At 68.8% G+C, this 57,457-nt stretch carries 47 protein-coding genes (2 of these 47 cut by a window edge); 32 read left to right on the plus strand and 15 right to left on the minus strand.

The annotated features are described in order from the left end of the window. The 16 genes from Q664_RS21235 to Q664_RS21310 all read left to right on the plus strand — a co-directional run. A protein-coding gene (locus Q664_RS21235) for an ApeI family dehydratase (RefSeq protein ID WP_043398522.1) crosses the window boundary here: on the plus strand, positions 1-1,048 show its 3' portion. The gene continues 653 nt to the left of window position 1, outside the view; 1,048 of the gene's 1,701 nt are visible here — the last part of the coding sequence; its start codon lies beyond the left edge, outside the window; it ends in the stop codon at positions 1,046-1,048. Further along, positions 1,045-1,782, plus strand: a complete 738-nt coding sequence (locus Q664_RS21240; protein ID WP_043398524.1) for a glycosyltransferase family 2 protein — start codon at positions 1,045-1,047, stop codon at positions 1,780-1,782. The genes Q664_RS21235 and Q664_RS21240 overlap by 4 nt, the downstream gene beginning before the upstream one ends. Further along, on the plus strand, positions 1,779-2,729 hold the full coding sequence (locus Q664_RS21245) for an LpxL/LpxP family acyltransferase (RefSeq protein WP_084610192.1): 951 nt from the start codon (positions 1,779-1,781) through the stop codon (positions 2,727-2,729). The genes Q664_RS21240 and Q664_RS21245 overlap by 4 nt, the downstream gene beginning before the upstream one ends. Next, positions 2,698-4,260: an HAL/PAL/TAL family ammonia-lyase gene (locus Q664_RS21250; protein WP_052518459.1), complete on the plus strand. Its 1,563-nt coding sequence runs from the start codon at positions 2,698-2,700 to the stop codon at positions 4,258-4,260. Before Q664_RS21245 ends, Q664_RS21250 begins: the two co-directional genes overlap by 32 nt. Further along, positions 4,250-4,669, plus strand: coding sequence for an acyl-CoA thioesterase (locus Q664_RS21255; RefSeq protein ID WP_043398526.1), 420 nt, complete (start codon positions 4,250-4,252; stop codon positions 4,667-4,669). The genes Q664_RS21250 and Q664_RS21255 overlap by 11 nt, the downstream gene beginning before the upstream one ends. Further along, the gene (locus Q664_RS21260) at positions 4,666-5,274 is read left to right on the plus strand and encodes a LolA family protein (RefSeq protein ID WP_043398530.1); all 609 of its coding nucleotides are present in this window, start codon (positions 4,666-4,668) and stop codon (positions 5,272-5,274) included. The genes Q664_RS21255 and Q664_RS21260 overlap by 4 nt, the downstream gene beginning before the upstream one ends. Beyond that, complete coding sequence (locus tag Q664_RS21265; protein ID WP_043398532.1) at positions 5,264-7,558, plus strand: MMPL family transporter; 2,295 nt, start codon at positions 5,264-5,266, stop codon at positions 7,556-7,558. The genes Q664_RS21260 and Q664_RS21265 overlap by 11 nt, the downstream gene beginning before the upstream one ends. Continuing rightward, the gene (locus Q664_RS21270; protein WP_043398534.1) at positions 7,555-8,784 is read left to right on the plus strand and encodes an NAD(P)/FAD-dependent oxidoreductase; all 1,230 of its coding nucleotides are present in this window, start codon (positions 7,555-7,557) and stop codon (positions 8,782-8,784) included. The genes Q664_RS21265 and Q664_RS21270 overlap by 4 nt, the downstream gene beginning before the upstream one ends. Continuing rightward, on the plus strand, positions 8,772-9,338 hold the full coding sequence (locus tag Q664_RS21275) for a DUF3261 domain-containing protein (protein WP_043398537.1): 567 nt from the start codon (positions 8,772-8,774) through the stop codon (positions 9,336-9,338). Before Q664_RS21270 ends, Q664_RS21275 begins: the two co-directional genes overlap by 13 nt. A 4-nt stretch (positions 9,339-9,342) precedes the next feature. After that, positions 9,343-10,524, plus strand: a complete 1,182-nt coding sequence (locus tag Q664_RS21280; protein WP_043398540.1) for a beta-ketoacyl-ACP synthase — start codon at positions 9,343-9,345, stop codon at positions 10,522-10,524. Further along, positions 10,524-10,994 carry a hotdog family protein gene (locus Q664_RS21285; protein ID WP_043398543.1) on the plus strand — a complete coding sequence of 157 codons (471 nt, stop codon included), beginning with the start codon at positions 10,524-10,526 and terminating at the stop codon, positions 10,992-10,994. The genes Q664_RS21280 and Q664_RS21285 overlap by 1 nt, the downstream gene beginning before the upstream one ends. Continuing rightward, a complete protein-coding gene (gene fabG / locus Q664_RS21290; RefSeq protein ID WP_043398546.1) occupies positions 10,994-11,725 on the plus strand; it encodes a 3-oxoacyl-ACP reductase FabG in 732 nt (243 codons plus the stop codon). Before Q664_RS21285 ends, fabG begins: the two co-directional genes overlap by 1 nt. Further along, the gene (locus tag Q664_RS21295; protein WP_043398548.1) at positions 11,722-12,960 is read left to right on the plus strand and encodes a beta-ketoacyl-ACP synthase; all 1,239 of its coding nucleotides are present in this window, start codon (positions 11,722-11,724) and stop codon (positions 12,958-12,960) included. Before fabG ends, Q664_RS21295 begins: the two co-directional genes overlap by 4 nt. A gap of 12 nt (positions 12,961-12,972) precedes the next feature. After that, entirely contained in the window at positions 12,973-13,410 is a 438-nt protein-coding gene (locus tag Q664_RS21300) for a hypothetical protein (protein WP_043398553.1), read from the plus strand. 145 nt (positions 13,411-13,555) lie between these two features. Further along, positions 13,556-14,245 (plus strand): hypothetical protein, encoded by a 690-nt coding sequence (locus Q664_RS21305; RefSeq protein ID WP_043398555.1) that lies wholly within the window; start codon positions 13,556-13,558, stop codon positions 14,243-14,245. Continuing rightward, the gene (locus Q664_RS21310; protein WP_043398556.1) at positions 14,242-15,297 is read left to right on the plus strand and encodes a hypothetical protein; all 1,056 of its coding nucleotides are present in this window, start codon (positions 14,242-14,244) and stop codon (positions 15,295-15,297) included. The genes Q664_RS21305 and Q664_RS21310 overlap by 4 nt, the downstream gene beginning before the upstream one ends. 185 nt (positions 15,298-15,482) lie before the next feature. Here the strand turns inward: Q664_RS21310 and Q664_RS21315 are convergent, their stop codons facing one another. Further along, entirely contained in the window at positions 15,483-16,346 is an 864-nt protein-coding gene (locus tag Q664_RS21315; protein WP_052518460.1) for a glycoside hydrolase family 25 protein, read from the minus strand. A gap of 14 nt (positions 16,347-16,360) precedes the next feature. Next, entirely contained in the window at positions 16,361-17,362 is a 1,002-nt protein-coding gene (locus Q664_RS21320; protein ID WP_043398559.1) for a hypothetical protein, read from the minus strand. Positions 17,363-17,565: 203 nt separating this feature from the next. Here Q664_RS21320 and hrpA point away from each other — a divergent pair, with 203 nt between their 5' ends. The 4 genes from hrpA to Q664_RS59225 all read left to right on the plus strand — a co-directional run bounded on the left by hrpA (position 17,566) and on the right by Q664_RS59225 (position 26,147). Then, positions 17,566-21,276: an ATP-dependent RNA helicase HrpA gene (gene hrpA / locus Q664_RS21325; RefSeq protein WP_043398562.1), complete on the plus strand. Its 3,711-nt coding sequence runs from the start codon at positions 17,566-17,568 to the stop codon at positions 21,274-21,276. Positions 21,277-21,623: 347 nt separating this feature from the next. Continuing rightward, positions 21,624-24,806 (plus strand): phage tail family protein, encoded by a 3,183-nt coding sequence (locus Q664_RS21330; protein WP_043398565.1) that lies wholly within the window; start codon positions 21,624-21,626, stop codon positions 24,804-24,806. 55 nt (positions 24,807-24,861) lie between these two features. After that, positions 24,862-25,959: a S8 family peptidase gene (locus Q664_RS21335; protein WP_160174465.1), complete on the plus strand. Its 1,098-nt coding sequence runs from the start codon at positions 24,862-24,864 to the stop codon at positions 25,957-25,959. 50 nt (positions 25,960-26,009) lie between these two features. Continuing rightward, positions 26,010-26,147: a hypothetical protein gene (locus tag Q664_RS59225; protein WP_160174466.1), complete on the plus strand. Its 138-nt coding sequence runs from the start codon at positions 26,010-26,012 to the stop codon at positions 26,145-26,147. A gap of 18 nt (positions 26,148-26,165) precedes the next feature. Here Q664_RS59225 and Q664_RS21340 read toward each other — a convergent pair whose 3' ends face one another. After that, the gene (locus tag Q664_RS21340; protein WP_152622249.1) at positions 26,166-27,026 is read right to left on the minus strand and encodes a hypothetical protein; all 861 of its coding nucleotides are present in this window, start codon (positions 27,024-27,026) and stop codon (positions 26,166-26,168) included. 27 nt (positions 27,027-27,053) lie between these two features. Next, positions 27,054-27,755, minus strand: a complete 702-nt coding sequence (locus Q664_RS21345; protein WP_043398571.1) for a Crp/Fnr family transcriptional regulator — start codon at positions 27,753-27,755, stop codon at positions 27,054-27,056. A gap of 95 nt (positions 27,756-27,850) precedes the next feature. On the opposite strand from Q664_RS21345, the gene Q664_RS21350 reads away from it, so the two are divergent. From Q664_RS21350 to Q664_RS21375, 6 genes are all read left to right on the plus strand, one after another. After that, positions 27,851-28,378, plus strand: coding sequence for an Mpo1 family 2-hydroxy fatty acid dioxygenase (locus tag Q664_RS21350; RefSeq protein WP_043398573.1), 528 nt, complete (start codon positions 27,851-27,853; stop codon positions 28,376-28,378). Positions 28,379-28,755: 377 nt separating this feature from the next. Continuing rightward, positions 28,756-30,213 (plus strand): M48 family metallopeptidase, encoded by a 1,458-nt coding sequence (locus tag Q664_RS21355; RefSeq protein ID WP_043398576.1) that lies wholly within the window; start codon positions 28,756-28,758, stop codon positions 30,211-30,213. Positions 30,214-30,244: 31 nt separating this feature from the next. Further along, positions 30,245-30,913 (plus strand): hypothetical protein, encoded by a 669-nt coding sequence (locus Q664_RS21360; RefSeq protein WP_043398579.1) that lies wholly within the window; start codon positions 30,245-30,247, stop codon positions 30,911-30,913. Positions 30,914-31,064: 151 nt separating this feature from the next. After that, entirely contained in the window at positions 31,065-31,940 is an 876-nt protein-coding gene (locus Q664_RS21365; protein ID WP_043398582.1) for a hypothetical protein, read from the plus strand. Between the two features lie 32 nt (positions 31,941-31,972). Continuing rightward, on the plus strand, positions 31,973-33,151 hold the full coding sequence (locus Q664_RS21370) for a tetratricopeptide repeat protein (protein WP_043398585.1): 1,179 nt from the start codon (positions 31,973-31,975) through the stop codon (positions 33,149-33,151). A 138-nt stretch (positions 33,152-33,289) separates the two neighbouring features. Beyond that, positions 33,290-35,836 (plus strand): DUF5916 domain-containing protein, encoded by a 2,547-nt coding sequence (locus Q664_RS21375; RefSeq protein ID WP_160174467.1) that lies wholly within the window; start codon positions 33,290-33,292, stop codon positions 35,834-35,836. Positions 35,837-35,901: 65 nt separating this feature from the next. On the opposite strand, the gene Q664_RS21380 is transcribed toward Q664_RS21375, so the two are convergent. Both Q664_RS21380 and Q664_RS21385 read right to left on the minus strand, forming a co-directional pair. Further along, positions 35,902-37,566, minus strand: coding sequence for an ArnT family glycosyltransferase (locus Q664_RS21380; protein ID WP_043398590.1), 1,665 nt, complete (start codon positions 37,564-37,566; stop codon positions 35,902-35,904). A 129-nt stretch (positions 37,567-37,695) separates the two neighbouring features. Then, positions 37,696-38,514: an SDR family NAD(P)-dependent oxidoreductase gene (locus tag Q664_RS21385; RefSeq protein ID WP_043398593.1), complete on the minus strand. Its 819-nt coding sequence runs from the start codon at positions 38,512-38,514 to the stop codon at positions 37,696-37,698. A gap of 88 nt (positions 38,515-38,602) precedes the next feature. Between Q664_RS21385 and Q664_RS21390 the strand changes: the two genes are divergently transcribed. Further along, the gene (locus tag Q664_RS21390; protein ID WP_043398596.1) at positions 38,603-38,974 is read left to right on the plus strand and encodes a YccF domain-containing protein; all 372 of its coding nucleotides are present in this window, start codon (positions 38,603-38,605) and stop codon (positions 38,972-38,974) included. A 9-nt stretch (positions 38,975-38,983) separates the two neighbouring features. Here Q664_RS21390 and Q664_RS21395 read toward each other — a convergent pair whose 3' ends face one another. Continuing rightward, positions 38,984-39,580, minus strand: coding sequence for a hypothetical protein (locus Q664_RS21395; RefSeq protein WP_152622250.1), 597 nt, complete (start codon positions 39,578-39,580; stop codon positions 38,984-38,986). 66 nt (positions 39,581-39,646) lie between these two features. Next, positions 39,647-40,690, minus strand: a complete 1,044-nt coding sequence (locus Q664_RS21400) for an alpha/beta hydrolase (RefSeq protein ID WP_043398601.1) — start codon at positions 40,688-40,690, stop codon at positions 39,647-39,649. 365 nt (positions 40,691-41,055) lie between these two features. Here Q664_RS21400 and Q664_RS21405 point away from each other — a divergent pair, with 365 nt between their 5' ends. From Q664_RS21405 to Q664_RS21415, 3 genes are all read left to right on the plus strand, one after another. Continuing rightward, on the plus strand, positions 41,056-42,162 hold the full coding sequence (locus tag Q664_RS21405; protein WP_043398603.1) for a M35 family metalloendopeptidase: 1,107 nt from the start codon (positions 41,056-41,058) through the stop codon (positions 42,160-42,162). A gap of 20 nt (positions 42,163-42,182) precedes the next feature. Next, a complete protein-coding gene (locus tag Q664_RS21410) occupies positions 42,183-42,650 on the plus strand; it encodes a MaoC family dehydratase (protein WP_043398607.1) in 468 nt (155 codons plus the stop codon). A 135-nt stretch (positions 42,651-42,785) separates the two neighbouring features. After that, positions 42,786-43,742, plus strand: a complete 957-nt coding sequence (locus Q664_RS21415) for a 2-deoxy-5-keto-D-gluconate 6-phosphate aldolase domain-containing protein (RefSeq protein ID WP_043398610.1) — start codon at positions 42,786-42,788, stop codon at positions 43,740-43,742. Here Q664_RS21415 and Q664_RS21420 read toward each other — a convergent pair. The 3 genes from Q664_RS21420 to Q664_RS21430 all read right to left on the minus strand — a co-directional run bounded on the left by Q664_RS21420 (position 43,715) and on the right by Q664_RS21430 (position 47,066). Continuing rightward, on the minus strand, positions 43,715-44,563 hold the full coding sequence (locus tag Q664_RS21420) for a GNAT family N-acetyltransferase (RefSeq protein ID WP_043398718.1): 849 nt from the start codon (positions 44,561-44,563) through the stop codon (positions 43,715-43,717). The two genes, Q664_RS21415 and Q664_RS21420, sit on opposite strands and share 28 nt — an antisense overlap. Before the next feature lie 442 nt (positions 44,564-45,005). Continuing rightward, positions 45,006-45,782: a hypothetical protein gene (locus tag Q664_RS21425; RefSeq protein ID WP_043398612.1), complete on the minus strand. Its 777-nt coding sequence runs from the start codon at positions 45,780-45,782 to the stop codon at positions 45,006-45,008. 165 nt (positions 45,783-45,947) lie between these two features. Beyond that, on the minus strand, positions 45,948-47,066 hold the full coding sequence (locus Q664_RS21430; RefSeq protein WP_043398615.1) for a polysaccharide deacetylase family protein: 1,119 nt from the start codon (positions 47,064-47,066) through the stop codon (positions 45,948-45,950). 168 nt (positions 47,067-47,234) lie between these two features. Between Q664_RS21430 and Q664_RS21435 the strand changes: the two genes are divergently transcribed. After that, entirely contained in the window at positions 47,235-48,647 is a 1,413-nt protein-coding gene (locus Q664_RS21435) for a hypothetical protein (protein ID WP_043398618.1), read from the plus strand. 13 nt (positions 48,648-48,660) lie between these two features. Here the strand turns inward: Q664_RS21435 and Q664_RS21440 are convergent, their stop codons facing one another. Further along, complete coding sequence (locus Q664_RS21440; protein ID WP_235216802.1) at positions 48,661-48,981, minus strand: DMT family transporter; 321 nt, start codon at positions 48,979-48,981, stop codon at positions 48,661-48,663. Positions 48,982-49,010: 29 nt separating this feature from the next. After that, the gene (locus Q664_RS21445) at positions 49,011-51,098 is read right to left on the minus strand and encodes an ATP-binding protein (protein WP_235216803.1); all 2,088 of its coding nucleotides are present in this window, start codon (positions 51,096-51,098) and stop codon (positions 49,011-49,013) included. A 355-nt stretch (positions 51,099-51,453) separates the two neighbouring features. On the opposite strand from Q664_RS21445, the gene Q664_RS21450 reads away from it, so the two are divergent. Further along, the gene (locus tag Q664_RS21450) at positions 51,454-55,854 is read left to right on the plus strand and encodes a trifunctional serine/threonine-protein kinase/ATP-binding protein/sensor histidine kinase (RefSeq protein ID WP_052518463.1); all 4,401 of its coding nucleotides are present in this window, start codon (positions 51,454-51,456) and stop codon (positions 55,852-55,854) included. 40 nt (positions 55,855-55,894) lie between these two features. Here the strand turns inward: Q664_RS21450 and Q664_RS21455 are convergent, their stop codons facing one another. Together Q664_RS21455 and Q664_RS21460 are read right to left on the minus strand one after the other, a co-directional pair. After that, positions 55,895-56,542, minus strand: coding sequence for a hypothetical protein (locus Q664_RS21455; RefSeq protein WP_152622252.1), 648 nt, complete (start codon positions 56,540-56,542; stop codon positions 55,895-55,897). 67 nt (positions 56,543-56,609) lie between these two features. Next, positions 56,610-57,457, minus strand: partial view of a right-handed parallel beta-helix repeat-containing protein gene (locus Q664_RS21460; protein ID WP_235216804.1) — the 3' portion only. It continues 679 nt past the right edge of the window; 848 of the gene's 1,527 nt are visible here — the last part of the coding sequence; the start codon falls outside the window, past its right edge; its stop codon occupies positions 56,610-56,612.

The following is a 57,457-nucleotide window of genomic DNA, read 5'->3' on the forward strand; positions in this document are numbered from 1 at the left end:
GATCGCCAGTCCCGCCCACCTCAAGCGCCTGCCGGACATGCTGGACTGGGCCCAGGTCCGCGGGAACCTGCGCACGCTGTTCTCCTCGGGAGGCCCGCTACCCCTCGAGGCGTTACAGGCCTGTCGCGCGCTTCTGGGCCAGGCGCCCGTCGAGGTCTACGGCAGCTCGGAGACCGGCGGCATCGCCTGGAGGCAGCGCACCGGGGACGACGCGCTCGCCTGGCGCGTGATGCCCGGCGTCGAGGTGGGCACCCGGGAGGAGATGCTGACCGTCCGCTCGCCGCACCTGGACCTGCCCGAGGGGGACTGGCTGCGGACCGAGGATCGCGTGCGGCTGCTGCCGGAGGGCTTCGAGCTGCTCGGCAGGGGCGATCGCCTCCTGAAGCTCGAGGAGAAGCGCGTGTCGCTGAGCGCCCTGGAGCGGACGCTGCTCGAGGGGGGGCTGCTGCGCGAGGCCCGGGTGCTGCCGCTCGAGGACGGCCACCGGCTGACGCTGGCGGTGGTGGCGGTGCCCTCGGAGGCCGGCTGGAAGCTGCATGGGGAGGGAGGCAAGCGTGCCCTGAACCAGGCGCTCAGGCAGCAGCTCACTTCGCGCTTCGAGCCCAGTGCCTTCCCGCGCCGGTTCCGGTATCTGGAGGCCATGCCGGTCAACAGCCAGGGAAAGTCCACCGAAGCTGCACTGGCCGCCCTCTTCGATCCGCGCAGGCCCCGGGCGCGCGTGCTCGAGCAGTCCGCCGACCGCGCCCTGCTGATCCTCGAGGCCTCGGCGGACTCGCCGTATTTCGAGGGCCACTTCCCCGGCACCCCCATCCTGCCCGGCGTCACCCAGGTGCACTGGGCCATCCACTTCGGCCGCGAGCTCTTCACGCTTCCCCCCGACTTCCTGCGGTTGGCGGCGTTGAAGTTCCAACGCGTCATCCAGCCCGGCACGAGCCTCACGCTGGAGCTCACCTGGAAGAAAGAGCGCGGAAGCCTCGAGTTCAAGCTCACTTCCGACGCCGGTGTTCATGCCAGCGGCCGAATCCTCTTCGGCGGAGTCAATGTATGAAGGTCTGCGCGGTGATTCCGGTCTACAACCACGGCGAGGCGGTGGGCGCGGTGGTGGGCGGTGTGCGAGCCGAGGGCCTGCCCTGCGTGCTGGTCGACGACGGGAGTGAACCGGGCTGCGCGGCGGTGCTGGACGCGCTGGCCGAGGGAGATCGCTCCGGCATCGAGCTCGTCCGGCTCCCCGAGAACCAGGGGAAGGGCGGCGCGATGATGGCCGGCCTGCGCGCGGCGAAGGAGCGGGGCTTCAGCCATGCGCTGCAAATCGACGCCGACGGCCAGCACGACACCTCCGACATCCCCCGCTTCCTGCGGCTGGCGGAGCAGAGTCCCGAGAAGCTCATCTGCGGCACCCCGGTCTATGACGCCTCGGTGCCCAAGGGCCGCCTCTATGGCCGCTACGCCACCCACATCTGGGTGTGGATCAACACGCTGTCCTTCACCATCCGTGACTCCATGTGCGGCTTCCGCGTCTATCCGCTGGAGCCCACCGTCCAGCTCATCGACACGGTGAAGCTGGGCAAGCGGATGGATTTCGACGTGGAGGTCCTGGTGCGGCTGTTCTGGCGCGGGATGGGCATCGTCAACAACCCCACCCCGGTCCGCTACCCGAGCGACGGCATCTCCCACTTCGATGTCCTCTGGGACAACGTGCGGATCTCCCGCATGCATGCCCGGCTCTTCTTCGGAATGCTGGTGCGCCTGCCGCTGCTCTTGTGGAGGAAGGTGACAGCGTGAGGACGCGGCATTGGGCCGAGATGGGCGAGAGCACCTTCGTCGCCGGAATCTGGCTGCTCTATTGGATTCACCGGCTGCTGGGGCGCTGGCCGTTCCGCCTCTGTCTCTATCCGGTGGTCACGGTGCACTGGCTGGCCCGGCCACTGGTGCGCCAGGCCTCCTTGCAGTACCTGGAGAGGATGGAGGCCACCACCGGGGCGCTCGGCAGGCGGCCCGGCTGGCGGGACAGCCTGCGCCACGTCGCGCTCTTCGCCGAGACGATGCTCGACAAGCTCCTGGCCGTCAGTGGCCGCTACCGCTTCGAGCAGGTGCGCACCGAGGGACGCGAGTCCTTCTACGAGGCGGCCAAGGCGGGCAAGGGGGGCGTCATCATCACCGCCCACATGGGCTGTCTCGAGCTGTGCCGCGCCATGGCCGAGCGGCGGGGTGAAGTGAAGCTCAACGTGCTGGTGCACACCCGGCACGCCGAGCAGTTCAACCGCCTGCTCAAGCGGCTCAACCCGGACAGCGACCTGCGCCTGATGGAGGTCAGCGAGCTGGGCCCGGCCACCGCCGTCGCGTTGAACGAGCGCGTGGCCGCGGGCGAGTTCGTGGTCATCGCGGGAGACCGGGTCCCGGTGAATTCCAACCAGACGGTGAGCGTCGGGTTCCTCGACCACCCCGCCCCCTTTCCCGTGGGCCCCTACGTGCTGGCGGCCCTGTTGAAGTGCCCGCTCTATCTGCTGGGCTGCATCCACGAGGGCCCCGGCTACACCATCCGTTTCGAGTGTCTGGCCGAGCGCGTCGAGCTTCCTCGCGGCAGGCGCGAGGCGGCGCTGAGCGGCTACGCCCAGCACTATGCCGAGCGGCTGACCGCGCTGCTGAAGCGCTCGCCCTTGGACTGGTTCAACTTCTTCCCCTTCTGGGACCAAGCCCATGTCTCTGTCTCTGCAAAGCCTCCAGCCTGAGCGCGCGGTGTCCTTCGATGGAAGCCGGCTCACCCTCGAGGACGTGTGTGCGCTCTCGCGGCGTGAATGCAGTGCCGAGCTGAGTACCGCCCCTGAATTCCTGCGCCGGATCTCCCGGGGCGCGGAGTTCCTCGACCGGCTGCTGGCCGAGGACGGGGTCATCTACGGCGTGACCACGGGCTACGGCGACTCGTGCACCGTCACGATTCCGCCCGGGCTCGTGCCGGAGCTGCCGCATCACCTCTACACGTACCACGGCTGCGGGGCGGGCCGGTTCCTCACGCCCGAGGAGACGCGCGCCGTGCTGGCAACGCGGCTGGCCTCGCTCGCCCAGGGCGTCTCCGGCGTGGGCATGGCACTCCTGAGGCAACTCGAGCTGCTGCTCAGGCACGACATCCTGCCGCTGATTCCGGCCGAGGGCTCGGTGGGTGCCAGTGGGGACCTCACCCCGCTCTCCTACGTGGCGGCGGTGCTCTGCGGCGAGCGCGAGGTCTGGTACCGCGGGGCCCGACGGCCGGCGGCGGAGGTCCTGGCACAGCTCGGCATCAAGCCCCTGCGGCTGCGCCCCAAGGAGGGGCTGGCCATCATGAACGGCACGGCGGTGATGACCGCCCTGGCCTGTCTGGCGTGGGAGCGCGCCGAGTACCTGTGCCAACTGGCCACGCGCATCACCGCCTTCAACGTGCTGGCCAGCGCCGGCAACGCCCACCACTTCGACGAGGCGCTGTTCGCGGTGAAGCCTCACGCGGGCCCCCAGCGCGTGGCGGCCCGCCTGCGCGTGGATCTCACCGCGGACCGGCCCAGCCGCAACGAGAAGCGGCTGCAGGACCGCTACTCGCTGCGCTGCGCGCCACACGTGATTGGCGTCCTGGAGGACGCGCTGCCCTTCTTCCGCACGCAGCTCGAGAACGAGCTGAACAGCGCCAACGACAACCCCATCATCGACCCGGAGGGGGAGCGCGTGCTCCACGGTGGCCACTTCTACGGCGGGCACATCGCCTTCGCCATGGACTGCCTGAAGAACGCCGTGGCCAATGTGGCCGACCTGCTCGACCGCCAGCTCGCGCTGCTGGTCGACTCCCGCTTCAACCACGGGCTGCCGCCCAATCTCTCCGGTGCCACCGGGGAGCGCGCGGCGATCAACCATGGCCTCAAGGCGGTGCAGATCAGCGTCTCCGCCTGGACCGCCGAGGCCCTCAAGCAGACCCTGCCGGCCTCCATCTTTTCCCGCTCCACCGAGTGCCACAACCAGGACAAGGTGAGCATGGGCACCATCGCCGCGCGAGACTGCCTGCGCGTGCTGGAGCTCTCCGAGCAGGTGGTGGCCGCCATGCTCATCGCCGCCAGGCAGGGCGTGGCCCTGCGCCAGCGCGTGGACGGCGAGCTGCGCCTCGGCCCCACGCTCTCGGCCATGCAGGCGGACCTGGAGAAGCGCATCCCCCTGGTGGAGGAGGACCGCGCCCTGGACCGTGAGCTCCAGGGGCTCCTCACGGCGATCCGTGCCCGCGAGTGGAGGCTCTATGAAGCCTGATCTCAGCCATGAGCTCGAGCTGTCCCCCGCCTTCCATGACCTCGACCCGATGGACATCGTCTGGCACGGCAACTACGCGAAATACCTCGAGCTGGCCCGCTGCGCGCTGCTGTCGAAGTTCGACTATGACTACCCGCAGATGAAGGCGTCGGGCTTCATGTGGCCCATCGTGGACATGCGGCTGAAGTACGTGCGGCCCGCGCTCTACGGGCAGAAGCTGCGGATCCGCGCCGAAATCACCGAATGGGAGAACCGCCTGAGGATCGACTACCTCATCCGTGACGCGGACACCGGCCACAAGGTGAACCAGGCCCACACCATCCAGGTCGCCGTCTCGGTGGAAACCCGGGAGATGCAGTTCCTCTGCCCCCGCGTGCTGTGGGAGCGGCTGGGGGTGATGCCCGGATGAAGCGCCTGCTCGCCCTCGCCTGCGTGCTGCTGTACACCACCGCCAGCGCCTCCGAGCTGCTGACGGGCGTCCGCTCGCGCCTGGCGGACCCTCCGCTCCTCCGGGGGCAGTTCGAACAGAAGAAGACGGTGGCCGGCTTCAAGAAGCCGCTGCTCTCCCGGGGCGAGTTCCTCCTGTCGAGGGGGAAGGGACTTCTCTGGGATACCCGCGCGCCCTTCGCCGCGACCCTGACGTTGACCCGCAAGTCGCTGAGCGCGGAGCAGAAGACGGGCGGCGCCGCCTACCACCTGGACGCGAGCCGCGAGCCGGCGCTGGCCGCCATGAACGAGTTCCTCTTCGCGCTCCTCTCCGGGGATGTGGACTCGCTCTCCACGCGCTTCCGGGTCGAGGGCGAGCTGGTGGGCGCGGACGGCTGGCGGCTGACGCTCACGCCGACGGACGCGGGACTCGCACGTGTCTTCCGCGGCATCCGCCTGGAAGGTGACCGGTTCGTGCGGCAGGTACAACTGGAGGAGACCAGCGGGGACTCGAGCCTCATCCAGTTCACGCAGCTGGCGCAAACTCCCCCGCCTGGTGCCACGGAGACGGAGCGCCTTGGGAAATAGGCTGGCCATCGTCTGGGCCCTGCTCGTCCTCGCCGTGGGCGTCCACCAGGTCCGGTTCTGGCGCTCGGCGCGGCTGGAGACCGACATCCTGGCGCTGCTACCCGAGGATGAGCAGGCACCCCAAGTGGGCGCCGCCACCCGGAAGCTCGCGGATGAGTCGGGCCGGCAGTTGGTGCTGCTGGTGGGCGCTCCGGATTGGGAATCCGCCCAGCGCGCGGCGGAGGCCGCCACGGAGGCGCTCTCCCAAGCCGGCGCGCCGCTGGAGCCCGCCCGCGTGGACGCCACCGCCCTGGACGCCGCGGTGGAGTTCTATCGCCCTTACCGGGACCGGTTGCTGACACCGGCCCAGCGCGCGTGGCTGGCCAGCGCGACGCCGGAGGAGCTGGGCGGCACGGCGCTGATGAAGCTGTACCAGCCCGCGGGCGCCAGGCTGACGGACTGGAGCGACGACCCGCTGGGCCTGTGGCCCGACTGGTGGGCGGCCCGCGCCGCCGAGAACGAGGCGAGGCCGCGTGACGGACGGCTCTGGCTCTCCGGCGAGGGCCGCGAGTGGGTGCTGCTGACCTGGCAGAGCCAGGTGTCGGCGTTCGCCCTGGGTGACGACGCGAAGGTCACGGCCGCCGTGGAGCGCGCCCGGGCCGCGGTGGCCGCCATTCCCGGGGGCCGGTTGGTGGCCGCGGGGGTGCCGCTGTACGCGGAGGCCGCCGCCTCGCAGGCCAGCAGGGAGATCTCCACCATCGGCCTCGGCTCCCTCGTGGCCGTGCTGCTGCTGGTCTGGCTCACCTTCCGCTCGCTGCGCCCCATCGTGCTGGTGGGGGTGTCCCTGATGATCGGCTGCGCCGTGGCGCTGAGCGTCACCGCCCTGCTCTTCGACCGGGTCCACCTCCTCACCCTGGTGTTCGGCGCGAGCCTCGTCGGTGTCGCGGAGGACTACGGCTTCCACTACTTCGCCGCCCGCCAGGGCAAGCCCGCCGCCGAGCGCGGCCGGGTGATGCGCTTCCTCCTGCCCGGCATGCTCCTGGCGCTCCTCACCAGCGTGGTGGCCTACCTGGCGCTGGGACTGGCGCCCTTTCCAGGCCTTCGCCAGATGGCGGTGTTCGCCGCCGCGGGGCTGGTGGGCGCGTTCCTCACCGTGCTCTGCTGGTTCCCCACGTTCGATCTCGGCGACCTGCCGGTGACCGCGTTCGCCGAGCGTGTCTCCGCCTCCCTGTCGCGCTGGCCACGCATCACCTCCGAGAAACGGTGGTGGCCGGCGATGGCGGGGCTCCTGGTGGTGAGCGCGGGAGGGCTGTGGCGGTTGGAGACGCGCGATGACCTCCGCCAGCTGCAAGGGGCACCCGCGAACCTGCTCGAGGACCAGCGCGAGCTGGGAAGACTGCTGGGCCTGCCCAGCCCGGCCCAGCTCTTCCTCGTCGAGGGTGAGGACGAAGAGCAGGTCCTTCAACGGGAGGTGTCGCTGAAGCAGCGGCTGGACGCGCTGGTGGCGGACGGGGTCCTGACAGGCTACCGCGCCGTCTCGGACTGGCTGCCGCCCGCCTCGCAGCAGCGCGCGGACGCGGAGCTGAGTGCCCGCGCGGAGCAGCGGGCCGTGGCCGCCGTCGCCGCCGCCACGGGAGAGGAGCCCTCGCGCGCACGGTTCGCGAACGACGTCCTCACCCCCGCGCGGTTCCTCTCCAGTCCCGCCGCGCCGGCCATCCGGCAGCAGTGGCTGGGCCCGCTGGGCAGCAAGCAGTACAGCGTGCTGATGCTGCGGGGCCTCGAGGGCCCGGCGGTCCTCGCCCGGCTGGCCGCGGCCGCTCACGGGTTGGAGGGCGTGCGCTGGGTGGACAAGACGGAGGAGATCTCCCGGCTGATGGGCCGCTACCGGCGGCTCATGGGCGGGCTCATCGTGGCGGGCTACCTCGCGGTGCTGGTGATGCTGCTCGCCCGCTTCAAGCGCGAGGCCTGGCGGGCCTGGGTCCCCTCGGCGCTGGGAACCCTCCTCACGCTGGCCTTCTTCGGCTGGGTGGGAGAGCCGCTGCAACTGTTCACCGTGCTGGGCCTGCTGCTCCTGCTGGGAATGGGCGTGGACTACGGCATCTTCCTGTTGGAGCACCCGGGAGACGGCTCCGCGTGGGTGGCGGTGGCCCTGGCCGGCGTGAGCACCCTCCTCTCCTTCGGGCTCCTGGGGCTCTCGGCCACACCGGCCCTGCGCACCTTCGGCCTCGCCATGCTCCTGGGCGAGGTGAGCATCTGGATTTTGACCCCTTGTTTCAGAATGCCTCCGGGCAAGGACATCACATGAGAAGCGAGAAGACGGAGATCCTCATCATTGGCGCGGGCCCCTCGGGCGCGGTGGCGGCGGGGCTGCTGCGCAAGCAGGGCCGCGAGGTGCTGGTGCTGGAGCGCGAGCAGTTCCCTCGCTTCTCCATCGGAGAGAGCCTGCTGCCGCAGAGCATGGAGTACATCGAGGCGGCGGGGATGATGCGCGACGTCGTCGAGGCGGGCTTCCAGTACAAGAACGGCGCGGCCTTCGTGCGGGGCGACAAGTTCACGGACTTCGACTTCCGGGAGAAGTTCTCCCCGGGTTGGGGCACCACCTACCAGGTGCAGCGCGCCCACTTCGATGAGGTGCTGGCGAAGGCCGCCGAGCGGATGGGGGCCACCGTGCGCTACCGCCACGAGGTCCTGTCGGTCGACGTCGACGGGGAGCAGCCCCAGGTGACCGTCCGCTCGCCCGAGGGCGAGACGTACCGTGTCCAGGCCCGCTTCCTCCTGGATGCCAGCGGCTTCGGCCGGGTCCTTCCGAAGCTCCTGAAGCTGGAGACGCCGTCCGACTTCCCGGTGCGTGGCGCCCTCTTCACCCACGTCGAGGACCGGGTCGCTCCGGGCGGCTTCGACCGGAACAAGATCCGGATCACCGTGCATCCCGAGCACGTGCACGTGTGGTACTGGACCATCCCCTTCTCCAACGGCCGCTGCTCCCTGGGCGTGGTGGCGAAGCGAGAGTTCCTCGAGCAGTACCAGGGAACGGACACCGAGCGCCTCAAGGCGATCGTCGCGGAGGACCCCTCGCTCTCCGCCCTCTTGAAGGACGCGGTCTGGGACACGCCGGCCCGGGCGCTCATCGGCTACGCCGCCAACGTGAAGTCGCTGTGGGGCAGGAACTTCGCGCTGCTGGGGAACGCGGGCGAGTTCCTGGATCCGGTGTTCTCCTCGGGCGTGACCATCGCCGTCAAGTCGGCGAGCCTGGCCTCGGACTGCCTCGCTCGCACCTTCGCTGGCGAGCCGGTGGACTGGGAGCGCGACTACGCCGTACCGCTCAAGGCCGGCGTGGATACGTTCCGCACCTTCGTCGAGTCCTGGTATGCCGGAGGCTTCCAGCAGATCATCTTCCACCCGAACCCGTCCCCGGAGGTCCACCGGATGATCTCCGCGATCCTCGCGGGCTATGCCTGGGACAAGAACAACCCCTACGTGGCAGACAGCAAGCGCCGGCTCGGGGTGCTCGAGGCCCTGTGCGCCGCCTGATTTCCACCACCGCCCTGCTCTCTCTCGCCGCGTGCGCCACGACGCCCACCCGGCCCGCGGCGCCCGCGGTGTCCCTGCCCGTGCTCGAGCTCTCTCCGGCCACGTTCGGTGAAACCGTGAGCCTGGCACAGCACCTGAGCTTCGCTCACGACGCCGACCCGGAAGGCCTCCGCTCCCTCGAGGCCCTGCTGGAGATCGACACCTCGGCGCTGCGTCTGGCTGGATTCATGCTCGGCCGGCGCGTGTTCACGATGCAGTGGGATGGCACCGTGCTCACGGAGCAGCGGGACCCGCACGTGCCCGCTCAGCTCCAGTCGCGCCAGGTCCTCCGGGACGTCCAGCTGGTCTACTGGCCAGCCGAGGCGCTCCGCTCCGCCCTCCCGCCAGGCTGGACCCTGGAGGAGAGCCCTGGCCGTCGCGCCCTGCTCGAGACCGGCAGGGAATGGGTGACGGTGCAATACGATGGCGAGCCACGCCATGCGGGGCGCGCGGAGTTGCTCAACCACGCGGAGCACTACCGGCTGACCATCGAGTCCCGCCCGGCCGATGAATGACCCCATGAATCCGCCCGTCTTCCTCAATCAACTGGGCCTCGTCTGTGCCATGGGCCGCGGCAAGCAGGAGGTGACCACGGCCCTCTTCGGCGACGCGCCGACGGGCGTAGCCCCCAGCGATGACTTCGCCGCGAAGACACTGCACGTAGGACTCGTCACGTCACCGCTCGCGGAGACAGGGGGGCTCCCCTCGCCCCTGCGCAGCCGGAACAACGCGCTGCTGCTCACGGCGCTGGCGGAGATCCGTCCCGCCGTCGATGCGGCCATCGCCCGCTACGGGCGGGAGCGCGTGGCCATCGTCCTCGGCACCAGCACCTCGGGCATCGGCGAGAGCGAGACCGCCATCGCCAGGTACCTGACCACGGGCCAGATGCCTCCGGAATTCCACGTGCGGCAGCAGGAGCTGGGCTCGCCGGCCCTGGCGCTGAACCACGTGCTGGGCGTGACCGGCCCGTCCTTCGTCATCTCCACGGCATGCTCCTCCAGCGCCAAGGCCCTGGCCAGCGCCGCGCGCCTGCTACGGGCGGGAATGGCCGATGCGGTGGTGACGGGCGGCGCCGACGCCCTGTGCCGCTTCACCGTGGCCGGCTTCTCCGCGCTCGAATCGGTGAGCGAGGTGCGCTGCAACCCCATGAGCGTGAACCGCCGCGGCATCAACATCGGCGAGGGCGCGGCCCTGTTCGTGATGACGCGCGAGCCGGGGCCCGTGCGGCTCGCGGGCTGGGGCGAGTCCTCGGACGCCCACCACATCTCCGCGCCGGAGCCCGGGGGCCGGGGGGCGCTGGCCGCCATGCGGGCCGCGCTGGAGCGCGCGGGCCTCGCGCCCTCTGCGCTCGATTACGTCAACCTGCACGGAACCGCGACTCCCCAGAACGACGCCATGGAGAGCCACGCGGTGCATGCGCTGCTCGGCGGGGACATTCCGGCCAGCTCGACCAAGCCGCTCACCGGTCACACGCTGGGGGCCGCGGGCGCTCTCGAGGCGGCCATCTGCTGGCTCACCCTGAGCGGCAACCCCCAGGGCCGCCTGCCTCCCCACTGGTGGGATGGGGAAGCGGATCCCTCGCTCCCCTCCCTCTCCCTGGTGAAACGCGGCTACACGCTGGGGCGCCCGCTCCGCTATGTTCTGAGCAACTCCTTCGCCTTTGGCGGAAGCAACGCTGTCCTCATCCTGGGAAGCGCCTGATGTCCACGGTCACCGACTACACCATCGCCGAGCTGGTCCCCCATACCGGCCGCATGAGCCTGCTCGACCGGGCCCTCGAGGGCGACGAGGAGAGCCTGGTGGCCGAGGTGACCATCCGCGAGGACTGTCTCTTCTTCGAGAACGGCGGCGTCGGAGGATGGGTGGGCGTCGAGCTCATGGCCCAGGCGGTCGCCGCCTGGGCCGGCTGGCACGCGCGGCAACGCGGCGAGACGCCGAAGAATGGGTTCCTGCTCGGCACCCGCGGTTACGACTGCGGCCGGCCCGCCTTCAAGGCGGGTGAGCGGCTGCGCATCGAGGTCCGCCGGCAGTTCTGGGCGGAGAACGGACTGGGCCAGTTCGACTGTCGGATCGCGATGGATGGCGAGACGGTGGCCACGGCCGCGCTGACGGTGTTCGAACCACCGGATGGAAGCGAAGCATTGAGGCTGGAGACCGAGAGTGGAGACTGATGAGTGAGCAAACGGTGCTGGTGACGGGCTCGAGCCGGGGTATTGGCCGCGCCATCGCGCTGCGCCTGGCGCGCGACGGCTTCGACGTCGTGCTGCACTGCCGCAGCCAGCTCGAGCAGGCGGAGGCCGTGGCCGGGCAGATTCGCGAGCTGGGACGCAAGGTCCGCGTGCTCCAGTTCGACGTGTCCGACCGCGCCGCGACGCAGCAGGCGCTGCTCGCCGATGTGGAGGCGCACGGCTGCTACTACGGCGTGGTGTGCAACGCGGGGATCGCCCGGGACAACGCCTTCCCGTCCATGCCCGCGGAGGACTGGGACGCGGTCATCCACACCAACCTCGATGCCTTCTACAACGTGCTCAACCCGCTCACCATGCCCCTGGTGCGGCGGCGCAAGCCGGGGCGCATCGTCACCCTGTCCTCGGTCTCCGGCCTCATCGGCAACCGGGGGCAGGTGAACTACAGCGCGGCGAAGGCCGGCATCATCGGCGCGACCAAGGCCCTGGCGGTGGAGCTGGCCAAGCGCAACATCACGGTGAACTGCGTGGCCCCCGGGCTCATCGACACGGAGATGATGGACCCCCACGTGCTCGAGCACGCGCTCAAGCTCATCCCCGCCCAGCGCATGGGGACCCCCGAGGAGGTGGCGGCCGTGGTCAGCTTCCTCATGAGAGAGGAGGCCAGCTACATCACGCGGCAGGTCATCTCGGTGAACGGGGGGATGCTCGGATGAAGAGGGTCGTCGTTACCGGCATCGGCGCCATCAGCCCCCTGGGCCATGACTGGAAGTCGGTGGAGGCGAGGCTGAGGTCGCTCCGCAACGCCGTGCAGGTGATGGAGGAGTGGAAGCAGTACCAGGGCCTGAACACGTGGCTCGGCGCGCCCGCCGCTCCCTTCGAGCTGCCCGCGCAGCTCTACTCCCGCAAGAACACGCGCAGCATGGGACGGGTGGCACTGATGGCCACACGCGCCAGTGAGCTCGCGCTCGCGGACGCGGGACTCCTGGGAGAGCCGCTGGTGAAGAGCGGCCGGCTGGGCATCTCCTACGGCTCTTCCGCGGGGACGCCTTCCAGCCTGGGGGACTTCGGCCGGATGGTGACGGAGAAGACCACCGAGGGCATCAACGCCACGACGTACCTGCGGATGATGTCCCACACGGCAGCGGTGAACATCGGCGTCTTCTTTGGCATCACGGGACGCATCATCACCACCTCCAGCGCATGCACCTCGGGCAGTCAGGGCATCGGCTATGCCTACGAGGCCATCAAGCTGGGACGGCAGGTGGCCATGCTCGCGGGGGGCGCCGAGGAGCTCGACGCCACCGGAGCGGCCGTGTTCGACACCTTGTTCGCCACGAGCACGAAGCACAACGACACGCCGGAGCAGAGCCCCCGGCCCTTCCATTCGCAGCGGGATGGCCTGGTGCTGGGAGAAGGCGCCTGCACCCTGGTGCTGGAGGAGTTGGAGCACGCCCGGGCGCGAGGCGCGAAGATCCACGCCGAGCTCATCGGTTATGGGACCAACAGTGACGGCCGGCACGTCACCCAGCCCAGCTCGGACACCATGGCCCAGGCCATGCGGCTGGCGCTGGAGGACGCGGCGATTCCCCCCTCGGAGATCGCCTACGTGAACGCCCACGGCACGGCCACGGATCATGGAGACCTCGCGGAGAGCGCGGCCACGCACTCTGTCTTCGGAGAGGGCATCGCCATCTCGTCGCTGAAGAGCTACATGGGCCACACGCTGGGGGCCTGCGGCGCGCTGGAGGCATGGATGACCCTCGAGATGATGCGCTCGGGCTGGTTCGCCCCGACGCTGCACCTCGCCCCCGGGCAGGTGGATCCCCGCTGCGCTCCTCTGGACTACCTCATGGGAGAAGGTCGCGACATCCAGACCGACACCGTGATGAGCAACAACTTCGCCTTTGGCGGCATCAACACCTCGTTGATCTTCCGCCGATGGGCCTGATGGAGGAACACGATGAAGAAGACGCTGCACCTGTCGCTGCTCGCGCTCACCCTCTCCAGCCCCGCCCTGGCACGCGACACCGTGCTCCACCTGCCGCTCGCCGACGTGCTGGAGATGCCCGAGGCGAAGGAGAAGCTCGATGGCTCGGTGAAGTTCTACCTGGCGGGGCAGAAGAAGCCGAAGGTGCTCGACACCCTGAAGAGTGAAGTCAGCAACAAGAAGACCAACAGCGTGGGGAAGACGGACGAGTTCGGCTGCAAGTGGGCCGCCCTCTCTGCGCTGATCGCCCTGCAGGATTCGGCGAAGAAGTCCGGCGCAAACGCCGTGGTCGACATCGTCAGCTACTACAAGAAGAGCGAGTACAAGAGCGCCACCGAGTATGAGTGCCACGCGGGCACGTTCGTCGTTGGCGTTGCCCTCAAGGGGACATACGCGAAGGTCGCCCGGTAACCCCGGGCCCGAGGGCGGCTCCCAGCATCCCCAGGAGCTGCTCCCGCGCCGTGTCCGCCGCGGCCCTCATCCGCGCCCGGTGCAGACAGGGTCCACTCGCGGCGTGCGCTCCTCCGAGACTCGTGTTCGTGAAAGGATGGTGGCCATGAAGGTGCCCCTGCTCTGTTCGTGCCTGCTCGTCGTCGGCACCGCTGCCGCGCAGGGTGACCCATCCAGCGTCTCCGACGGCACTTCCCCGTCTCCTGCGAGCCACGCCGGCCCCCCGTTGCGCTTTGGCGTTCAGCTCGGTGGAGGCGGCTTCTTCTTCCCGGAGGGGACGCTGGCGGGTGGGCTCGCCCTTCGCCCGGGTGTTCAGCTCGGCCGGCTGGGCCTGGTCGCGGAGATTGGCCAGCTCGGGGGCTTTCTCCGGGATATCGAAGACCCGGCCGCGTCACGTGTCTCGGCGCTCGGCATGAGTCACGTCACGTTGATGGCCGAACTCGACCTCACCGAACGCGCCTTCGTCGCCGGAGGCGTTGTCCTGGGGCTGGGCATCATGCTTCAGACGAAGCATGGAGTCACCGGGGCCGGGGCAGTGCGCTCGCAGAGCATGAACATGGCCGGCGAAGGGTTGGTGAACTTCGCCTCCGGAGCGAACGTTCGCGGAGGCTGGCGGTTCGGAGACGGTCCCCATCGGCTCGTGGCCGGGGTCGACCTGAAGCTCCTGGGGGCGGATGGACATGTGGCCACGACAACCATCTCGTCCACGCGAGAGATCCTCGACGCACGCGATAGGCGGCAGGCCATCTGGACACTCGTCCCCATGGTCTTCATGGGCTGGGAGTTCAAGCGATGACGGCGCGAGTCGCGAAGGGTCAACTGACGCTCATGGTCATGCTCGGCGTGCTCGTGACGGGAGGCTGCGCTCCGCCGGGGCCGCGTGAGACCACGGGCGAGACCGGGAGCCAACAACCCGCGCAGCCTCCGAGCGGGCCGGGTGGGAGCGACTACCCGCATGCGGACATGCGAGTGGGCTCGGGAGGCGAGGGCGTCTACGGCTGGTACGTGTTCGAGCCCATCCACCCGCAGCCGGCATCGGCGCCGCTCGCCATCATCCTGCACGGGTACGCGGAGTACTCGGGCTACGACATGATGTACGAGCTCATCCGGCACACGGTCCGAAAGGGCAATGTGGTCATCTATCCACGATGGCAGACCGGGTTGGCGTTTCCGTGCGCGGGCGCGTTCGACATCGAGCCTTGCATGACGTCCGCGCGCGTGGGGATTCAGAGCGGGCTCGAGTTCCTGAACGGGCCTGGGCGCGTACGGCCGCAGCTCGAGAGGACGAGCTACTTCGGCTTCTCGTTCGGCGGAATCCTCACGGCGAATCTCGCCAACCGCCATGCGTCCATCGGATTGCCCACGCCGCGGGCGATCTTCCTCGAGGATCCGCACGACGGAGGGACTGATGGCGAGGGCGGATTGGACGAGTCCCTGGACGGAATTCCCGCGTCGGTCAAACTGCAGTGCCACTCGAGCGAGGAAGGGATCATCTCCGAGAAGGGCAAGGCCCACTCGAGTTGCAACGCGGTGTTCCCGAAGCTCGGGCACATCCCCGACGAGAACAAGGACCTCGTGATGCTCCGCACCGACCGCCATGGCACGCCTCCGCTGTCGAGCCGGCATGGCGTGTCCGCGGGGGGCCCCGGCTATGGCGGCCGGGCAGATGCCTGCGACTGGAACTTCGTCTGGAAGGTCTGGGACGCGTTGAGGAGCTGCGCCTACGACGGGACTGACTGTCAGTACGCGCTCGGTGACACGCCGGAGCACAGGTCACTCGGGGTCTGGAGCGACGGTCAGCCCGTCATCCCCCTCGTCATCCAGGACGCCGCCCCCCTCCGTCCGTAGTCCTTGCATCCGGACGCTCCCGAGTCGTGAGCCTGCCCCGGTTTTGTGGACATACCTCCAAACACCGGCATGGGAGCGCTGTTGCGGGCGAGGGCCGGGGTAGGTGTTCGTCCAGGAGGGCGTCGGACCAGTTGCTCCCCATCGCGGCCGGAACCTCACCCCTGAGAGGAGTTCCCCCTCCTGGCCTAGTCCGCCGAGGCCTGGGGCTGGGAGAGGGCCATCAGCTCCTGGGCACTGCCATTGAAGTAGCTCTGGTCCACCGCTCCGGGGATGCCCGGCACCGTGCCGCTCTCCGAGTACTGCCAGAAGAGCCAGCGCTTCCAGCCCGGCGGCAGCTTCGGCTCTGTCGCGTGGTTCGTGTACTGGGCGAGCCAGAGCGGGTGGTCCACGAAGTAGGGGTGGTCGCAGAAGCTCATCTGCCACGTCTGGTGATTCGTGTAGATCATCGGCTTGCGCCCGAGTGCCTTCTCCACTCCCTGGGAGAAGCGCTGGAGCATCCCCGCGAGCTGCTCGCACGTGAAGGCCTGGTACTCGGTCCTGAACTCCTCCACGTCCACCACCGGGTGCAGCTCGCCGGGGTCGCTCTTCAGGTGCCGGGTGAAGAGGGCCACCTGCTGGTCCACGTCATGCTTCGGGTGGAAGAAGTGGTACGCGCCCCGGGGCAGACCCACCTTCTTCGCTCCGCTCCAATGCGAGGCGAAGCGCGGGTCCACCACGCCCGTGGAGTCCGTCGCCTTGATGAAGACGAAGGACGTGGAGGTCTTCACCCGCTCCCAATCCACTGTCGGCTGGTAGTGCGAGACATCGATGCCCCTCGCCCGCGCCGCGAGCTGCTGGGCCGCGGGAGCCGCGGTGACGGCCGGGGTGGCGAGGACGGCCGTGCTGGCCTCCTCCACCTCGCTGGCCCCGGTGGGGGCGGGAGCCACGGCCGGCGCCGCGGGGGCCGCCGGGGACGGCCGCGGTCTGGACTCCGGTGAGGTGCAGGCCACGGTCAACATCAGGGGACCCAGCAGCGTCAGGGACTTCATGCGTTCATTCCACGAGGACATGGCGGTGCACTCCTTCAATAGACGACGAAACTCACGGTGAGATTGGGGCGCACGCGCTGCGTGCCTCCCAGGGGGAGGTGGACGCCTCCGCCCAGCACGAGCCCCAGCTCGCGCCCATTCAGGGACGGGGTGTAGGTGACGAAGGCATCCCCCCCGCTGCCCTCCAGCGACAGGAAGTCCGAGGAGAGCCCCGCGGCGAGGCCCACCGGCCCCCACTTCACCACCCGCGCCGAGGCCCCCACGCGCAGCAGGCTCTCGGAGCGGAACGAGGTGCCCAGGGTGGCCATCCACGACGGGCCCCACTTCAGCCCGCCCGGCGGCCCCTCCAGCGGCGCATTGGCATAGGTGAAGCTCGCATCCACCAGGCGGGCCGCCGCCAGCTCCCGGTACTTCCCCGCGCCATCCGCGGAGACTTCCTGGAGCTGGACGCGCTCGGTCATCAACGAGCCGTTGGTCTGTTGCAGCACGGTGCCCCGCACCCGGAAGAGCTGCTGGAGCTGGAGCTCCTCGTCGCCCTGCACCCAGATGTTGGGGTCCTTGAGCTGCACGCGGCCTTCCGGGTCCGTGTACTCGTAGGCGATGACCGGGTGGGCGGAGGGCGCCGTGGGCTCGCCCGCGGGCGGCGTGGACGGGGGCACCTCGCGCGCCGTCTCCTTGCCTCCGTGCTCCCGCTGCTGGAGCTGGAAGGTGGCATCCGAGAGGCTCTCGAGGGCGAGCGCATGCTCGCGGCGGAACTTCTCGAAGTCCGCGTCCTTCGCCGTGAGCAGGGTCTGGTACTTCTCATCCAGCGTGGCCTGTGTCACCAGGTGGGCGCGCGCCGTGCCCAGCTCGGTGTTCAGCGCCTGCATCTGCTTCTCGCTCTCGGTGAGCTTCCCCTGGAGCTGGCGCTGGTACTCGTTCTCACGGCGCTCCCAGTCGGCCTCCCGGTAGCGGTGGTAGGTGTACGCACCGCCCGCCGCGGAGCCGAGGGCCACCAGCAGGAACGCGAGGGGTTGGGTCGGAATGCGGCGTGACATGGGTCTCCTCCGGGGGAGCGCACGCTCCCCGGCGCACCGCGTCCATGCGGTGCCGTCAATGCTTGAGACCCGTGAGCTTTTTTTCCGGGCAATGACCCCGATGGGATTTCAGAAGGAGAATTCCTCCATGAACACCGGGTGCGCAGGTGCCCACACGATTCGTCAGGGGCGGAGCGTGCGCATCAGTGCTAGGCCATGCTGCCATGTCCGGCGACTCACCCGTCCCCACCCCCGGCGGCTTGCCCACCCTGCACTTCCCCCCCGAGCTCCCCATCTCGAGCCGGGTGGAGGACATCACCGCGGCCATCGCCGCCCATCAGGTGGTCATCGTCGCGGGGGCCACCGGCTCGGGGAAGACGACGCAGCTGCCCAAAGTCCTGCTCGCCATGGGGCGCGGCCGCCCGCGCCAGATTGGCGTCACCCAGCCCCGGCGTATCGCCGCGACGAGCGTGGCGGCGCGCGTGGCACGCGAGCTCGGCACGGAGCTGGGCACGGACGTCGGCTACCAGATTCGCTTCGAGGACCGCTCGTCCCGGCGGACGGCCGTGAAGTTCATGACCGACGGCGTCCTGCTCGCGCAGATTCACAGCGACCCGCTCCTGCGCCGCTACGACACCATCGTGCTCGACGAGGCCCACGAGCGCAGCCTCACCATCGACTTCCTGCTCGGGTGGCTCAAGCGCATCCTCCCCAGGCGCCCCGACCTCAAGGTGGTGGTGAGCTCGGCCACCATCGAAACCGAGCGCTTCTCCCAGTTCTTCGGGGGGGCTCCGGTCATCCAGGTGGAGGGCCGGACCTTCCCGGTGGACGTGCTCTACGAGCCGCCCCCCGAGGACGCCGAGCTCGCCGACTCCGTCGCCGATGCGGTGGCGGACGTGCTCTCGCTCGATCCGGACGGGGACGTCCTCGTGTTCCTCCCCGGGGAGCGGGAAATCCGCGAGGCCGAGAATGCCCTGAACGCACGCGAGCTCCGCGGCACGGTGGTGCAGCCCCTGTATGCGCGCCTGTCGGCCGCCGAGCAGTCGCGCGTCTTCGCCACCCTCCCCCAGCGCCGGGTCATCCTCGCCACCAACGTCGCGGAGACGTCCATCACCCTCCCGGGAATCGTGTACGTCGTGGACACGGGGGTGGCGCGCCTGTCGCGCTACGACCCGCGCTCGGGCACCACCCGCCTGCACATCGAGCCGGTCTCCCAGGCCAGCGCCGACCAGCGCAAAGGGCGCTGCGGCCGCGTGCGCGAGGGCATCTGCGTGCGCCTCTACGACGAGGCGGGCTTCACCACGCGGCCCGCCTTCACCGACCCGGAAATCAAGCGCACCGGGCTCGCGGGGGTCATCCTGCGGATGAAGTCCCTCGGCCTCGGTGACGTCGAGGACTTCCCCTTCCTCGATCCGCCCCAGCCGAGGGCCATCGCCGAGGGCTGGCGGGTGCTCGAGGAGCTCGGGGCCATCGAGGGCAAGGAGCGCACCTTGACGCCGCTCGGGAACCAGCTCGCGCGCTTCCCGGTGGACCCGCGCATCGCGCGGATGATTCTCGCCGGCGCCGAGTACGGGTGCCTGGACGAGGTGCTCATCGTCGCCGCGGCGCTCAACCTGCAGGACCCGCGCGAGCGGCCACGGGAGCTCGCGCAGAAGGCGGACGAGTCGCACCGGCGCTTCCGTGACGAGCACTCGGACTTCACGGGGCTCCTCAAGCTGTGGGAGTTCGTGCGCGAGGCCGAGGGCCGGGGGACGTCCCATCTGCGGCGCGTGTGCCGGGACAACTTCCTGTCCTTCCTGCGGGTGCGCGAGTGGCGGGACGTCCAGCGCCAGCTCGAGGAGACCGTCCGCGAGCTGCGCCTGCCGCGCAAGGGCCGGGGCGCCCCGTCGCGCGGGGACGCCCTGCACCAGGCGCTCCTCACCGGGCTCCTGTCCCGCATCGGCCAGTGGAATCCGGAGCAGCGCCACTATACGGGCGCGAAGCAGACGCGCTTCATGGTCCACCCCTCGTCGGCGCTCGCGAAGAAGCCCCCCGCCTGGGTGATGGTGTTCGAGCTCGTGGAGACGTCCCAGCTGTTCGCGCGCACCGTGGCGAAGCTCGACCCGGAGTGGCTCGCGGCGGCGGCCCCCCACCTGCTCAAGCGCAGCTACTCCGAACCGCACTGGTCGGAGAAGTCCGCGCGCGCCGTGGTGAAGGAGAGCGCAACGCTCTTCGGGCTGCAGGTGTTCAAGGAGCGCCCCGTGGCCCTGGCCAGCATGGACCCCGAGCGGGCACGGCTGATGTTCCTCGAGCATGCCCTGGTGCGCGGCGAGTACCGCACCCGAGGGGCGTTCCAGGAGAAGAACCGCCAGGTGCTCGAGCGCGTGGCGCGCCTGCGGGACAAGGCCCGGCGCAGCGAGCTGCTCGACAGCGAGGCGCTGCTGACGTTCTTCGACCAGCGCATCCCGGAGGACGTGACGGACGGAGCGAGCTTCGAGGCCTGGCGCCGCAAGGCCGAGGCGGCCGACCCCGACGTGCTCGTCCTCTCGATGGAGGATGCCCTCTCGCACGACCCGGGCCTGTCCCCGGCGCACTACCCGGACGCCATCACCCTGCACGGCGCGTCCGTGCCGGTGACGTACACCTTCGACCCCTCGGCCGAGGACGACGGCATCACCCTGAGCGTGCCGCTGCTGCTGCTCGCACAGGTGCTCCCGGGTGAGCTCGACTGGACCATCCCCGGGTGGCAGCGGGAGAAACTCACCGCCCTGCTCGAGCAGGTCCCCCGCGCCTGGCGCAAGCAACTGGGGCCGGTGCCGGACCTGGTCGACCGTCTCGAGAAGGAACTCGTGCCCTTCCGCGGGCCGATGATTCCAGCGCTCGCGCGTGCGGTGTCCCGGCTGTGCGGCGTGGACCTGCCCGAGGAATCCCTCCGGGCGGATGCCGTGGCGCCGTACCTGCGCATCACGCTCCGGGTGCTCGACGAGCGGGGAAAGGAGCTCGCGCGGAGCCGCGACGCCGACGCGCTGCTCGAGCAGTACGGGGGACGTGCACGGGCGGCGCTGCGCAGCGTGGCACCGACTTCGGAATGGGAGCGCAAGGGGCTGACTGCCTGGACCTTCGGCGAGTTGCCCTCCGTGGTCACCCGGCGGGTCGGCGGGCTCGAGGTCCGCAGCTACCCCGCGCTCGTCGACCGGGGCGCCGCCGTGGACCTGGTGCTGCTCGAGACCTCCTCCGCCGCCGACGCGGCCACGCGCACGGGGGTCCGCCGGCTCCTGATGCTCGCCGCGCGCGGACACGTGGCCGTCAGCGCCGCGCGCATGCCGCCGCCCTTCCCGTCCCTGGACGGCGCGCCGCCCGCGCGGGGCCAGGCCGACGCCTTCCGGGCGCTCGTCCTCGCACGCAGCGTCGACGATGCGTTCAAGCTCGCACCCGGTGCGCCGCTGCCCCGCACGCAGGCGGCCTTCGAGGCGCTGGTCCGTGAGGGCTCACCGCGCATCGAGCGTGCGGCCCGGGACTGGGCGGACGCCGTCGCTACTACCTCCAGGGAGCTCGCCGCGACGCTCGGTGCACTCAAGGCAGCATCCAAGGGGCCGAGCGGCGCGGCGGCCGTGCGGGACATCCGCTCGCAGCTCGGACACCTGTTCCCCGCGAACCTCATCGAGTGGATTCCCTTCGTGCGCCTGCTGAACTACCCGCGCTACCTCCGCGCGGCCCAGGCACGGCTGTCGCGTGCGGTGGCGAACCCCGGCAAGGACGCGGGGAAGGCCGAGCCCTTCACCCCCCTGTGGGAGAGCTTCCTCGCCAGGCGCGCCACCGTGCGGGACCAGGAGGCGGCGCGGGAGCTGCGGTGGGCCTTCGAGGAGCTCCGCGTGGCCATCTTCGCTCCGGAGGTGACGACGCCCGTGTCGGTGACGGTGGCGAAGGTCGGCGCGGCCCTCGCGGCGCTGCGCTAGAAGCGAGTGGCTGTGCGGCCGAGACGAGCGCATCGGCATCTGAGGGCACATGCGCAAACGAGGGCAAAGAAAAAGCCCAGCAACCCGGTGAGATTGCTGGGCTTCTGAGTGTCTGGTCCCCCAAGCGGGAGCGGAGGAGGCGAGCGTGGCGGGAGTGCTGAAGCTGAGGGTGCGTCCGCAGCCGGCGCCGGTGCCCGCTCCGGCCCTCGTCGAGCCCCGCTCCGTCGAGTCCTGACGGCTGGACGGACCGGCGCCGGCAGGAACAGGCTGGGAGCTCCAGTCAGCCAGAACGTTGGTGTACCAACGATTGAGGCAGGGTAACCTGTTGGGACAGGGGGAGTACACACATGACGACGACGTCCACGGAGTCGGTCCCCGAGCAGGCCTCGGCCTCACTCGAGAAGCAGGACTTCATCCCGGCCATGGTGGGGACCACCAGGCTCTTCGACGACCTGGTCGATGCGAAGGGCAAGGAGATCGTCGGCATCCGGAAGCTCACCTTCCATGCGGAGAGCGTGCTCAACGGCCTGCAAGTGGACTACCAGCTCGCCGATGGAGGCACGTACCAGGCTCCCCTGAGGGGCAAGGCGAAGGGAAGGAAGTCGGTCGTCCAGCTTGCCCCGGAGGAGGCCCTGGTGCAGCTCAAGGGCTGGGGCGGCCCCGGGGGCATCGCCCGGCTGACGCTCACCCTCACGAGCAACACGGGGCAGGAGCGGGTCGTGGGCCCCTTTGGCACGGGTGAGCAGTCCCAGCCCGGGAAGTTCCCGCCCGGCTTCCCGGTGCCCAAGATGCCCATCCCGACGCTCATGCCCCACGGGAAGACGCTGGGAGGAACGAGCGACCAGGGCTTCTCGTACTTCGGCATGAAGGCCGCGGCCTTCCACGGCCAGCTCGGCAAGAAGGGCCTGCTGGTGGGGCTCGGGGTCCATGCCGCGCCCCTCGTCACCTCGGATGACGACGTGCTCACCTCGTCGGTGCTGGTGGAGGACTTCCGGCCCGACGCGAAGGCGAAGCACGAGATCGCCTCGTTCTCCAACTACCGCTCCATCGTCACCCTGCCCCCGGGGACGGAGCAGCTCGACCTCTGGGCCGAGGAGGAGCTCCAGGTGACGATCGGCACGCGGGAGTACACGCTCGACCCCGTCAGGAAGACCACCGTCAAGCCCAATGCCATCAACAAGGTCGTCATCGACATCGACGCCAAGGACGTGGCGTGCCCCGCGCTCAAGCTCAAGACCGCGACGATGACGGGCCCCTGGCAGTGGATCTCCCTCCACCCCGACTCCGCCGCGCACGAGAAGATCGCGGGCTGGAGCGCGGACACCCTGCACGCCAACAAGGCGAAGCTCGGGATTGATGCGAAGTACTCCAAGGAGGAGTGCGCCCACGTGCAGTCGGCCGTCACCAACCTGGCGAAGGCCTCGGCACCGGCCGGCAACGAGCGGCGGCTCGACCCGGCGAAGATGGACCACTCCGACTGGGTGCTCGACCTCGGCGGTCCCAAGGTGGACTACAAGGCCCTGAGCCCCCAGGAGGCCAGTCAGCTCAACGCCACCGCGAAGACGACCACCAAGGCGCAGAGTGCACTGAACATCGGAAAGTGGCTCAAGAAGAAGACGGGCAGCGTGACCAAGGTCGTCGTCAGCACCGCCAAGAATACGGTGAATGACATCGGCAAGACCGCGGGCAACGTCGTCAAGGACACCGAGCAGTTCGGCAAGGACCTCGGCAAGGCCGCCGAGCATGCCGGCAAGGAGTTCCTGGACAACGCCGAGCAGGTCGGCAAGGACTTCGAGAAGCTGGGCAAGACCGGCGCCAGGATGGTGAAGAACATGGGCGAGAACCTCGCCCGGGGTGACTTCGATGAGTTCGGGAAGGACTTCGTCCGGGATGGCAGCCAGCTCGCCATGGACGTGGCGGTCACCGGGTTCGACATCTTCGTGACCGTCCACACCCTCCAGGGCGAGGCGCTCATGTTCGTCCTCGACCACACCGGCAAGTTCGGCAAGGTCATCGGCGGCATCCTGCGCGCCGTCGGGACCGCCATCGTGCGGCTGGTGGAGTTCCTGCGTGACCCGCAGAACTGGAAGGCCATCATCAAGACCCAGAAGGCGCTGATCGAGACCGTGGAGAAGTCCCTGGACTCCGTCGCCAAGGTGGACAAGGCGAAGCTCAAGAAGCTCCTCGGCGCCAGGCTCGACCAGCTCGAGAAGGAGGGGACCCGTGCCTTCGATGCCGCCATCAAGAAGCTTGGCGGAGACCCGGACCCGAGCAAGCTGAGCCAGCAGGTCGCCAAGGGCACGAGCTCCGCCATCAGCACCGTCGCCAGCACCGTCTCGGACGCCCTCTCCAAGCCCCTCGAGGCGCTCGACTGGCTCCTCTCGAAGCTCCTGGACGCCATCCCCGGGCTCTCGGGGGTCGAGAAGCTCATCTCGTCCATGCTCGACGAGCTGAAGGACGTCCTGAAGGCCATGTCGAAGGCCCTGAAGGTCGAGGAGGAGCAGCTCGCCTCCCTGGTCGGACAGGCGATCAGCGACCTGGTCGCGCTCGCGAAGGACCCGGTCCATGCCCCGGAGCTGATCGCCTGCATGTTCCTCAACTTCCTCAAGGGGCTGCTCGCCGCGGGCTTCGACCTGGCCAAGGGGCTCGTGGACGTCGTGATCGACGCGATGTCGGTGCTCCTGAAGTTCTTCGCCAGGCTCCTCACGGGCCGCATCGACATCCCCGGCATCTCCGACCTCTACAAGTTCATCACCGGGCAGCCGCTCACGCTCCTCGGCCTCCTGGCCCTCCTGGTGGCGGTCCCCACGACGCTCATCCACGTCATGGTCTTTGGAGACGCCCCGGACTTCCAGGCGCGTCTGGCGTCGGGCAGCCAGGAGAAGGCCGAGAAGGGAATGGCCATCGCGGCCTACAGCTGCGCCATCGTCGAGTCCTTCCTGGTCGGGTACCTGGACTACAGGCAGGTGTTGAAGCCGGCCAGGTCCCAGGAGCTGGCGAGGACGGAATCCCTGAAGACGGGAGACAATCCCGATGATGCCGTCGGGGTGCTCGACTTCGTGAAGAACGCGGACACCTTCCCGATCGAGGTCGCGTCCCTGGCGCTGACCATCCTCAACTGGGGCTGCAGCGCCCCCCTCCAGTGGAACGACAAGAACCTCGAGGAGGACGCGACCTGGTGCTGGGGCGCCGTCCCGATCGTCATCGACATCTACTCGATGTGCTCCAGCGGCTCGAGGTTGGTGCGGGCGATGGAGACGCATGGCCCCTTGAAGGACATGCTCCTGACGGCGGTGGACGCGAGCCTCGTCATCAAGAAGATCGCGGACGACCCGGACAGCACCGTGGGGACGGTCCCCGACATCCTGTCCGTCGTCGGCGGCACCGGGCAGGCGGCCATGCTCTATTCCGCCACCAAGGCGAAGGGGGCGGGCACAGGACTGGCCAAGGCGATGGTGGGCTGGGATGTCCTGATGGGCCTGCTCTCGGGCAGCACGGGGATTGCCCTCGTCGCGACGGGAAAGGCCTGACGGCGGCGCCATGGGCCCGGTGAAGCTCCACGCTGGAGGCCATCTCGGCAGGGGTGTGGCCATCGGCCACCTCGACACCGGGGTGGATGCGGCGCACCCCGCGCTCCAGGGGAGGATCGCCGGGTTCCTCTACGTCAACGAGGAGGGGCTCCCGGAGCCGGAGCGGCCCTGCATCGACTCGGGGAGCCATGGGACGCACACGGCGGGCATCATCTCGTCAGTGGCTCCCGAGGCGCGCCTGTACTGCGCCGCCGTCATCGAGGACGGGAAGGTGCCCGTCCGGCTCCTCGCCGGGCTCGAGTGGATGATGGACAAGCCCATCCGCATCCTCCAGCTCTCGCTGGGCATCCACGCCCACACGCCGCTGCTGGTGGAGGCGCTCGAGACACTCCGGGAGAAGGGGGTGCTCACCATCGCGGCCATCGGGAACAAGGGCAGCAACCGGTACCAGTCGCCCGGCTGTTATGAGCGGGTGCTCTCGGTGGGGGCCTGTCACGCCGACGGCAGCGTCGCCCGGTTCAGCGGGAGCCGCTATGAGCCGGGGAGCGAGCGCTGCCTCAAGCCCGACGTCCTGGCGCCCGGGGTGGACATCCTCTCCGCGGCGCCCGGGGGCCGGTGGGTCCGGGACTCGGGCACCTCCATGGCCTGCGCCTGGGTGGCCGGCGTGGCGGCCGCGCTGTGGGAGGCGAAGCCCGATGCCACCGTGGACGAGGTCGAAGCGGCGATCGTCCGGAGCGCCTCGCCGCTGCCCGAGGCGTGGCGGCACCGCTGCCGGGCGGGGATCGTCGATCCGGACGCCGCGCTGGAGCTCCTGCTCGGCGGCGCCCCACCCGCCGGAGAGCAGGCTCGTCCCCCCCTGCCCTCTCCCGAGCCTCGGTTCGTCGATCCCCGGCTGGTCCGGAAGCTGGGCTTCTACGACGCGGGCGAGGTGCTGGAGGCCATCATCGTGCTCGGTCGGGGAGAGAGGAAGGGCTGCACGCTGGAGGAGGTCATCACCCGCTGTGCCAGCGCCACGGGCTCGAGCCCCTCGAAGCTCCGGCTCCTGCACCAGGGCACCCTGGGGGTCATCCAGGGGGAGGCGAGGCTGCTCTCCGCCCTCATCGAGCACCCCGCCATCACCATCGCCCAGTCCACGGAACTCGATCTGCTCTGAGCCCGTCCCTGGAGACCTCCTCCGCCACCGACGCGGCCACGCGCACGGGGGTGCGCCGGCTCCTGATGCTCGCCGCGCGCGGACACGTGGCCGTCAGCGCCGCGCGCATGCCGCCGCCCTTCCCGTCCCTGGACGGCGCGCCGCCCGCGCGGGGCCAGGCCGACGCCTTCCCGACGCACGAGCGATGAACTCATCAATGGATACACTCATTTCAGACCGGGCCCCCCCCATGACTCCAGTTGGTTCCGGATGACCTGCACAGCCCGGGCTGGATAACGCTCCATCCGGTGCGTGAGCTGCTCCTCCGCGAAGGAGAGGAGTTGCCGGGCACAGAGGCCAGGCTCCAGCAACAACAGGTGATGGAGCGTCCGCCCTTGCTCTGGGAATTCCCGTTCGAAGCGGCGGAACGGATCGAGGTTGTCGAGCCGGGTCTGGCTCTCCGTGGGCGCCCGATGGGTCAGGATCCGCAGCAGATGACCCAGCGCATGCTGCTTGATGAAGGATGACCCGCTGAGCACCTCACCGCGCGCGGTGCGTCCCGCGCCGACCAGCAACGCCGACAGGAAGAGCGCGAAGGAGCGCTCCACGTCGACGGAGGAGGCCTCGGCCGCGGACTTCGTCCGCAGGTGCGACAGGTCGGCCTCGAGGCGCGCGCGGTCGAACAGCACGCGGTAGTCGTTCACCTTCGCCAGGTGCAGCTCGGCTTCGTCGAAGATGGCGAACTCCAGCAGGTGGCCATCGCCATAGAGCACCTTGAGTCCATGCGCCGTCTCCCGCACCTTCAGCACGATGTGCTCGCTGTCGGGCAACCAGCCCAGGTCCTGGCGAAACGACTCCTGCGCACCCGGAACCGTGATCACGAAGAAGTCATGATCCGACCACGCGTCGGGCGTACGCCCGAACTCCGCCATCGAGCCCACTGCGACCAATCCCAGGACGCGCGCATCGGTCTCCAGCCGGGCTCGCAATCGCTGAGTGAATGAACGGTAGAGTTCCAGGTCCATGAGGGCCTCGGACGTTACCAGAGCGAGCGCCGGGTCCACCCCGCCAAGAGGCTCGCGAGCCATCCGAGCCGCGCTCATCCGCAGCCGGCCCTATGCCTGGCTCGCCGCGTCCCGGAGTGTCTCCAGGCTGAGGATCTCGATCTTCCCGTAGGCCAGGCGGACGGCGCCCCGGGCCTCCAGCTCCTTGAGGATCTGATTGGTCGTCTGCCGCGAGATCGCCAGCATCAGCGCGAGCTGCTCCTGCGAGACATCGATGACCCGCCGCGGACCCTCGCGCAGGTTCCCATAGCCTTCCGCGATCATCAGGAGGCGCCGCGCCAGACGGGCCGGCGCGGGCAGCAGCGACAATTCCTCCAGCGCGATGAACATGAGCCTCAGCTTGTGGCTCATGAGCAGGGCGAAGTCGCGCCAATATCGTGGTTCCTGGGCGAGCATCGTCTTCAGCGCCGCCTGTGGCACCTGGAGCACGCAGGTGGCGCCTTCGGCGATGGCATCGTGGGTGCGCGGCTGGCCGTCCATCAGGGAGATCTCCCCGAACCAGTGGGGCGGCTCCATCAGCATCAGCAACGCTTCCTTGCCGCTCTCGCTCACCCCGCTGATGCGGATGGTGCCTTCGACCACGCAATAGAGGCCGCAGGGCTGGTCTCCGCGTGAGAACAGCCGCTGGCCGGAGCTCAGCCGGCGCACCACGGCCGCGTCGAGCAATCGGGCCCCCAATTCCTCGGGGATATCCTGGAACCACCGGCCGCTGAGGATGAGGGGCCGCCAGGCCCGCACGTGCTCGTCTGTCATTCTGTGCTCGGGGCAACAACCGTGTCGGCTACCCGACAGACCCGGTCCGCACCCGGGGCCATCATGGAGGGCTCGAACAACCGAGGAGAGCCTACATGAAGACGCTGGTGGATCATCTCGCTCAATACGCGGCCTATCACCGCGACCGTCGCAACATCGCCACGCACTTCGTCGGCATTCCGATGATCCTGCTGGCCGTCGCCACCCTGTTGTCCCGGCCCGGCTTCGAGGTGCTCGGGATCATGCTCTCACCGGCCACGGTCGTCAGCCTCGCGTCGGCGCTCTTCTACTGGAGGCTCGACGGACGCTTCGGTCTGGTCATGACCCTGGTGCTGGGTGGAGCGCTGTGGTTCGGTCAGGTGTTGGCCGCCCAGGCCACGTCCACCTGGCTGAGCGCGGGGTTGGGCCTGTTCGTCGTCGGGTGGATCATCCAGTTCGTCGGGCACTACTACGAGGGTCGCAAGCCGGCCTTCGTCGATGACCTCATCGGGCTGATCGTCGGGCCCCTGTTCGTCGTCGCCGAGCTGGGCTTCCTCCTCGGGCTGCGGGACGAAGTGCGCCGCGAGGTGGAGACACGGGCGGGGCCGACCTGTATCCGCCGCGGGAACGAGGCCCGCGCGTGATGTTCCGGCGCTGAGGAAATCCCGCCGCTCCTCCTGTCCTCGAGTACCGGCGGGCACCTGAACATTCGCTCTCCCATTCTAGCGATTGCACAGGAGCAAGAGGGTGTGTTAACCGCGTCCGTGCGAACGAACGTTCGTTCACCAGGGCCGTCATGAACACCCGTCTCCCGTCACATCCGCCGGTCCACGAGAAGAGCTCCACACGCTGCCGCCCAGGTTCGCCGCACCGGAGATGGCGCCGCGGAATCAGTCCGCCCCCTTCCTGCGCGAGGTGATCGAGCGCGGCGTGGCGATGGGACGGTTCCCTCCTCCCCATACGGTTGCACCGCAGCGGCGATCGCCGTGATGGGCGTGCGCACTCTCCACCAACACCGTCCATGAGCGACCACGTCATCCACCGCAAAGTCCTCGCCTTCCTGCTGCTACTCCCTCTTGGCTTGATGCTCTACCCCGCCCTGCAATGGTTCCGGGTGACGGAGATCGAGCAGGACCTGGTGCGGCTGCCACAGCAGTTGGAGCAGTTGCGCCACCCGCCCGATGCTGGAGAGAGCGGCAGCAAGGCGGAGATGAAGCGGAGGGTGATGGAGTCTCGCGCCAGCCGGATCGAGGAGGAGCTGCGCTTTCTCGAGGCGCAGCCGGGCAGTCTGATGCTGCGCCGCGTGCTGTCGATCTCCGCGCTGCTCGGCGCGTTTGGCGCCTTCGTGATGGGCCTGGGCATCGTGCTGAAGATCCGCGTCGACAGCGACCGCGCGCACCGCTCGTTCGATTACCTGCTGGATCATCTGGGGGCGAGCTTCGACGCGATGTCGCGGATGCTGCTGTGGCACATCGGTCTGATGCTGACGGCGCTGACCGCCACCGCGCTGTACGAGGTGGCCTGGACGTATACCCACTGGGCCACCCACGGTTACGTGGCGCTGGTGTTCACCTCGCCGTGGTGGGGCGCCATCTGGTGCACCGCCTGGTTGTTCTTCCGCGCCCGCCGCGAGCTGGCTCCACTGGAGGACTCGAGCGTGGACGTGCTCGGCCGCGTGCAGACGCGCGACGACGCGCCGGGGCTGTGGAAGTGGATCGACGGCATCGCCAGAAAGCTCGACGTGCCGCGGCCGGACCACATCGTGGTCGGCCTGGTCCAGGGCTTCTTCGTCACCAGCACGCCGGTGCGGGTCGAGCCGCAACAACACCTGCTGAGTGGCCGCACGCTGTACATCCCACTGACCTTCGCCAGTGTGCTGAGCCAGGCCGAGACGGCCGCGATCATCGGCCACGAGCTCGGGCATTTCTCACACAACGACACCGACCATGGCGCCCGGCTGTCGCCGCTGTACCAGCGCATGCGGCAGAAGATCGCCGTGCTGATACAGCAGGACGAGGACAAGCCGAGCTGGTTCAACCGTCCGGCCATCTGGGCCTCGGTGTATTACCTCGACCAGTTCGACCGCGCCTATCATCACTGGAGCCGCCAGCAGGAGCTGGCTGCCGACCAAGTGGGTGCCCGTGTCGGTGGCCCCGCCGTATGTGCCTCGGCGCTGATCCGGGTGACCGCGGTGTCCGATGTGATCGAGCAGCTGTTGGCCGATCCGCGGCTGCGGGGGAGCAACCTGCTCGAGGTCCTGCAGGAACGGCTGCGGCGGACCGAGCTGACGCTGACCCGGGAGACGCTGGAACACACCATCGCCCACCCGATCGATACCCATCCTCCGACCCGTACGCGGCTCGAGGCCCTCGCCGTATCACTCGACCAGGCGCTGCTGCGACACGCCACTCGCAAGCTCGGTGAGGCGGAGACCTCATGGTTCTCGCGAATGCTGGCCAGCCGCCCCCACGCCGCCTGAAACCCCGCCGTTCTTCCCAAGGAAGCTGTCCATGTCCCAATCCCGCTCCATCGACGCCACGCTGAACCTGGCGCAGTCGCTCAGCGAAGACTTCGCCCACCGCAGCAAGGCCGATCAGGCCGAGGCCATCCGCGAACTCAAGCAGATCATCGCCAGCGCGCCCGAGCGCAGCGAGTTCAGCGATACCAAGAAGTTCGTCTACACCATGCCGTTGTCCGGCGCGGTGCTGCTGGTGCTGGCGATCTACATCATGAGAACGCAGACGTCGCCGAGTTGGGGAGTGATCGCCGGCATGCTGGGGCTGGTGCTGTTCTCCCTGGTGCTCGCCTATCAGCACCGCAATGATGGTGCGACGCCACACATGGTGCTGACCCGCACCGAGTTGCAGGTGAGCAATCTGTCCGCGCCACTGCCGCTGGTCGAGGTCACCGGCCTGGAGATCGTCGAGCCGTCGCAGACCTGGATCAACTTCCACGTCGGAGAGAATACCCGCCTGCCCACCGCGAAGAAGGTTCGCGGCCTGCTGATGTCACAGGCGGTGGTGTTCCCCAAGAGCAAGCCTCGCCGCATCGCGGTGAGCATGGTCGGCATCAAGGTCAACGGTAAGAAGCTCGACTGGGATGAGACCATGGAGCTGCTCGAGCGCCATCTGCAGGCAGCCCACGCGACCGCTGAACTTCAAGCGCTCCGGGCCCGGTGAGGCCTGTCTTTTCAGGCACTTGGCTCGCCTGGCCCCCCTGAATGACGCCCAGCTGAGCCCCAGAATCACGGACCAGGAAACTTTCTACGGGATTCTCGGAGAATAAGGGTGTCGCAGTACTCGCACTCGAATTCCGCCGAGGTCTCCCCCCATGTCCGGCCTGAACGTCAACCGCTCCCAGACCACGCCGCGCACGCAGCCCGCGCAGACGCCCGTCGCCACGCAGCCGCAGAGCCGCGTCACCACCTCCGGCGAGGTCAACGCCACGAGCGCCAACGGCCACGTCGGCTATGACACGGGCTCGGCGTTCGAGGCGAGCACCCAGGGGACGCTGCCCGGCGGCATTCAGGGCGAGGCGCACGTCAACGGCCCGAGCTTCAGGGTGGACGGCAACGCCGAGGCCAAGGTGGGCCCGGGCGGCATCGACGTGAACCTGTCCGTGGACGTGAGCGCCACGGCGGTGGAGGCGGGCGCCAGCGCCACCAAGACGTTCACGGTGGATGTGGCGGGCGAGCAGATCGAAATCACCGTGGACCTGAGCGCCGAGGGCGTGGTGGGTGCCGACGGCAAGCTGAACCTGGACATCCACATCGGCACCGACGGCAACGTGTCCATCCAGGCGGGAGCCGAGGGCTTCGCCGGAGCCCGGGGCGCGCTGACGGGTGGCGTGACGGTGTCTCACGAGGGCCGCGAGCTGGCCTCGGGCAGCGTGGAGCTGAGCGGTACGGCGGGCGTGAGCGGGGATGCGCACGCCAACATCGAGCTGACGGGCGAGGGCCTCACCTTCGACGTGGGCGCGGAGGCCGCGGTGGGCGCCGGCTTCGGCGTGGACGTCAACGGCAGCATCAACGGCGGCAACACGGCGCGCTTCCTGGGTGAGGTGCTGGGCGGCCTGGCCGAGGAGGGCGTGGAGTGGGCCGGCGACAAGCTGGAGGACGTCGCCGACTGGGCGGGTGACCGGTTCGAGGACGTGAAGGACTTCATCGACGACCTCATCCCGGACATCGACCTCACGCCGTGGAATTGATTCGGCCGGGCGCTTGGTAGCATCCTCCTCGCATGGCCACCGCGCGTAGCGCCAAAGAAGGTCTCAAGCTGATGACGATGGGGCTGCTGAAGGAAGCAGCCCGTGAGTTCGAGGCAGTGCTGGCGAAGGATCCGCAGGACGCCACGGCCTTGCTGGGTCTGGCGCGGCTGCATCTCGCGCAGCACCACCCGGACGAGGCCCGGCCGCTCCTGGAGCGGCTGCGGGTCCTCCACCCCCACCATCCAGAGGCGCTCGGGTTCCTGGCGCGGCTGAAGGTGGAGAAGGACAAGGACGAGGGCGCGCTGAACGAGCTGCGCGCGCTGGCGAAGAACCCCAAGGCGGGCTTCACCGAGTTCTACAACCTGGGCTACGCGCTGCTGAGCCTTCCGGGCAAGGAGGAGGAGGCGTCGCAGGCCTTCGTCCAGGCCCTGAAGGCGGAGCCGAAGAACCCGCACGCGACGACCTACCTGGGTGTCGCGGTGTTGCGTCAGGGGCAGTTGGATCAGGCGCTCAAGTGCTTCAAGTACGCCGCCACCCTGGCGCCCCGCGAGTCCCTGCCACTTTCACTGGCCGCGAAGGTGCTGGTGCAACAGGGGCAGATCGGCAAGGCCCAGCAGGCGTTGAAGAAGGCGCTCCAGCGTGCGCCGCGGAACGTGGAGCTGCACGAGGAGTTCATCAAGCTCTGCATCTTCACGAACAGCCCGAAGGCGGCGCTGCCCTCGGCGCTCGAGCTGCGGCAGCTCGCGCCGAAGAACCCGAACGGGCCGTACCTGCAGGGCCTGGTGATGCTGACGAGCGGCAAGGTGGAGGACGCGCGGCGGCTCTTCCGGGAAACGCTGGGGCTGGCACCGGACTCGTGGGAGGCGCGGCTCGGACTGGCGCGGGCGCTGCAACTGGGCACGGACAAGGACGTGGCGCAGGCGCGCACGCTGCTGGAAGAGGCGGTGGCGCGAGCTCCGACGGAGCCGGGGCCGGTGAACGAGCTGGCGGTGCTCTACCTGGAGAAGCCGGAGACGGCGGCCAAGGCGAAGGAGCTGCTGGCGAAGGTGCTGACGGTGCACCCGGACGAGCCGGGTGCGAACCTGAACATGGCGTTGGCCCTGGTGAAGACGGACAAGGCCGCGGCGGCTCAGCACGCGCGCAAGGCCCAGAAGAGTACGGATCCGAGCGTGCGTGAGCAGGCGGAGCGCCTGTTGAAGCAAGTGGCCTGAGCGCACGACGACCGAGCGGCTCCTGCTCCGGCGCCTGGTTGGCTGCCGTTCAGTTCAGGGAGGCCCTGATGCTACAAACGGGTCCGCATGTCGTCTCCCCCCCGCCTCCTGGTCTCGCTCGCTCGCTCCCTTGCCTGCATGACCCTGCTCCTCTCGCTGGCGACGGCCCGCGCCGAGCAGGCTCACGGCACCTTCGAGGCCATCCGCACCTCCGTCCCGCCCCAGCTCGACGGCCAACTCGATGACGAAGTCTGGGCCACGGCGCCCAGCTACACGCGCTTCGTCCAGACCTTTCCCCAGGAAGGCGCCGAGCCCACCGAGCGCACCGAGGTGCGCGTCCTCTACGACGACCAGACGCTCTACGTCGGCATCATCAACTTCGACTCGCAGCCACAGCTCGTCAACCGCCAGCTCGGCCGCCGCGGCCAGCCTCCCGAGTCGGACATCGTCACGGTGTCCATCGACAGCGCGCATGATCGCCGCACCGCCTACGCATTCTCCGTGAACGCGGGTGGCACCCTCCGTGACACCCTCTACTTCGACGACAACAAGAGTTCGAATGACTGGGACGCCATCTGGGACGGGCGCGCCGCCCTCCGGCCCGATGGCTGGTCCGTGGAGCTCGCCATCCCCCTGCGCCTGCTCCGCTTCCCCAGCGCTCCCATCCAGGATTGGGGCTTCGCCGTCCGCCGGGAGATCGCCCGCAAGTCCGAGGTGATCGACTCCATCCTCATCCCCCGCAACGCCAACGCCTTCGTCTCGCGTTTCGGCAACCTCGTGGGCATGCGGGGACTCGTGCCCCACATGGACGTGGAGCTCACCCCCTACGTCGCGTCCCGCGCCAGCCGCCGGCCCCTGTCCTCGGATCCCTTCCTCCCCAAACCCCGCCTGTGGGAGCCGTCCGCGGATGTCGGACTCGACGTCAAGCTCTCCCTCACCAGCCAGCTCGTCCTCAACGCCACCATCAACCCGGACTTCGGCCAGGTGGAGGCCGACGAGCTCATCCTCAACCTCTCCACCTTCGAGGCCTTCTTCCCGGAGAAGCGCCCCTTCTTCACCCAGGGCATGGACATCTTCCAGCCCGCGGGCGCGGAGATCAGCGACGCCTCGCAGATGCTCTTCTACTCGCGCCGCATCGGCCTGGACACGCCCATCCTCGCCGCCACCAAGCTGACCGGTGCGCTCACCCGCAACATCCAGATGGGTCTGCTGGATGCCGTGGTGATGGACGCCTCCGCGCCGAGCCGCGCCGACGAGGACCTGGGGCCGCCGGACTCCCGCTACCAGTTCCACCCCACCCGCCCCTTCCACTTCGCCCCCAATAGCGCGCTGCCGCGGGAGCCTGGCGTTCCCCAGAACTTCTTCATGGCCATCTCCCGCGCCACCGTGGCCCCCGGCTCCACCGTGGGGCTCTCCGCCGGTGCCGCCACGCCGCTCGGCCACCGCTGCGGCTCCGTGCTGCCCGAGGATCCCGCGCACCGCGACGACTGCCTCGTGGCCGGAGGCAACGCCGCGGCCCTCGACTGGAACCTCCGCACCCAGGACGGAAACTGGGTCTTCGTCGGACAGCTCGCCGGCTCCCAGGTCGTCGGTGGCCCCGAGGCCGGCCAGATGCGCCGCGATGGCACCCTGCTGCGCCCGGGCGACACCGGCCTCGGCACGTACATGACGGCCGGCCTGCTCGGCGGCGATCCCTTGCGCTTCAGCGTCGGCTACGAGTACGCCTCTCCCCGGCTGGAGCTCAACGCCACCGGCTTCCAGACCACCCAGAACCAGCAGACCGCCAAGGCCACCGTCGAGTTCGTCCGGCCCTCGGGCTGGGGCCCGCTCCACACCTTCTCCACCTCGTTCAACGCCTACCGGGACTGGACGACGGACTCGCGCGCCCTCCACGTCAATGATCAGCTCCTCCTCCTGACCGAGGCCACCCTCCCGGGCTTCCACGTCGCTGGCTTCAAGATCGGCGCGAAGTTCAACCGGCAGGACATCCGGGAGATACCCCTCACCGGCATTGCCATCGAGCGGCCCGACTACCAGTACATCACCGCCTGGGGCGAGACGAACCGCAACCTGCCGCTCGCGCTGCGCCTGGATGCCTACGTCAACCGGCTCGTGGCCCCCGCCCCCACGCTCTCCAAGCATGGACAGGGCGCCACCCTCACCACCATCTGGCGGCCCCTGCCCAACCTCGAGACGCAGTTCATCGCGGACTTCTACGGCTTCCTGGAGGGCCCCCGGTGGCTCGAGACCCTGCCGAACGGCCGCTACCTGTTCAGTGAGCAGGAGCCCCTCATCCTCTCGCTCACGCTGCGCCAGCTCCTGGTGCTGTCACCGCGGCTCACCCTCCAGCTCTACGCCCAGCTCTTCAGCGCCACCAACCGCTACGGCCCCTTCTACGAGGCCACGCCCGGCGCGGATGGACGCGTGCACCTGGCGGACTTCCTCCCCACGGAGCCCGGCATGGACCCGAGCTACCACGAGGCCGCGCTCAACATGAACATGGTGCTGCGCTGGGAGTACTCGCCCGGCGCAACCCTCTTCCTCGTCTACTCGCGCGCCCAGCAGGAGCTGCCGCCGCAAGAGGGCAGCGCCGAGCTGTTCCACTTGCTGCTCCCCAATCGTCTCTTCGCGGGAGCGTCCACGGACACGTTGTTCGTCAAATGGTCCCACGCCTGGGGGCTGTGAGCCGCACGCCCCATGCGTCGAGTTCGCCGTGGGCATTCTTCAACCCGAAGCAGGCGCGGCGGTCCTCACCGGCCCACGCGGAATTCACGAGGCCTGGAGTTGTAGGCATCCAGGAGGGGCTCATACCGGATTCCAAACACCACGGTATGGGCCCCTTCCTCCAGCGCGGGCAAGGAGAGGGAGCTCTTGAGCTCCCGTTGGCCGCCCGGCGGGACGATGGCGTCCTCCGGAAAGACATCCAGCGTTCCTCGATGGACCTCCTGGCCGTTCTTCCGGATGACGTAGAACAGCGTGGGCGCCTGGGGAAAGCCGCCTCGCTCGAAGCGGAGCGCCGTGTTCCTCGGATTGGAGACCGTGACGGTGAAGGCCACGGCGTCTCCACTCTTCACGGCGGGAGGGAACGCGACCTCCACCGGGATGTCGTAATACGACGAGAACCCGGGTGCGAGGAGGTAATGGACTGTCTTGTCCATGCGCGTCCGTAGCTCCGTGCTCCCGGCGAAGGGGCGCTCCTGGACGATGACCACCTCGCGTCCCTGCAGACCATCCTCGTAGTTCCACAGCTCGTACTGGGATTGGCGCCGCTCGCCGCTCTGCAGGGCCACGCCCGTGTGCCCCGAGTAGAACGAATAGAGAGACGACTCGCGGAAGTTGTCCCCGAAGAGCACCGGCCTGTCACCGGCCACCTTCTCGATGTCTTCCGCCCACGACTTCCGGCCATGGTAGTAGTCCACGTTGATGTGGTTCACCGGGAAGATGCGGAACATCAAATACAGACGGAGCACCACGACGGCGAAGGCCAGCGGCAGCACCAGGAATTGAAAGAGTTTCCTCCGCTTCTCCTCCTCGTAGAACCGCGCGGCGAGCAGCAGGAGTGGAAAGAGGGCAATGGACGTCCAGTGGAAGTGGACGAATGCCTTCAGGGCCGTGAAGAGGAAGAAGCCGAAGGTGCCCACGCAGATGAGCTGCAAGGCCCTCTCGAAGCGGTCCTGCGTCCGGACGGCGAATGGAATGAAGATCAGCCCGGGCCCGATCGCCGGGAGCTGCTGGCCGAGGTACTCGAGCAGGTACCGGGTGGTGAAGGCGGTGGTGCGGCCCTTCAGGTGGAACTGGAACGTCGGAAACTGGTGCGCGTACTGCCAGCCCAGGTGGGGCAGGAACAACACCAGGGCCAGCACCATGGACAGCCAGAAGCGCGGGGAGCGCAGCAGCCGGAGGTTGGAGAGCACCGTGAATCCAACCACCAGGACGCCGTGGTACTTCGAGTACAGCATCAAGGCGGTGGAGCCCCCCATCAACAGCACCGCGGACAGGTCCTCCTTCTCCAGGAACCGCTTGTAGCCGAGGAGGAACAGCACCAGGAAGAAGAGGAGCGGCCCGTCCGGGAAGATGATGAACGCCAGGTAGTTCAGCAGCGGCAGGGACAGCACCATCAGAGAGATGAGGGTGTTCCGCCCCGGCCGCTCCCGAGGCACCAGCTCGAACAGCAGCAGCACGCTCAGGGCATTCAGAATCACATTCACCAGGCGTACGCCCAACTCGTTCGGGAAGAGCGAGTACCCGAGCCGCACCATCAGCGCGATGAAGGGGGGATGGTCGTAATAGCCCCACTCCAGGGAGCGCGAGTAGAACCAGTAGTACGCCTCGTCACTGGTCAGCTCGGTGAACGCGGCCTGCACGAGATTCAGCACCAGCCAGAAGATGAAGAAGTGCAGGGGCCTGAGTTTCATCGGGTGTCCGTCTATCCCCGCACCGCCTACGCGGCAAGCGTTCCAGGCGGCTCGCATGCCGGGGCCGAGGGCCCGGTGCTCCGTCTCCCAGACGGGTGCATCGGGCCCTCGGCCGTTGACGGACGGGCTTCAGCCCACCTTGGGCTGGGTGATGCCCAGCGTGTCCGCGTAGCTGTGGATTCCGCGGATGTGATTGCCACCATCCACGGCGATGGTCTCGCCGGTGACCCACGACGAGAGGTCGCTGACGAGGAACGACACCACCTTCGCCACGTCATCCGGCTCGCCGCACACCTTGCCGAGCGGCGTACGGGCGAGGAACTCCTTCTTCATGGCCTCGGTCATCAGCCCGGCCCCCTCGGAGAGGGGCGTGCGGATGACGCCCGGCGCGACGATGTTGACCCGGATGCCGTACCGCCCCAGCTCCGAGGCCGCGACCTTGGTGAGGTTCGCGAGCCCCGCCTTGGAGGCGCAGTAGTGGGCGAGCCCATCCGTCACGTCCGTCTGGTTCAGCGAGGAGACGTTGACGATGGACCCGGGCTGCTTCGCGTCCACGAGCGCCCGCCCCAGGGCCTTGATGAAGAGGAAGGGCCCCTTGAGGTTGATGTCCAGGACGTGCTCGAAGTCCTGCTCCGGCATGTCGATGATCGGGGAGAGCGTGGCCGTCCCGGCGTTGTTCACGAGGATGCCCGGCAGGCCGAACTCCTTCGTGGCGGTCTCGATGGCCCGGGACACGTCCGCGGCCCGGACCACATCCCCCGTGAAGGGCACGGCTCGCGCGCGCCCCTCCATCGTCCGGTTGAGCTCCTCGGCGGCGGCCTCCACCTTCTCCCGGGTCCGTCCGAAGAGGAGCACATTGGCTCCGTCCCGCATGAGGCGCGCGGAGATCCCCAGCCCGATTCCCTGCCCCGCCCCCGTCACGATGGCACTGCTCGATACCAGCTTCATCCCGGCTCCTTGTGTTTTCAGGATGCCCGGACGCTACACCCCCACTGTAGGGCGGCAAAGCACGGGCCCGAGGCGTTAAGCTCCCGCCATGCGATTGCTCTTGAACATCCTGTGGATCGTCCTCGGTGGGTGGGTCATCTGGCTCGAGTACGTGCTCGGCGGCCTGCTGCTGTGCCTCACCATCGTGGGCATTCCCTTTGGCATGCAGTGCTTCAAGATGGCCGGGCTGGGCCTGCTGCCGTTCGGCAAGGACATCGTCGACGCGCCGGGCGCCAGCGCCATCGGCTGCATCCTGAATGTCTTCTGGATCGTGGTCGCGGGGATCTGGATCTTCGTGACCCACATCGGGCTCGCGCTGGGGCTCGCCGTGACGATCATCGGCATCCCCTTCGCCATCCAGCACGTGAAGCTCGCGATGCTCGCGCTCGCCCCCTTCGGGAAGCTCGTGCGCGAGACGTGAGCGAGGGCCTCAGAAGGCCACGCCGAAGGCCAGGCGGGGCGTGGGGATGATCTGCACCCGCAGCGCCCCCTCCCCTTCCGCTTCGAGGTCCGGTGTCGAGCGGTACTGGGCCGAGAAGCCCGCCGCGAGCGTGAAGCGGTTGAACAGCACCAGCGTCCAGCCAACGGTCCCGCCCAGCCCCAACCCCACTGCCCTGCGCCGCACGCCGTTCTCCGAGCGGAGCTGATAGACCGTGCTGAACTCGGGCCCGAAGTAGATGCCGCTCGGAGCATTGCCGAGCACGAAGAGCCGGATGCCCAGCGTGCCCGCCAGCGACAACGTCCACGCCTCTGGCGTGCGGCCATAGGCGAACTCCGGCGCCACGTAGATCGACAAAGGCTTGCCGAAGGCCCGCTCGTACTCGACGCCCAGCTGCGAGTGCTGCAGCGCCAGCGGGTTGATGGTGAAGGTGTTCCGGGCGCCCAGATCCTCCTCGGGAGGCGGCTTCGGCTTGCCCAGCTTCGAGAACCAGTCCTGCACCTTGGTGATGACGTCGTCCTCGGCCAGGGCCCTCCCGGGGAAGAGGACACACAGCGAGAGCAGCAGGATCGGCGCGGCGCGGGGCATGGAGGGCTCGGGATGAGGGGGGCCACCATCTTCGAGCACCCGTGGGGAGGCCTCAAGCACGGAGCGTCACCGGTGCGCGTCCCGCTCCCTCTCGAGAAGCCATGTGGCGATGGCCTTCTCACACGCCTCGTGCCGGTCCAGGAAGGCGAAGTGGCCGCTGTCGAGCTCCACGTAGGTGGCGAAGTGCCCTGCCCGTCGAGCGGCTTCACGCATCAGCCTCGCGGGCATCATGGAGTCGTGCTTCCCCTCGACGAGCAGCACGGGGACGCGCGGTGGCGGCACCTTCGTCGAAGCCCCGGAGATCAACAGGAGCCCCCGGAGCTCCAGCCCGGGATGCGCGGCCCGGCCCACGAGCACGCTCGCGCCCACTCCCCCGTTGGACAACCCTCCGAGGTACACCCGCTTGACGCCACGCCGCGCGAGCCAGGCGAAGGTGCGCTCCAGGGTCTCCTCGCCCCGGTGCGACCACCAGTCGCCCATCGGGCCCACCGAGGGACACACCGTGAGCGCCGAGATGGCCTGGACCGCTCGCGCCATCTGCCAGCAGTACACGGCGAAGTTGCCGGCATAGCCGTGCAGGAACACCACGGCGGTCTCGGGTGCGGCGTCGCGCCCGGCGGGGATGATGACGGTATCGAAGGACTCGGGGGACTGGAGCCCGAGCCACGTCGCGACCGCGGGCGTGGCGCTCGAGCCCTCGGCCTCCCGCATCCGTGAGAAGGCCGACTCGAGGGCCGGGACGAATTCACGCGCGTCCGCGCGGGGCAGCCGGCCCGACAGCAGGAGCGCATGGGCCGCGAGCAGCGTTCCATCCCGCTCATCGACGAGCCGGTTCACGAGCCGCCAGCCCTCGTCCGGCAGACGCACCGTGTGCAGGCCGCGCCCATCCGCGAGGACGAGCCGCGCGCCCGCGACGAGCACCAGGAGGCCGAGCCCCGCCCGGGTCAGGCCTCGCCACTTCCGCCAGCGCTTCGTGAGCAGCCCGGCCGAGAGGACCGCGCCTCCCACGACATAGGCCTGGCCCGACACAGTCGCCCCCACGGAGAAGGCCACCACGAGCAACAAGGCGGCGACAGGGGCACTCACGAGGCCGAGGAGGAAGACGAACATGCTCCCAGTGTGGAGCGCGGCACGTCACCCGGGAGCCCCACCCCGCTGAACGGCTCCAGAACGACGGCCGCCGGTCGCGCCGCGCTTCCGAGAGGCCCCGCCTGTACCAGATGACCCCATCGCTCGCGCCGGTGTCCGATCCTGGGACAGCCACCGGCTCCCTACCAACCTCTTGAGATTGCTGGGAAATCATCACGCGCTCGTCATGGCGCTTTACGTTCCGGCGCGCCGGACGGTGGAGCCCCGATGCTCCATCTCAGCGCCGGGGACACTCCAACCTCGCGTTCTCACAAAGGGCGAATTCCTGGCCCGCGCCTTGCTCATCAGATGGACCGCCTCATCCCCCAGCAAAGGAAGCGAGTCCTATGAGCAAGAACCTTCGTGGCAACTTCAAGTGGATGGCTGTCGTGAGTGCGTCCCTTCTCGGCGCCTGCGGCGTGCCGGGGGACGAGACCGCGGCGAATGGCGAGGGACTCGCTCAGGGAGCGCAGGAGCTCGCCGCCCGGGACGTGTCGGTGCGGCTGTCCGCGAACAAGGCCACCTTCGGCGCCGGCGAGACGGCCTCGGTGACGATCACCCTCACCAACGACTCGCGCCACCCGGTGAAGCTGCTCAAGTGGTACACGCCCTCCGAGGGCCTCGAGGAGTCGCTCCTCCAGGTGAAGCTCAACGGCGAGGACGTGGAGTTCACCGGCCCGCACTACAAGCGCCAGGCCGCCTCCGAGAAGGACTTCCTCACCCTGGCCCCCGGCGAGAGCCTGAGCCGCACGCTGGACCTCGGCGAGGTGTATGACCTGTCGCGCACCGGCAGCTACTCCGTGCGCTTCGAGGTGACCACGGAGAAGCTCCACGGCAACAGCGCCAAGGCCGGCCTGCTCAAGTCCAACGACGTGACCGTGTGGATCGAGGGCCGCGCCGCTGCCTCCGCCAAGCCCACCGACCCCCCCACGACGATTGGAAGCATCACGTTCAGCGGCCGCTGCTCCACCACGCAGCAGACCACCCTCCTGGATGCGATCAACGCGGCCAGCGCCATGGCCAATGACTCGTCGTCCTACCTCAATGGCTCGGCCTCGGGCACGCCGCGCTACACCACCTGGTTCGGCGCCTTCTCGAGCAGCGGCTGGACCACCGCGAAGACCCACTTCGCCGCCATCAAGGACGCCTTCGACACCAAGCCGATCACCGTCGATTGCAGCTGCAAGAAGAGCTACTACGCCTACGTCTATCCGAACCAGCCGTACAAGATCTACGTGTGCAGCGCCTTCTGGTCCGCGCCGATGACGGGCACCGACTCCAAGGGCGGCACCCTCATCCACGAGATGAGCCACTTCACGGCGGTGGCTGGCACGGATGACCACGTCTACGGGCAGAGCGGCGCCAAGAGCCTGGCGATCTCCAACCCCACCAACGCGCTCGACAACGCGGACAACCACGAGTACTTCGCCGAGAACACGCCCTACCTGCAGTAGTCCCGTGGTATGGGCAGCCCATGCCCAACACGACGATCATCGACGGCCTGGACGGACTCCGTGCCCTGGCCGGACAGAAGCTCGGGGCCTCCGAATGGAAGCAGCTGGCGCACGAGGACATCGTGCGCTTCGCGGAGGCCACCGGGGATTTCCAGTGGATCCACGTGGACCGTGAGCGGTGCGCGCGGGAGTCGCCCTTCGGCGTGCCCATCGCTCATGGTTACTTCAGCGTCTCGCGCATCGCCGGGCTGTTCTTCGAGATCGTCGACATCCGGGGTTTCGCCCTGGTGCTCAACTACGGCCTCAACAAGGTCCGCTTCCCCGCTCCCCTCAAGACCGGCGCCCGCTACCGGCTGAGCCTCGAGCTCAAGGAGCTCAAGGACATTCCCAAGGGCGTCGAGGCCCTGATGCTCGCCACCATCGAGGTGGAGGGCGAGTCCAAGCCGGCATGTGCCGCGGAAGCGCTCTACCGGTTCATGACGGCGTGAGCGGCGGTGGCCTGCTCGCGGACCACGCAGGCCACCCTGTCCCGTAGGCCGTTGCAGCCCCGGGCTGCCCGCCCGCGGGGCCCGGCCTCACCTTTGGTCGCAGGAGTTCTCCCCGCCCAAGGCCAGGCCCTCCCCATGTCGACGCTCTCCGCACCGCCCCTCTCCCGTCTGTATCTGCTCGCCTTCGACCACCGGAGCTCTTTCGAGCACTCGCTCCTCGGCCTGTCTGGTCCCCCCACGGACGACGAAGCGGAGGCCATCCGCCGGATGAAGTTGCTCATCTACACCGGCTTCCTGCTGGCCCTCCGCCAGGGAGGACGGCGCGACGGCAGTGGCATCCTGGTGGACGAGCACTACGCGACCCACGTGGCGACCCACGTGCTCGAGGACGGGCCCCTCCTGGCCCTGTCCGTGGAGAAGAACGGGCAGGACGAGTTCGACTTCGAATACGGACAGGACTTCGGCGCGCACGTGGAGACCTTCGACCCGGCCTTCACCAAGGTGATGGTGCGCTACAACCCCGAGGGAGACCCCGAGCGGAATGCCCGGCAGCGGGAGCGGCTCGCCCACCTGACGGACTGGTTGCAGCAGCGCGGGCGCCGCTTCCTCTTCGAGCTGCGGGTGCCACCCACGGAGGCCCAGCTCGAGGCCCTCGGAGGAGACCTGGAGCGCTATGAGGCCGAGCTGCGGCCCTCGCTCCTGGTGCGGGCGATGGAGGAGCTGCAGACCGGTGGCGTGGAGCCGGACGTGTGGAAGCTCGAGGGCCTGGAACGGCCGGAGGACTGCGAGAACGTGGCCCGGCAGGCCCGCGCGGGAGGCAGGGAGCACGTGTCGTGCATCGTGCTCGACCACCGCACGGGATGGAAAAGGCTGGAGCGCTGGCTGCAGGTGGCCGGCTCCACGCCGGGCTTCATCGGCTTCTCGCTCGGCCAGACGATCTGGTGGAACCCCCTCCGGGCCCTGCAGGAGGGACGGAGCACCGCGGCCGAGGCGGCACAGCGGATCTCCGAGAACTACCAGCGTGCGCTCCTCACCTGGGAAAAGGCGGCGCTGCGCTCCCCGCTTCAGCGGATGGAGGCCTCGCCCACCTGAAGCCCATGGGCCATTTCCAGTTGGGAGAGCGCATGCCGCCGCAGGCCATTGGCGGCGAAGAAGGCGGCACCCAGGTGCTCGGGAAGGATGACCTGGGTCCTCCAGCGGCGGCCCGGCAGCCGGGCCGCGAGCGCCCGCAGGAGGCGGCTCCCCTCACCTCGCCGGCGCTGGTCCCCGGCCACCACCAGGGAGCGAATCATCACGTCCTGGGGCCCGGCCTCGAGAATCACGGCCACGGCCGCACCCAGGCGGAAGGCCCGCGCGGGAGCCGTGAGCCCGGCCAGGGTCTCCGGCGCGAGCTGCCAGGGAAGCCCGGGCTCGCCATCCCGTAGAACCGCCGCCAGCGCGGTGGACAGGGGAATCTCCTCCAGTGGCGCGGCGTGCTCCGGAAGCGTCCCTTCCCACCCCACGAGCCGGCGGCGGACCTGGAAGCCCTCGCGCTCATAGAGCGCCACCGCGGGGGCGTTGCTCTCGATGACCTCCAGCAGCATCGAGCGATCTCCCCGGCCCCGTGCCTCGTCGAGCAGCCTGTGCACCAGCGCACGGCCCACCCCGGTGCGCCTCGCTCCGGGCACGATGGCCATGGCGGCCACCCGGCTCGTGTCTCCCCGGCGGGCCACGAGCGCCAGCGCCTCCACCCGGCCCTCGCGCATCACCACCAGACTGTCGGTGAGGTGCACGTGCTCGGTGCGCACCCGCTGCTCGAAGGCGCGCACATCCCCGGAGATGGGCACCACATACCCGGCGAAACAGGCCGCGAAGCCCTCGGCGAGCCTGTCGAATGGAACGGAAGTCGCGGAGGAGATCTCGGGAGCGGACATGCCGGCCATCATAATTCCCGGCAATCGTCCCGGCGAAAGAACCTCGCCGCGCCTCCCACGTGGAGCCCATGGTGGCGCCGCGGTACGACCGAGCCCCTGGGAGACGAGGTGCTTCCCTGGTCACTCCACGGGCGGAAGCGCGCGAGCCCCGGACCCCACGGGTGGAAAAAGGACGGTGGAAGAGAACCGCGACACCGTGGTGTTGAAGAGGGCGAAGTGGCCGTGATCCGAAGGATGCTGCACTCGGCGTACATGTGCGAAGCATCGACATGGCGCCTGGGGCCGCGAAGCCCAAGGGCTGTCGATTCGAATCAACTTTGAAGGTGCATGCACCATCGCAAGCACGGGACTTACACGAGGGGGGGCGGAGACGCCCCCCTTCGTCGTTGTGCGCCCGGCATGGGCATCGACTCAGAGGAAGAAGTCCTCTCGGAGCGAGCGCTCAGTGGGCGGCGCACCTATTCAGGTCACTTCGCTCCTGAGAGGTGATGAGGCTGGCGTATTTCCACTTCTTCCCCCAGTCGTCCACACACATCACGAACTCGCCAGAGTTCCGAGGCCGCTTCGCGCAGAGGGCGATGCGATCGTTGAACGTGCACCCGTCAGCCGGCACCCTGTTGGGCAGGTTCGAGGGGCACACCCTCTCGCCGATCGCCACGCCCGGTCGCAGATCGGAATTCGGGCAATGATCTCGCTCGTCCGCCACCCCGTCGCCGTCGCGGTCCGGCGCGTTGGTGAGCCGGAGCCCATAGTAACGGGGACCGGGATACGGGTTGTCATCGAACTCGACGATCAACGTGTATGCATTGGCCTCCGTCGGCTGCTGGATGATGCGGACGTCTCCGCGCCCGAAGAGCTTCTGGAGACGAAGCGGCCGGCCATCCATCGGCAGCGGGGGATTGAGCTGCTCGAGAACCGATGACGTGTCCTCGAAACGGATCTCGTCGGGAACCGGCTCCGACCAGGTGGGGAACCATTCGACCTGGCCCAGGTCGTCCCCCATCACAACGAGGGTGGGGGCATTCCCACCGAAGAAGCGGCCCACCGCGGCGAAATCGAAGTGATGCCACTGGAGCTGGTTGCCCCGGATGATCAACTGCTCCCTCCCATCAATCAGCGCTTCCACCTCCAGCACGAACGGCTCCGCTGCCGGCGGATGGGCGTGCGATGGAGCAGAGAATGCCAGGGTGAGAACCACGGCCCACACGATGTGGAACATCCTTGCCTGGAGCCCATCAATACATTGCCTCATCTCCAACCTCCCCAAGAGGGTTGCCCGATGGAGAGCATTCGGTGTGCCAGGGGGAGGCCACTGACCAGGCAGCGCGAGTCGTGTCGCCGACGGCGAGCAGATGTGGCGGGCGGGTGAACGGTTACATGTCCCCTACTCCGAGCGGCAGTCCACCCAGCTCACGCCCGAGCCACGCGTCTCGTTCCAGATGCGAGGGAGGGCGCTGGCGGCCTTCGGGTGGATGTCGTGGAAGAGGATGATGCCGTGCCGCCACAGCAGCATGAGCGACAGCACGCGCCCGGCGGCCTTGGTGCCCGAGTTGCTCGCGTGCCAGTCCTGCGAGTCGATGTTCCACAGCATGTTCTTCATTCCGCCGCGCTCCAGCGCCTGGAGGATGCCCGGGTTGCGCTGGCCGTAGGGCGGGCGGAACAGCGTCAGCTTCGTCTGACCCTCCGGCAGGGTCTCCGCGAGCCTGGAATGGAAGGACTCCATGCCGGCCACCGCGCCGGCCCACGAGGCGTGGGAGCGGTGCTCCTGGCCGTGCGAGGCGACGCACATGCCCGCGTAGAGCGCCCGGAGCTGCTCCACCGAGGTGGCCTTGCGGCGGGCCTCGTAGTTGTTGCCGAGCAGGAAGAAGGCGGCGTGGATGCCCTGGGCGCGCAGCTGCTCGGCGAGCGCGTCCGTGCCTCCGCCCTTGGGCGTGGGGCCGTCATCGAAGGTGAGCAGGAAGCTCCGGTCCGGCATCTCCAGACCGAACCGCTCGGAGGGCGAGAGGGGGAGGATCTCACTCGTCACCTTAGGGAAGAGCCCCGCCAGGCGGACCAGCTCGGCGACATAGCCCTGGTGGAAGGGCTTCTGCTCGGCGTACCAGGGCGCCAGCTCCGCCGGCAGCTTCGCGAGCCCCGCCCGCGAGGTGGCGACCATGGCCTCCCAGTCCTTGGGCACCGCGCCCTCGCAGAAGAGCGCCCCGGCGGCACACGTCTCCCGGGCCTTGGCGAAGTTGGTCACCACCACCTGCCGCATCCGCGCCTTCCACTTCGACAGGGACGCCGCGTCGCCCGTGGCGGCGTTGCCGGCATCGGCGTCCGCCATGGCCTCGGTGAACACGGCGAGCTCGGCGCGGGAGGCCACGTCGAAGGCCTGGGGACTCGTCATGGGCCAGGGCCACTGGGAGCGCTCGGTGAGCGACACCTTGAGGCCCGCCGCATGGACGGAAGGGGCAACCAGGACGGAACACAGCAGCGCGGTCAGGAAGCGAAACGGGCGGTACATGGAATCCTCTCCTCGTGAGGAGGAATAGCACGCGACGTGCCAGCCTCTGTAGGGCGCGCGCGCCTCCGGAATGAGGTGGGCTGGCCGCGTCCCAGGCCCGGTGGGAGGAGGAGGCGTGGCCGGGCGACCACATCGGGTAGAGTGCGCGTCCCTTCTTCGATTCCCACCATGCCCGCGCCCTCCGAGAACTCCCACTGCCAGTACCACCCCCGAGCCGCCGCCGGGTGGTTCTGCCCGGCCTGTGACGCGAAGCTGTGCCCCGACTGCGCCGTGGTCGAATCAGTGGCCTCCACCGACCTGCTCTCCTGCGCCCGGTGTGGCGGAGCGGTGGAGGAATGGAAGGTGCACCGCTCGCACGCCCCGTTCTCCCGGCGGCTCCTGGGGGCGTGGAAGTACCCGCTGAAGAAGTCGGGACTGATGGCCCTGCTCGCGGTGGGCGCGGTGGTGGCGCTGTCCCGAGGTGTCTCCGGCATGCTGCCCCTCCTGCCCGGGCTCGTCCCGATCTGCATCTGGCTGGGCAGCTTCTGGGGCTCGATCTTCTGGATCGTCCGCGGCACCTCGATGGGCGCCGAGCACTTCACCGCTCCCGACTTCCACGACGTCCATCATGATCTGGTGCGCCCCGCCATCCGCGGCACGGTGGCCACCGCGCTGCTCTGGCTCCCCGCCATCCTCTTCGCCCTGCTCGTCGAAGATCTGGACCTTCCGGACGCCCTGTTCTGGGTGGTGGTGGTGCTCGCCACCGTCCTCTACGCCCCCATGGCCCTGATCATCGCGGCCACCGGGGAGAGCACGCTGTCGCTGCTCAACCCCTTCAAGGTCATCGGCATCGGCAAGCGCCTGGGCTCGGCCTACCTGACGGTCGCGGCCTGGATGGTGCCACTCGCCATGGTGCACGGGGCGTTGATGCTCGTGGCCGCGCAGGTCTACTCGCTGAGCATCCCCCTCGTGGCCTCGGTGTTGGCGGAGGGCATCTCCCTCTACGTCCCGTTCGTGATGGCACGCATGCTCGGGCTGCTGCTGTACGTGCATGGGGACCGGGTGGGCTACGGAATCGAGTCCGAGTTCTACGAGCCGGCGCTGCCCGGCGTGAAGCCTCGGGGGAAGAAGCGCGCCGCGCGGGTACCAGCCCAGGCGCAGCCCGAGGCCCATCAACCGGCGCCCCGCCCGCGCTTCATCGAGCTGGAGCCGGAACCGGCGCCCCGCCCCGCTGCCGCGCCAGAGCCGCTCGAGGCCCAGGTGGTGAAGGCGGTGGAGACGAACGCGTTGGACCAGGCCCTCGAGCTGTACCGGCGGCTCCCCGAGAACCTGGCGTCGCTGCCCGCCGCCAGCCATGTGGCGGTGGGACAGAAGGCGGCGGCGGCGGGCGACTACCCGTTGGCCATCCGAGCCCTGAAGCAGGTGGCCCAGCTCACCCCGGAGGATCCGCTCGCGCCCAAGGCGTGTGTCATCCTGGCGCGCCTGTATGGGGAGCGGCTCGGAGACGCGGCGAGCGCGCAGAAGCTCTACCGGCACGTGGTGGGCCGCTACCCGGGGACGGACGCGGCCCGGTTCGCGCAGTCCCGGCTGACGGCGGCGTGAGCCCGGCGCGAGGCTACCACCGCAGCAGCGCCACCCCGGTGAGGATGAGCGCGACCGCCAGCACGCGCATGGACGAGAAGCTCTCGTGGAAGAACGCGATGCTGAAGACGAGCGTCAGGGCCGCTTCCAGGCCCAGCACCGCGATGTACATGACCCCCAGCTCGCCCCGGCGCATCGCGAAGGCCAGGACGACGGCTCCGACCAGGAACAGGGCGAGGAAGGTCAGGGTCGGGAGCAGCCGGGACACCCCTTCCGAGAGCTTCATGAAGATCCCCCCGCCCGCGAAGCAGACGGCCGAGAGGACCAGCAACACCAGCTCCTTCCAGGACACCATCAGGACACCCTCAGGACACCCCGTGGAAGTCAGACGAGCACGGGCAGCAGCAGGGTGAAGGTGGTACCACGGCCGGGCTCGCTCTTCACCCGCATCTCCCCGCCCATCTTCTGGATGATGGACTGGCTGATGGACAGGCCGAGCCCCGTCCCGGAGCCGGCGGGCTTGGTGGTGAAGAAGGGCTCGAAGATGCGGGACAGCACCTCGGGAGGAATCCCGTGGCCGGTGTCCGAGATGTCGATGCGCACCCACTCCCCTTCCACCGCGGTGCTCACCCGGAGGACATTGCGCTCCGTGCCTCCGGACCGCATGGCCTGGGCCGCGTTGACGATCAGGTTGAGGAAGACCTGGCTGAGCCGGCCCTCGCTGGCGGACACGGGCGGCAGGGACTCCGCGTAGTGCAGCTCCAGCCGGGCCGTGTGCTTCAGCTCGTTGTGGGCCATGCGCAGCACCACATCCAGGCACGAGTGGATGTCCACCGGCGTCTGCTCCTCGCCCGCCGTATGCGAGAAGAACCGCATGTCACGCACGATGTCCCGGATGCGCTGACCCCCGACCAGGCACTCGGCGAGGATCTCCTTCACCTCGGAAAGCGTCTCAGCCAGGCGCGCCGGCAGCCCGGGAATCGCCTCCAGCTCCCGCTCCAGCTCGTCCCGCCACTCCTGGAGATAGCTGAGGTTGGAGAGCACATAGGACGTGGGGTTGTTGATCTCATGCGCGATGCCCGCCGCCAGCGCCCCCATCGAGGCCAGCCGGTCATTCTGGATGTTCTGCTGCTCCAGCCGCCGCTTCTCGGTGAGGTCATCCCCGACGATGAGCAGGCGCCGCGCCGTGCCCGACACCTGGAGGGAAGCGGCGATCCCGAGCGCCACGCGCCCCCCGCTCGCCGAGCGCAACCCCTGCTCCTCCAGCCGCACCGTGCCGCGCACGCGCAGATCCGTCAGCATGCGCCGCAGGGGCCCGCGATCGTCCTCGGACGCGAGCGCCTCGAAGGAGGTGCCGAGCAACTGCTCGCGGGAGATGCCCAGCAGCCGCTCCGCCACCGGGTTGACCTCCAGCACATTGCCGGCCGCGTCCAGCACGAAGACCACCTCGCGGGAGTGCTCCATCAGATGGAGGGTGCGCTCGTGGGCCTCGAGGACCTGCTCCTCCAGGTGGGCGGCATGCCGCTCGATGAGTTCCTTGGTCTCCTGCAGCGTGGACTCCTGGCGCCGGCGCTCGCTGATGTCCACGTAGATGCCGACCAGCCCCTGCACCACCCCCTCCGAGTCCTTCAGCGGCACCTTGCTCGTCAGGAACCAGGACGTCTGCCCATCGGGGCCCTGGAGGGACTCCTCGTAGGTGAGCCGCGGGACACCGGACTCCATCACCTCGCGATCAATCCGGCGGTAGATGCCGGCATTCGGGCTCGACACGGGCAGCTCGAAGTCCGTCCTGCCGATGACCTCCAGCGGCGAGGACACCCCCATGTCACGGGCGAACTGCTGGTTGCAGCCCAGGAAGATGCTGTGGCGATCCTTCCAGAACACCGAGTGGGGAATGTGGGCGAGGATGCTGGAGAGCAGCTCCTGTTGATCCACCAGCTCGCGCTCGATGCGCTGGCGCTCGCGCATCTCCGCCTGGAGGAACGCGTTGAGGGAGCGCATGCGCTCCTGGGCCTGCTCCAGCTCGGTGTTGCGCTCCTGGAGCCGCCGCGCCCGGGCGCGCGTGCTCAGCACCAGCTCGATCTGTCGCTGGAGCCCGTTCAGGCAGCGGCGCTGGGACTCACTCCACCCGCGAGGACGCCGATCCAGGACGCAGAGCATCCCGATCGACACGCCGTCCTCCGTCCGGAGCGGCACTCCCGCGAAGAAGCGGAGGAACGGCTCGCCCTGGACGAGCGGGTGGATGGAGAAGCGCTCGTCGGCGACGGCGTCCTCGACGAGCAGGACGCCCTCGCGCTGGAGGGCGTGGGTGCAGAAGGAGGTAACACGCTCCGTCTCACCCGGCCCCTGCAGCCCCACGCTGGCCCTGAACCACTGCCGGTCCCTATCCACCAGGCTGATGAGCGCGATGGGCATGCCGCACGACGCAGCGGCGAGCCGCACCAGGTCCTCGTAGTCGGGTTCGGGAGGCATATCGGGGACGATGGAACGATCGAGTGCCCGCGGGCGCCGGGCTTCGTCTCTCTTCAAGGCTGGAGCTGGGGTGTGCATGGGGCGGGGCTCGAACTGTCGCGGCTCAGGAGTAGTCCCTGGAATGAACAGTCCGCCACATTTCCAAGACACGCGTACGCGCCATGTAGGTCTCGGCACCCAAAGCACACAGCGGACCTGGACAACCCGCAACCGCAGCGCAATGTGGATTGCAAACTATCTTTCACTTCCAAGGAATCCCCGGCTTCACCCGGAGTGGGTGGCGGAGGCGGCCCTTCCGGGTGCGCGAGCGTGGGAAGTGGCATGCTCTCTTCCGAGTTCCACCGGCCCATCACCTATGGACACCCTCGACCGCTTCCAGTTGCCCCAGCGCCTCTACGGACGCGACACGCACGTCGCCACGTTGCTGCGGAGCTTCGAGCGGGTCATCCAGGAAGGCCAGTCGGAGCTCATCCTGGTCCGCGGCTACTCCGGAATCGGCAAGTCGTCGGTGGTGCACACGCTGAGGGAGCCGGTGGTGCGGCGGCAGGGGTTCTTCCTGAGCGGGAAGTCCGAGCAGTTCCAGGGGGACATTCCCTACGCCACCCTGTCACAGGCCCTGGGCGGCCTGACGCAACAGCTCCTGGAGGGCCCGGAGGAGCAGCTCGCCCGGTGGAGGGAGCGGCTGCGCGAGGCGTGGGGCGAGCAGGGCCAGGTCCTCGTGGACGTGGTGCCCCAACTGGAGCGCGTGGTGGGCCGGCAGCCAGCGGTTCCGGAGCTGCCTCCGGGAGACGCGCTGTATCGCTTCCAGCGGCTGTTCCAGAAGTTCCTCGGCGTGTTCGCCACCCCCGAGCACCCGCTCGTCGTGTTCCTGGATGATCTGCAGTGGGCGGATCTGGCGAGCCTCCGGCTCCTCCAGCACCTGCTCACCCACCCGGAGACGCCGCCGCTGCTGCTGATTGGCGCCTATCGCGACAACGAGGTGGGTCCCTCCCATGCGCTGTCGCTGAGGCTGACGGAGCTGCGCACCGCGCAGGTGCGGATGACGGACCTCCGGCTCGAGCCGCTGAGCCCCGAGCACATCCAGCAGTTCGTCGCGGACGCCCTGCCGGGAGCGGGCGAGGGCATGGTGGGGCCGCTGTCGGCCCTGGCCCACGAGAAGACGGGCGGCAATCCCTTCTTCCTCACCCAGTTCATGTTGACGTTGCACCGGGACGGCCTGCTGACCCGGACGGCCGAGGGCGGGTGGCGGTGGGATGCCGCGGGTGTCCGGGCACAGGACTACTCCGACAACGTCGCCGACTTCATGGTGAGCCGGCTGCGCCAGTTGCCCGTCCGGACCCAGCACCTGCTGCAACTGGCCGCGTGCGTGGGCAACATCTTCCCGCGCCAGTTGCTGCTCATCCTCTCCGGCGCGGAGCCGGGAGAGGTGGAATCCGGCCTCGAGGAGGCGATCCGCGAGGGCATGCTGGTGCGCGGCGGCCCGGAGCAGTGCCGCTTCCTCCACGATCGCATCCAGCAGGCGGCCTATGACCTCATCCCCGAGCCGGAGCGCAAGGCCGTCCACCTGCGCATCGGCCGCCTGCTGCTGGCGAGCCTGCCGCCGGAGGAGCTCCGCGAGCAGCTCTTCGATGTGGTGGGACAGCTCGACGCGGGAGTGGAGCTGATCACCGACGCGGGCGAGCGCCACCGGGTCGCCCGGCTGAACGCCGAGGCGGGCAGGAAGGCCCGGGCCTCGATCGCGTTCCGCTCGGCCGCGGACTTCTTCGCGCTGGCCTTCACGCTCATTCCGGGTGACCCCTGGGAGACGGACCCGGAGCTGGCGTTCAGGCTCCAGCTGGACCGGGCCCACAGTGAGTTCATGAGCGGCAACGCCGCCGGGGCGCGCCGGCTGGTGGAGTCGCTCCGTCCCCGGGCCCTGAGCCGCGTGGACCTGGCGGCGGTCTATCGCCTGGACAGCGAGCTGCTCCTCGCCGCCAATGAAATCCAGGGCGCCAGGAGCTGTCTGCTGGAGGCCCTGGACCGGCTCGGCATGCCCCTGCCTCCCCACCCCTCCCGGAGAGAGGTGGCGATCGCCAACGACGAGGTGTGGGCCCTGCTGGGTGAGCGCTCCATCGAGGAGCTCCTCGAGCTGCCCCTCATGACCGACCCGGGCATGAGGGCGGTGATGGACGTGCTCGCCGCGCTGTTCACCCCGGCCATCTTCACGGACGAGAACCTGCTCATCCTCCACCTGTGCCGGATGGTCTCCCTGAGCCTCCTGTACGGAAATACCGAGGCCTCCGTCCACGGGTACGGCTGGTACGGGCTGACACAGGGGGCCGCCTTCAAGCGGTACCGGGAAGGCCATGCCTTCGGCGTACTCGCGAGCGAGCTGGTGGAGCGCCACGGTTTCTCCGCCGCGCGGGGGCGGGCGCTGTACGCCCTGGAGCTGAACAGCTATTGGGTGCGCCCCCTCTCCTACTCGCTGGAGGTCGTCCGCGACGCCTTCCACCAGGCGCTGCAGGGCGGGGACTTCCAGATCGCCTGCTACTGCAGCAACCACATCGTCACGGACCGCCTCCTCCTGGGACACCCGCTGGAGGACGTGTACCAGGAGAGCCTCACGCGGCTCGACTTCGCGCGCCAGTCCGGCTTCCAGGCCGTGCAGGACGTCCTCGTCCACTCCCAGCGCTATGTGCAGCAGCTGCGTGGGCTGTCGCGCTCGTTCGACACGATGAGTGGTGACGGCTTCGACGAGGACGCCTTCGAGGCCGGCCTCACCGTGCACCACATGAGCACCATGCGGTGCTGGTACTGGATCCTCAAGATGCAGTCGCGCTTCATGTGCGGCGCCTACGCGCAGGCGCTGGAGGCGGGGGACCAGGCCGCGGAGCTGACCTGGGCCTCGCTCGGCCACATCCAGCTCTTGAACTTCCACCTCTACCGGGCGCTGGCGCTGGCGGCCTGCTACCCGGCGGCGGCGCCCCAGGAGCAACGGCAGTACCTGGACACCATGTGGCAGCACCAGCAGCAACTGGCGGAGTGGGCGGGCCTGTGTCCCGACACCTTCCGCGCCGCCGAGCGGATGGTGTCCGCGGAGCTCTCCCGCCTCACCGGCGGCATGGAAGAAGCGCTCCGGGCCTACGAGGAGGCCATCCACTCCGCGCGCGCGCACGGCTTCATCCAGAGCGTCGGCCTCGCCAACGAGCTGGCGGCGAGGTTCTGGCGCGAGCGCCGGGTCCCCACCCTCGCGGACACCTATGCCCGGCACGCGCGCGAGGCCTATTTGAAGTGGGGGGCGCTGGGGAAGGTCCGGCACCTGGAGGCGCTGTGGCCCCAGTTGGTTCCCCTCACGGCCCTCCATTCGCCCCACGCCGAGGTGGAGGCGGCCCAGAAGCTCGATGTGCTCGCCGTGGGGAGGGCCCAACGGGCCATCTCCGGAGAGCTGGACCTCGAGCGGCTGGCGACGACACTGGTGCGCGTGGCCGCCGAGCACGCGGGGGCCTCCCAGGGCGCCCTGCTCCTCGCCCACGAGGGCGGTCTCTCGATCGCGGCGCTCCTGGAGACCCGGGAGGAGGATCTGCCCGGGAGTTTGATCTCCTACGTCGAGCGGACCCGGGAGCACGTGCTCATCGCGGACACCGCGCTGCCCCACCCCTTCTCATCCGAGACGTCCTTCGAGGGGAGCCCGCTCCGCTCGGTGCTCTGCCTGCCCCTGGTGCACCAGGAGGAGCTCCAGGGCGTGCTGTACCTGGGGAACACCCTCTCCGCACATACCTTCACCCCGGCACGCCTGTCGCTGCTCGGACAGCTGGCCGCGCAAGCCGCGATCTCGATCGAGAACGCGCGGCGGCACGCCGTGCTCCAACGCGCCGTGGCCTCCCTGCGCGGTGCCCACGAAGCGCTCGCGCAACGCATGGAGGAGCAGGCGTGGGAGCTCGAGCAGGCCCAGGCCCGGCTGGGGGACGTGGCTCGCGAGACGGGCTCGTCCGAGGTGGCCGCCAACGTGCTGCACAACATGGGCAACGTCCTCACCAGCGCCGTCCTCAACGCCCAGATCCTCCGCGACAAGGTGGAGAACTCGCGCATGGTCCGGCTCAAGCAGCTCACGAGCCTGCTCGAGCAACATCAGGGAGACCTCGCGGACTTCCTGACGAAGGATCCCCGGGGCCCCCAGTGGATGACCTACCTCTCCGGCCTGGCCGATGAGCTGCTGCGTGAGCACACGTCCCTGAAGGAGAGCGCGGGGAAGCTGAGGGAGCACATCGAGCACATGCGCGCCATCATCCAGGTGCAGCAGGCCTATGCCCGGAGCTCGCTCCTGCCCGAGGAGTGCGACCTGTCGCAACTGGTCGAGGATGCACTGAGCATCCAACTGCCGGCGCTCCAGCGCAATGGCATCACCGTCACCCGGGAGCTTCGCGCGCAGCCCAAGGCGCGGCTGGACAAGCACCGGGTGTTGCAGATCCTCATCAACCTGCTCACCAATGCCCGCAACGCCATGAGTGCGTTGCCCGTGACCCAACGGCAGCTGCGGGTGCGGCTCGATGCGGAGGGAAGCACGGCGCGCATCCAGGTGGTGGACAGCGGGAAGGGAATCGCTCCGGAGCACCGCGAGCGGTTGTTCTCGCAAGGCTTCACCACCCGCGAGGAGGGACAGGGCCTGGGGCTCTACTCGAGCAGCCTGGCGGCGAAGTCCCTGGGCGGCCGGCTCACCCTGGACAGCGAGGGGCCCGGCAAGGGCGCCACGGCCACGCTGGAGCTTCCGCTCGCGTAGCCGGGCCATCCCCACGGGAGATGCTCCCCGCCGGCCCCACTCAGTAGGTGACGATGCTGGGAGCCAGCGACCACTGGCCGAAGAAGCCAGAGTAGGTGGCGGTGAAGTTGTTTCCCGTCACGATCGGGTACGGCCAGGCAGTGGTCGCCGGATCCTCGGTGAGCGAATTCCCACCGAAGGAGCCAGTCACCTGGAGGTCGCCGGTGGTGAGGAGGGAGAGCCCACTCAAGGAGGTGCCGGCCGGCATCCCGGCCCCACCATTCGTCGGCACGTGATTCGACATCAGACCCACCACCTTCAGGGAGACCAACGAGCTCGGGTTCAGACTGTGGACGCGGATGCGGGTCCAGGGACCGAAAGCCCGGATGTACTCTCCGAAGGAGTAGCCGGCCACGAGCCCATCGGCACTGACGGCGATCGCGATGTCCGGCAGGAGCTTCGAGGTCGCCAACTCGACGGTCGCGGGCGTCAGCCCGCAGGTGGCGGGCGAGACCACCGCGCTCTGGACGGAGATCTTGTAGAGCGGCCGGTAGTAGTACGGCCACTCCGGATCGGCCACCTCCACGACCTTGATCGCGAAATCACAACCGTAGAAGGAGGCATGCTGCTCACTGACGGGCGTCTGCGCATGAGCCGATGAACCGAGCAACGCGACAATCCCAACGGCAATCGTTCCAAACCAACGCATGAGTACGGCCTCCACTGGGGAAGGGGGCTCGGACTCTATGTGCCTGGAAGAGCGGAACGCACGGACTTCACTCCAGTACGGAGGAACCCGTATCCACCCCAAGTACTTGTCTCCACACCTCGAGCTTCTCAGGGGAAGTGAGGGTGAGTTGCTCACCCGGGAAGTTCGCGCCATCGCCCTTCAGGACGCCACCGCTGGCGTACTGGTTTTCCCTCATCAACAGCCCCGGGCGATAACCGGCGGCACCTAGGCGAAGCAGCAACGATTGCGAGCCTCCTCGGAGGACATTGTTCCTGACCTCGAGCCCCGTGACGCTCCGGCCATCCGCCGCCAGCATCAGCCCGTAGCTGGCCGTGGTCTCGACGGTGTTGCCCACCACCCGCATGTTCCTCGCGCCCTCGATGCGGATGCCCTGCCCGTTTCCCGCGGGGATGTTGCGGATGTCCTGGAAGAGGTTGCCCTCCACCACGATGTTCTCGGGAGGCGTGCCGCCATCGAGGACGGAAACACCGCGCCCGGCGCGAGAGATGGAATTGCCCTGGATGAGGATGTCCCGGGCGCCGACGTGGATGACCACGGCCTCTCCGGCCGATGAGCCCGCCTGACGGATGGCCGTGTTGGGGAAGCCGGAAATGACATTGTCCCGCACGGTGACGCGCAGGCACTGCTTGATGTCCACCCCGTTCTCGCCCTCGTCGTGCAGTGTGTTGCCCTCGATGAGCACGCCGTCCGCGGGACCAGAACCCGGCTGACATTGAATGGAGTCGCCCGAGTTGTGATGGATGTCATTGTCCCGGACGACGATGTTCCGCGCCGGGCCCACCACCGCCACGCCATGGGAGTCGTCTCCCGGCTTGATGAAGTGGTGGATGTGATTGTTCCGCACCGTGATGTCCCGCGCACCCTCCACGCAGA

It is taken from the genome of Archangium violaceum Cb vi76, from assembly GCF_000733295.1.
GTDB classification, from domain to species: domain Bacteria; phylum Myxococcota; class Myxococcia; order Myxococcales; family Myxococcaceae; genus Archangium; species Archangium violaceum.

What these genes read in the sequence shown, in the direction of transcription:
- Q664_RS21240 (WP_043398524.1), top strand. Translation starts at nt 1,045, where the DNA reads ATGAAGGTCTGCGCGGTGATTCCGGTCTACAACCACGGCGAGGCGGTG.
- Q664_RS21250 (WP_052518459.1), top strand. Translation starts at nt 2,698, where the DNA reads ATGTCTCTGTCTCTGCAAAGCCTCCAGCCTGAGCGCGCGGTGTCCTTC.
- Q664_RS21255 (WP_043398526.1), top strand. Translation starts at nt 4,250, where the DNA reads ATGAAGCCTGATCTCAGCCATGAGCTCGAGCTGTCCCCCGCCTTCCAT.
- Q664_RS21260 (WP_043398530.1), top strand. Translation starts at nt 4,666, where the DNA reads ATGAAGCGCCTGCTCGCCCTCGCCTGCGTGCTGCTGTACACCACCGCC.
- Q664_RS21270 (WP_043398534.1), top strand. Translation starts at nt 7,555, where the DNA reads ATGAGAAGCGAGAAGACGGAGATCCTCATCATTGGCGCGGGCCCCTCG.
- Q664_RS21280 (WP_043398540.1), top strand. Translation starts at nt 9,343, where the DNA reads ATGAATCCGCCCGTCTTCCTCAATCAACTGGGCCTCGTCTGTGCCATG.
- Q664_RS21285 (WP_043398543.1), top strand. Translation starts at nt 10,524, where the DNA reads ATGTCCACGGTCACCGACTACACCATCGCCGAGCTGGTCCCCCATACC.
- fabG (WP_043398546.1), top strand. Translation starts at nt 10,994, where the DNA reads ATGAGTGAGCAAACGGTGCTGGTGACGGGCTCGAGCCGGGGTATTGGC.
- Q664_RS21295 (WP_043398548.1), top strand. Translation starts at nt 11,722, where the DNA reads ATGAAGAGGGTCGTCGTTACCGGCATCGGCGCCATCAGCCCCCTGGGC.
- Q664_RS21300 (WP_043398553.1), top strand. Translation starts at nt 12,973, where the DNA reads ATGAAGAAGACGCTGCACCTGTCGCTGCTCGCGCTCACCCTCTCCAGC.
- Q664_RS21305 (WP_043398555.1), top strand. Translation starts at nt 13,556, where the DNA reads ATGAAGGTGCCCCTGCTCTGTTCGTGCCTGCTCGTCGTCGGCACCGCT.
- Q664_RS21310 (WP_043398556.1), top strand. Translation starts at nt 14,242, where the DNA reads ATGACGGCGCGAGTCGCGAAGGGTCAACTGACGCTCATGGTCATGCTC.
- Q664_RS21315 (WP_052518460.1), bottom strand. Translation starts at nt 16,346, where the DNA reads ATGTCCTCGTGGAATGAACGCATGAAGTCCCTGACGCTGCTGGGTCCC.
- Q664_RS21320 (WP_043398559.1), bottom strand. Translation starts at nt 17,362, where the DNA reads ATGTCACGCCGCATTCCGACCCAACCCCTCGCGTTCCTGCTGGTGGCC.
- hrpA (WP_043398562.1), top strand. Translation starts at nt 17,566, where the DNA reads ATGTCCGGCGACTCACCCGTCCCCACCCCCGGCGGCTTGCCCACCCTG.
- Q664_RS21330 (WP_043398565.1), top strand. Translation starts at nt 21,624, where the DNA reads ATGACGACGACGTCCACGGAGTCGGTCCCCGAGCAGGCCTCGGCCTCA.
- Q664_RS21340 (WP_152622249.1), bottom strand. Translation starts at nt 27,026, where the DNA reads ATGGCTCGCGAGCCTCTTGGCGGGGTGGACCCGGCGCTCGCTCTGGTA.
- Q664_RS21345 (WP_043398571.1), bottom strand. Translation starts at nt 27,755, where the DNA reads ATGACAGACGAGCACGTGCGGGCCTGGCGGCCCCTCATCCTCAGCGGC.
- Q664_RS21350 (WP_043398573.1), top strand. Translation starts at nt 27,851, where the DNA reads ATGAAGACGCTGGTGGATCATCTCGCTCAATACGCGGCCTATCACCGC.
- Q664_RS21355 (WP_043398576.1), top strand. Translation starts at nt 28,756, where the DNA reads ATGAGCGACCACGTCATCCACCGCAAAGTCCTCGCCTTCCTGCTGCTA.
- Q664_RS21360 (WP_043398579.1), top strand. Translation starts at nt 30,245, where the DNA reads ATGTCCCAATCCCGCTCCATCGACGCCACGCTGAACCTGGCGCAGTCG.
- Q664_RS21365 (WP_043398582.1), top strand. Translation starts at nt 31,065, where the DNA reads ATGTCCGGCCTGAACGTCAACCGCTCCCAGACCACGCCGCGCACGCAG.
- Q664_RS21370 (WP_043398585.1), top strand. Translation starts at nt 31,973, where the DNA reads ATGGCCACCGCGCGTAGCGCCAAAGAAGGTCTCAAGCTGATGACGATG.
- Q664_RS21375 (WP_160174467.1), top strand. Translation starts at nt 33,290, where the DNA reads ATGACCCTGCTCCTCTCGCTGGCGACGGCCCGCGCCGAGCAGGCTCAC.
- Q664_RS21380 (WP_043398590.1), bottom strand. Translation starts at nt 37,566, where the DNA reads ATGAAACTCAGGCCCCTGCACTTCTTCATCTTCTGGCTGGTGCTGAAT.
- Q664_RS21385 (WP_043398593.1), bottom strand. Translation starts at nt 38,514, where the DNA reads ATGAAGCTGGTATCGAGCAGTGCCATCGTGACGGGGGCGGGGCAGGGA.
- Q664_RS21390 (WP_043398596.1), top strand. Translation starts at nt 38,603, where the DNA reads ATGCGATTGCTCTTGAACATCCTGTGGATCGTCCTCGGTGGGTGGGTC.
- Q664_RS21395 (WP_152622250.1), bottom strand. Translation starts at nt 39,580, where the DNA reads ATGCCCCGCGCCGCGCCGATCCTGCTGCTCTCGCTGTGTGTCCTCTTC.
- Q664_RS21400 (WP_043398601.1), bottom strand. Translation starts at nt 40,690, where the DNA reads ATGTTCGTCTTCCTCCTCGGCCTCGTGAGTGCCCCTGTCGCCGCCTTG.
- Q664_RS21405 (WP_043398603.1), top strand. Translation starts at nt 41,056, where the DNA reads ATGAGCAAGAACCTTCGTGGCAACTTCAAGTGGATGGCTGTCGTGAGT.
- Q664_RS21410 (WP_043398607.1), top strand. Translation starts at nt 42,183, where the DNA reads ATGCCCAACACGACGATCATCGACGGCCTGGACGGACTCCGTGCCCTG.
- Q664_RS21415 (WP_043398610.1), top strand. Translation starts at nt 42,786, where the DNA reads ATGTCGACGCTCTCCGCACCGCCCCTCTCCCGTCTGTATCTGCTCGCC.
- Q664_RS21420 (WP_043398718.1), bottom strand. Translation starts at nt 44,563, where the DNA reads ATGTCCGCTCCCGAGATCTCCTCCGCGACTTCCGTTCCATTCGACAGG.
- Q664_RS21425 (WP_043398612.1), bottom strand. Translation starts at nt 45,782, where the DNA reads ATGTTCCACATCGTGTGGGCCGTGGTTCTCACCCTGGCATTCTCTGCT.
- Q664_RS21430 (WP_043398615.1), bottom strand. Translation starts at nt 47,066, where the DNA reads ATGTACCGCCCGTTTCGCTTCCTGACCGCGCTGCTGTGTTCCGTCCTG.
- Q664_RS21435 (WP_043398618.1), top strand. Translation starts at nt 47,235, where the DNA reads ATGCCCGCGCCCTCCGAGAACTCCCACTGCCAGTACCACCCCCGAGCC.
- Q664_RS21440 (WP_235216802.1), bottom strand. Translation starts at nt 48,981, where the DNA reads ATGGTGTCCTGGAAGGAGCTGGTGTTGCTGGTCCTCTCGGCCGTCTGC.
- Q664_RS21445 (WP_235216803.1), bottom strand. Translation starts at nt 51,098, where the DNA reads ATGCCTCCCGAACCCGACTACGAGGACCTGGTGCGGCTCGCCGCTGCG.
- Q664_RS21450 (WP_052518463.1), top strand. Translation starts at nt 51,454, where the DNA reads ATGGACACCCTCGACCGCTTCCAGTTGCCCCAGCGCCTCTACGGACGC.
- Q664_RS21455 (WP_152622252.1), bottom strand. Translation starts at nt 56,542, where the DNA reads ATGCGTTGGTTTGGAACGATTGCCGTTGGGATTGTCGCGTTGCTCGGT.